The organism is Rhodococcus sp. B10 (assembly GCF_011770055.1).
Taxonomy (GTDB): domain Bacteria; phylum Actinomycetota; class Actinomycetes; order Mycobacteriales; family Mycobacteriaceae; genus Rhodococcoides; species Rhodococcoides kyotonensis_B.
The window spans coordinates 1-56,702 of record NZ_JAAFYV010000010.1; the positions used below are offsets into that span (position 1 = coordinate 1).

The window sequence follows — 56,702 nt, forward strand, 5'->3', positions numbered from 1 at the left end:
GTCGCGTGTGCTTCAGGTGTCCATCGATGCAGCAGCCGACACATCACGGGAAAGACAGCCATCGGCGTCAGCGCGGAAACGAGTCAAACCACTGCATCGACGAACCATTCCAGTATCACTGCGCGGATAGTCGGACTCTGGACCGACTAGGCGCGCACGGGTAGCGCAGCTGCATCAGCTACCGCGCTTGATCCACTCCTCGAGGTGCGGCGATTCGTCGCCGATGCTGGTGCCGTCACCGTGGCCCGTGTTGACCGCGGTCTCGGCAGGCAGCGCGAACAACCGGTCTCGGATCGAGCCGATGATCGTCGGGAAGTCCGAATACGACCGGCCCGTCGCACCAGGTCCCCCGGAGAACAACGTGTCCCCGGAGAACAACTGCCCCGCCTCGGGCAGATACAGGCACGTCGACCCGGGCGAGTGACCCGGGGTGTGGAACGCGACGATGTCGGTCCCCGCCACCGAGATGCGCTGCTCGTCCTCGAGCGTCCCGTGACCGACGCCGGGGTGGGTCTGTTCCCACAGCACGTCGTCGGCCGGATTCAGAAGAATCGGCGCGTCGAGCGCGCGGGACAACTCCGGCGCGACGGTGACATGGTCGTTGTGGCCGTGGGTGCAGACGATCGCCTTCACCGTTCGGCCCCCGACGGCGTCGATGATCGGCCGCGCATCGTGCGCGGCGTCGACGATCACGACCTCGTTGTCGTCGCCGATCAACCAGATGTTGTTGTCGACATCCCACTCACCGCCGTCGAGCGCGAACGTCCCGGACGTGACGACCCTGTCGATACGCAGGCTCATAGTTCGACCACCGATCGCAGTACCTCGCCCTTGTGCATCTTCTCGAACGCGGCCTCGATGTCCTCGATCCCGATTCGCTCGGTCACGAACTTCTCGAGCGGCAACCGTCCCTGCTCGTACAGATCGACCAGCAGCGGGAAGTCACGCTCGGGCAGGCAATCTCCGTACCACGACGACTTGAGCGATCCACCGCGAGAGAAGAAGTCGATCAACGGCATCTCGAGCGTCATCTCCGGCGTCGGCACACCCACCAACACCACGGTGCCCGCGAGGTCGCGGCCGTAGAACGCCTGCCGCCACGTCTCGGGACGACCGACCGCGTCGATGACGACGTCGGCACCGAAACCGCCGGTCAACTCCTGTATCGCCTCGACCGCATCGACCGTCGACGCATCGACGGTGTGCGTCGCCCCCAGGTCCTTTGCCCACTCGAGCTTGCCCGGATCCCGGTCGACGGCGATGATCGTCGTCGCACCCGCCAGACGCGCACCCGCGATCGCCGCATCGCCGACGCCACCACACCCGATCACCGCGACCGAGTCACCGCGCGAAACGTTGCCGGTGTTCATCGCCGCACCCAACCCGGCCATCACACCGCAGCCGAGCAACCCGACGACTGCAGGATCGGAGTCCGGGTTCACCTTGGTGCACTGGCCCTCGTGGACGAGTGTCTTGTCCGCGAACGCGCCGATACCCAACGCGGGCGAGAGTTCGGTGCCGTCTTCGAGGGTCATCTTCTTCGACGCGTTGTGGGTGTCGAAGCAGTACCAGGGCTTGCCCTTCTTGCAGGCCCGGCACTCACCACACACCGCACGCCAGTTCAGGACGACGAAGTCGCCGACCTCGACATGGGTGACCGCGTCGCCGACGGTTTCGACGATCCCGGCTGCCTCGTGCCCGAGCAGGAACGGGAACTCGTCGTTGATGCCACCCTCGCGGTAATGCAGATCGGTATGACACACCCCGCACGCGGAAATCTTCACGACCACGTCGTTCGGACCCGGATCAGGAATCACGATCGTCTCGAGAGACACCGCCTCACCCTTCGCCTTCGCGACGACGGCACGCACCTGCTGTGGCATTGCAACCTCCACTTTCGACTGGATTTGTCTTGACATCAGCCTTCCACAACCCATGCACGTGTAGCGACATACGCACCTCGTGGGGCCCGAGCTGTTCACGAGTTCGTGATCCGGGTGGCACATGGACTTTGCGTGCGAGGAGTACCTATGAGCCATGTCTGCTGCGATGGAATACGACCTCGTCGTGATCGGATCTGGACCCGGCGGCCAGAAGGCGGCAATTGCGGCCGCCAAGCTGGGCAAACGCGTCGCGATCGTCGAGAAGGGCAAGATGCTCGGCGGAGTGTGCGTCAACACGGGAACCATCCCGTCGAAGACGCTGCGCGAGGCCGTGCTGTACCTGACCGGCATGAATCAGCGAGAGCTGTACGGCGCCAGCTACCGCGTCAAAGCCAACATCACCCCCGCCGACCTGCTCGCGCGGACGACGCACGTCATCGGCAAGGAGATCGAGGTCGTCCGATCGCAACTGTTGCGCAATCGGATCGAACTCATCACCGGGACAGGCGCATTCCTCGACCCGCGCACGGTCGTCGTCGACGATCCTCAGCGCGGTGAGCGCATCACGGTGACGGCCAAGAACGTCGTTATCGCGACGGGCACGTCGCCTGCCCGTCCCGCCGACGTCGAGTTCGACGACTATCGGGTTCTCGATTCCGACGGCATCCTGAATCTCGAATTCATCCCTGCATCGATGGTCGTCGTGGGCGCAGGCGTCATCGGCATCGAATACGCGTCGATGTTCGCGGCACTCGGCACGAAGGTGACCGTCGTCGAGAAGCGCGACACGATGCTCGACTTCTGCGACCGCGAGATCGTCGAGTCGCTGCAATTCCATCTGCGCGACCTCGCAGTGACCTTCCGGTTCGGCGAAGCGGTGACCGCCGTCGACGTCGGCCCGGCGGGCACCGTCACGACGCTCGCGAGCGGGAAGCGAATCCCCGCCGAGGCGGTGATGTATTCCGCGGGGCGTCAGGGCATGACCCGATCGCTCGATCTCGAGAAGGCGGGACTGGAAGCGGATGCTCGCGGGCGCATCTTCGTCGACGAGAACTTCCAGACGAAGGTCGACCACATCTACGCCGTCGGCGACGTCATCGGCTTCCCCGCGCTCGCGGCGACGTCCATGGATCAGGGCAGGCTCGCCGCGTACCACGCGTTCGGCGAGTCGAGTCAAGGCTTGATGGATCTGCAACCCATCGGCATCTACTCCATTCCGGAGGTGTCGTACGTGGGCGCGACCGAGGTCGAGCTCACCAGGAACTCGGTCCCGTACGAAGTCGGCGTCTCCCGCTATCGCGAGCTCGCCCGCGGCCAGATCGCAGGCGACTCGTACGGGATGCTGAAGCTTCTGGTCTCCACCGAGGACAGAACTCTGCTCGGCGTTCACATCTTCGGCTCCGGCGCCACGGATCTGATTCACATCGGCCAAGCCGTCATGGGATGCGGCGGCACGGTCGACTATCTCGTCGACGCGGTGTTCAACTACCCCACCCTGTCCGAGGCGTACAAGGTCGCCGCGCTCGACGTCACCAACAAGATTCGGGCTCTGCAGAATTTCGCGGGCCGCGCGTCTCGACAGGAATGACGCGCGCGGGAATGAACACGGCGACACCCGCGTTCCTTTCGTACGAATCGAGTCGTGACTACGGGTGCGTTAGGTAGTAGCACTCGTGGGTATTCTGTCGCGAAGTCGGTTTCGCCTTCCGGTGCCGCACCAGCGCCGTCGGCGAGTCTACGAAAGGGGTCCGTGGTGGACGAGAAGTCGAGTATGTACGAACTGGAGTTTCCCGCTCCGCAGACCTCGTCGGGCGACGGCGTCGGCCCCGTTCTCGTTCACGGCCTCGAAGGATTCTCCGACGCGGGCCACGCCGTCCGTCTCGCGACGCAGCACCTGCGCGACACGTTGGAGACGGAGTTGGTGGCGTCGTTCGACGTCGACGAGCTGATCGACTACCGCTCGCGGCGTCCGACGATGACGTTCAAGGCCGACCACTTCTCGGATTACGATGCGCCGGAGCTGAATCTGTACGCCGTCAAGGACAACGCCGGGGTGCCGTTTCTTCTGCTGTCGGGTCTGGAGCCGGACCTGCGCTGGGAGAAGTTCACGACGGCGGTACGCCTTCTGGCGGAGCAGCTGGGCGTTCGCCGCACGATCGGACTCGGGTCCATTCCCATGGCCATTCCGCACACACGTCCGCTCGGCGTGACCGCGCACTCGTCGGACAAGTCGATGGTGCCGTCGGATCAGAGTTGGTCGGGTGAACTGCAGGTGCCGGGCAGCGTCTCCTCGTTGCTCGAATTCCGACTCGCGCAGCACGGACACGACTCGATGGGCTTCTCGGTGCACGTGCCGCACTACCTGGCCCAGACCGACTACCCGGCCGCCGCCGAGACACTGCTCGAGAACGTCAGCGAAGCCGGTGACCTGGATCTGCCGCTGGCGGCACTGGGACAGGCCGCAGCGCGCGTACGCGAGCAGGTCGACGAGCACATCACGGGCAACGAAGAAGTTCAGTCGGTCGTCCACGCGCTGGAACGCCAGTACGACACCTACGTCGCCGCGCAGGAGCAGCAGTCGACACTTCTGGCCGGTGACGAGCCGTTGCCGAGTGGAGACGAGCTCGGAGCGGAGTTCGAACGCTTCCTCGCCGAGCAAAGCGGATTCGACTCGGATACCGACGACACCGATCGCGAGAACTGAACCGACGACCGAACGTGCGTCCGTGTGACTGCTCACACGGACGCACGTATCTTTGTGTGACCTGGAATGGGCTGACGACGCACGAAACATATCTGTAACTACGAATACGCTCTCTTCTCTCGCCGATCGCACGTACTCGTGCGAGAGTCATAGATGTAATTCGAGTCGGAACCGGCGCGCCCCAGCCCGTCACGCACCGCGGTCCGGCGCCGAGATACGTGCAAGGACTACAAGAGGCAGCATGAGCACCCTACGCACGCGGAAGCTTCGGCCGGTTCCCGACGCCGAGCCACGCTTGATGTACCGAACCATTCACGGGTACCGCCGCGCCTTTCGTATGGCCGGAGACGGACCTGTCCTGTTGCTCATCCACGGCATCGGCGACAATTCCGAGACGTGGAACGACATCGTCCCGCATCTCGCCCAGAACTACACCGTGATTGCGCCCGATTTGCTGGGGCACGGCAAATCCGACAAGCCTCGCGCCGACTACTCCGTCGCGGCGTACGCGAACGGGATGCGTGACCTGCTGTCGGTGCTGGGCATCGATCGGGTCACCGTCGTCGGCCACTCCCTCGGCGGCGGCGTCGCAATGCAGTTCGCCTACCAGTTTCCGCACATGGTCGACAGGCTCGTCCTCGTGTCGGCCGGCGGCGTCACCCGAGACGTCCACCCGATTCTGCGTCTGGCGTCCATTCCACTCGCCAGCGACGTCGTCAAGGTTCTTCGCGTTCCCGGGGCCATGACGATGGTGAAGCTGGCGGGCGACCTCGTCGGAAAGCTGAACCGTTCCCCGTTCCGACCGGGCGCGATGCTGCACGACACTCCCGATCTGGTGCGTGTCCTCAGCGGACTCCCCGATCCGACCGCGCACGAGGCGTACCTGCGAACGCTGCGCGCCGTGGTCGACTGGCGCGGCCAGGTCGTCACGATGCTCGACCGCTGTTACCTGACCGAGAACCTCCCCGTACTGCTCGTCTGGGGTGGTAGCGATTCAGTGATTCCGGTGAGCCATGCGCATCTCGCCCATTCTGCGATGCCCGGCTCCGTCCTCGAGATCTTCCGTGGATCGGGTCATTTCCCGTTCCGGGACGATCCCATCCGCTTCCTGCAGGTCCTCGAGACGTTCCTGGCGTCCACTCCCCCCTTGGACTTCGACGAGGCACGGTGGCGCAACCTGTTGCTGAACGGCATCGGTGAGGACACGATCACCGGTAGCGCGAGCACGCGCCTCGCCGTACTCGGCGCGATGGGGTCGGACGAGCGCAGCGCGACGTGACAAGGGGCGATGGCGCCTCCCACGCACTCGACCCATAACCTGTAGACGTGCTTCTCACCGATCTCGTCCCCGATCCCACGACCGACGAAGCACAGGACCCGGACACACTGTTCGACGTCTTCACGTCGTGGACCGTCGACCGAGGCCTGACGCTGTATCCCGCGCAGGAAGAGGCGCTCATCGAGCTGGTGTCGGGCTCGAACGTCATCCTCGCGACGCCGACCGGTTCCGGGAAGTCGATGGTGGCCGTCGGTGCGCATTTCGCGGCGATGGCGTCGGGCATTCGGAGCTTCTACACCGCGCCGATCAAAGCACTCGTCAGCGAGAAGTTCTTCGCGCTGTGCGAGATCTTCGGCGCCCAGAACGTCGGAATGATGACGGGCGACGCGTCGGTCAATGCGGGAGCGCCCATCATCTGCGCCACCGCGGAGATCGTCGCGAACCTGGCGTTGCGTCAGGGCGCGAACTCGGACATCGGTCAGGTGATCATGGACGAGTTCCACTACTACTCCGAGCCCGATCGCGGCTGGGCGTGGCAGGTGCCGCTGATCGAACTCCCGAACGCGCAGTTCCTGCTCATGTCCGCCACGCTCGGTGACGTCTCGTTCTTCCGCGACGACCTGACCAGGCGCACCGGCCGCGCGACGACGGTGGTGTCCGGCTCGGAACGCCCTGTGCCGCTGATGTTCTCGTACGTGACGACGCCGATCGGCGAAACCATCGAAGAACTCGTCGACACTCATCTCGCGCCGGTGTACGTCGTGCACTTCACGCAGGCCGCCGCCCTCGAACGTGCGCAGGCTCTGACGAGCGTCAACGTCGCGTCGAAGGAGGAGAAGCAACAGATCGCCGACGCCATCGGCCAGTTCCGCTTCACGACCGGCTTCGGAAAGACGTTGTCTCGCTTAGTCCGTCACGGCATCGGCGTCCATCACGCGGGCATGCTGCCGAAATATCGACGCCTCGTCGAGAAGCTCGCGCAGGACGGCCTGCTCAAGGTCATCTGCGGCACGGACACTCTCGGCGTGGGAATCAACGTGCCCATCCGAACGGTGCTGTTCACCGGACTGACCAAGTACGACGGCATCCGTACCCGCCAGCTACGTGCGAGGGAATTCCACCAGATCGCAGGCCGGGCCGGACGAGCCGGATACGACACGTTGGGAACCGTCGTCGTCGAGGCGCCCGAGCACGACATCGAGAACGCGCGACTGATCGCCAAGGCCGGTGACGACCCGAAGAAACTCAAGCGCGTCCAACGCAAGAAAGCGCCGGACGGATTCGTCTCGTGGGGCGAGCCGACGTTCGACCGGATCGTCGCCGCCAGCCCCGAGCCGCTGCAGTCGCGGTTCGCCGTCAGCAATTCGATGTTGCTCAATGTCATTGCGCGACCCGGCAATTGCTTCGACGCGATGCGCCACCTGCTCGAGGACAATCACGAGAGCCGACCTGCGCAGCGTAAGCACATCCTTCGGGCGATCACGCTGTATCGAGGACTCGTGGCCGCGGGGATCGTGGAGCAACTCGACGAGCCGGACGCCGATGGCAGGCATGCTCGGTTGACGGTCGATCTGCAGCCGGACTTCGCCCTGAACCAGCCACTGTCCCCGTTCGCACTGGCGACCTTCGAACTGCTCGACGCCGAGTCGCCGACGCATGCCCTCGACGTCGTCTCGGTCATCGAAGCGACGCTCGACGATCCCCGCCAGATCCTGATGGCGCAGCAGCACGCGGCCCGAGGTGAAGCCGTCGCACAGATGAAGGCCGACGGTATCGAGTACGACGAGCGCATGGAGTTGCTGGAAGAGGTCACGTGGCCGAAACCCCTTGCCGAGCTTCTCGTTCCGGCGTTCGAGATCTATCGCGGTGGCCACCCGTGGGTGAGCGAGTTCGCGCTGTCGCCGAAGACCGTCGTCCGCGACATGATCGAACGAACGATGACGTTCGCCGAGTTGATCAGCCACTACGGACTGACTCGTTCCGAGGGCCTCGTGCTGCGGTATCTCGCCGACGCGTATCGCGCATTGCGCCAGACGGTACCTCCCGAGGCCAGGACCGAGGAAGTGCAGGACATCACCGAATGGCTCGGAGAGCTTGTGCGCCAAGTCGATTCGAGCCTGCTGGACGAGTGGGAGAACCTCACCGATCCGGGTGAGGAGCCGGAGGCGAAACCCGAAGCCTACGGCGGGGATTCACCGAGGCCGATCTCGGCCAACCCGCGCGCGTTCCGTGTCATGGTCCGCAACGCGATGTTCAAGCGCGTCGAGCTCGCCGCAGCAGGTCGGTGGGCGGCGCTCGACGAGCTGGACGACGGGCCGGACTGGGAGGCCGAGCTCGCGCCGTTCTTCGACGAGTACGGCGAGTTGGGCACCGGTCCGTCGGCGCGAGGCCCCGCTCTGTTCGATCTCACCGTCGGGCCGAACCGCACGACGGTTCGGCAGATCCTGGAAGATCCGGACGGCGATCAGGGCTGGTCGTTGAATGCCGTGGTCGACGTCGACGAATCGAACGCATCAGGCGAGATCGTGTTCGACGAGGTGACGATCACCGCGGGCTGACGTTCAGGCGTGCAGGCCGGCGCCGACGGACGAGATCAATGCCGCGATGGCACCGTACTCTTCGGCGCGTGCACTCGAGGCGCGGTAGACGAGCCCCATCGTGCGTCCGGGCTTCGGATCGGCGAACTCGGCGACGCCCAGATTTCCCTTGGCCGTCTCGACCGCGACAGCCGACCGGGGCACGAGCGTCACACCGAGCCCGCCCGCGACGCACTGCACGACCGTCGCCAGTGACGTCGCGCGTGTGTCGCCGGCCGCGGGAACGGCGTCGACGGAACGACACAGATCGAGCGTCTGGTCGCGCAGGCAATGCCCTTCGTCCAACAGCAGTATCGGCTGATCGACGAGAGCCGACAACGTCAGATCCGTACGACCGTCGAGAGGATGCCCCGAGGGCACGATCAGCACGAAATCCTCGCTGTACAAGGGCAGATCGACGACTCCCGACTCCTCGGTCGGCAAGGCGAGAACGGCGGCCTCTATCGCGCCCGAACGCAACGACGCGAGGAGGCGCTCGGTCCGATCCTCGACGATGAACGGCTCCAGCGCCGGATACTCACGGCGCAGCGCCGGCAGCAGCGCGGGCAGGACGTACGGCGCAACCGTCGGAATGAGACCCAGTCGAAGCGGTCCGGACAGCCCACCGCCCAATCCCGACGCCGCCACCGTGAATCCGTCGGCGGCCTCGAGCGTGGCCCGCGCGCGGTCGAGCAATTGGCTTCCGGCCGTCGTCATGAGGACTTTGCGTGTACTGCGTTCCACGAGTTGCACCCCGAGGCCCTGTTCCAACGACGCGAGCGCCTGCGACAGCGTCGGCTGGCTGACCTTCAGTCGTGCCGCGGCCGTTCCGAAGTGCCGGTGCTCGGCCACGGCGACGAACGCACGCAGTTGCGACAGCGTGGGTTGGAAACTTTGATCAGCCATGCCTATCAGTTTAGCGAGGGCTATCGCCTGCGCCTTTGGTAGATTCCCCGACATGAGTATCGACGTGGCAGTCGTTCGCGTGTTCACCGACGACGCAGGCCGGTACGGCAATCCACTCGGAATCGTCCGCAGCCACGCCGTGCCGCCCGCCGAGCGTCAGTCGCTGGCCACCGAACTCGGCTTCAGCGAGACGATCTTCGTCGACCACGACGGCGGGTCGACGGCATCCGCCGCCATCTTCACTCCCGCCGTCGAACTCCCGTTCGCGGGGCACCCGACCGTCGGCCTGTCGTGGTGGCTCGGCGCGCAGGGGCACCCGATCGACACCCTCGTCGTCCCTGCCGGAGAGCTGCAGGTGACCTACGGTGACGGCACGACGGCGGTGCGGGCACGAGCCGACTGGGCTCCGGAGTTCACGATGCATCCGTTGACGACCGTCGATGAGGTCGAGTCGGTCGACCCGTCGACCTTCACCGAAGGGCACCACTACGTGTGGGCATGGATGGACGCCGAACACGAGGCGATACGTTCGCGAATGTTCGCGCCCGAGATGGGGATTGCCGAGGACGAAGCGACCGGCGCGGCAGCAGTTCGCATCACCGCCTCGCTGGGACTGGGGATCCGCATTCACCAAGGCCGCGGATCGAGGCTGCTGACGACCTGTCTGGACGACGGTTGGATCGAGCTGGGCGGCCGGACCGTCGCGGACTCGTCGATCACCGTGCGGTAGGCGGTTCTTCGTGCGGCACGTCGACAGCGATCTCGGCACCCAGCGTGACGCCGTCGGCCAGCGGTAACCGATCGCCGCTCCAGAATTTGCCCGGGTCGAACCAGTTCGCCTTCTTGTGCCCGGCGAGCAGGCCCATCGACTCGTACGTCGTCGCAACCACTTCCGCGCAGTAGGCCGTCTCGATCGCAGCCGAGGGCTCCTGCCGCCGAATCAACGTGGGGACGCGTCCTTTGAACCAGCGCCCCGCCAACTTCGCCGTCGTCGGAAACGCGGTGCCGTCCATGCGAGCGATGGTCCGCATCAACGCATCTTCCTGCTCTCGTGTCACGGCCGTCCCCAATTGCCGCAGCCAGCACCGCTGTTCGTATTTCAGCGTCCACTGGAGCACGGCAGCGCGAAGATCGTGCAGTTGCACACCGCGCTGGAAGTTGCCGGTCCACATGTCCTGCAACGACTTTCCCAGCTCCGCATGCCACATCAGCGGAGGCAGATCGTCCACGACGACGGCCATCCCCACATGGTTGACGGGACTGTTCGTCAGAGTTTGAATCGCCCTGTCGGCCGCCGAACGGCCACGGAAGATCCAGATGTCACCGGTCCTGGTCGCGTCCACCGCTGTATCCAGATCGATTCGCGACGCATTCATACGGTCGAGCTTAACCAGTACGGTGAAGCCATGAAGCTGTGGAAGATCCTGGGCCTCGCGGGCGTCGCGGGCGTCGCCGCCACCGGGGCTTTCGTCGTGCGATCGGAACGCGCGCGACGCGCCTACGCCCCCGACGAGGTTCGGCAGGAGCTGCACAAGCGGTTCGCGGAGGCATCGACCGCAACGGCCGACGCCCCCGCTTCCCCGACGGGGTTGCAGCGCTTGCGCTCTCGGTTCAGCCGAGCGCGCTGAGAATTCGTCCCGCGAGTTCCTCGACTTCGGCGTCGGTCATCACGAACGACGGCGAAATCTGCATCGCACCCTGGCCCGCGGCGCGCCCGGACACGCCGTGCTCGCGCAGCGTCCCGACGAACGGCAGTGCCTCGGCCGGATCGGCGAGTTGCACCGCGGCGACGGCACCGAGGCCACTGCGCACCTCCTGAACGCGCGGATGGTCGGCGAGCGGCGCGAGATGGGTGTGCAGCGACGTCTCGAGGCGCGCCGACTCCTGCAGCAGGTTCTCGCGTTCCATGATGTCGAGCGTCGCCATCGCGGCCGCCGCAGCGCCCGCATGGCCGCCGTACGTGTAGCCGTGGCGCCACCAGACCCCACCGGAGAAGAACGGTTCGGCGATGTGCGGCGCGACGAACACCGCACCCATCGGCACGTAGCCCGACGTCAGGCCTTTGGCCGTCGTCATCAGGTCCGGCTGCAGATCGAAGCGCGTCGACGCGAACCACGAGCCGCCGATGCGACCGAATCCCGTCACCACCTCGTCGGCGACGAAGAGAACGTCGTGGTCGCGGCAGATCTGACGCACTTCCTGCAGATATCCCTGCGGGGGCAGATAGACGCCACCCGCGCCGATGATCGGTTCGCAGAAGAACGCGGCGATCTGGTCCGCGCCCACTTCCTCGATCAGCGCGAGCAAGGCCTTCGCATCGTCCCAGGCCACCGTCCGTGCGTCGGGCATCAGTTCGCCGTAATTCTCACGGTTGACCGGAATGCCCGCCAAGGCGGTGCCGGCGACGTGCATGCCGTGATACGCCTTCTGACGGCCGACGATGAGCTTCTTTCCGGGCTTTCCCGTCTCGTGCCAGTACCTCCGGGCGAGCTTGGCTGCGGTGTCGATCGAATCGGAACCGCCGGAGGTGAAGAACACCTTGCTGCCCGCGACCGGCGCGATCTCGCCGAGTCGTTCCGCCAACGCGAGTGTCGTCTCGGGGACGAAGTCGCCGAAGTTCGAGTAATGCGCCAGCGACCCGAGCTGGGTTGCGACGGCGTCGGCGATCTCACGACGCCCGTGCCCGACGTTCGTGAACCACAGGCCGGCGGTGGCATCGAGGTACTTGTTGCCCTCACGATCCCAGATGTAGGCACCCTCGCCGCGCGATACGACGAACGGCCCCTTGGTGGTGACTGCGCCCATGTCGGCGAAGCCGTGCCACAGCGCGGAATGGGTGGATTCGTAGGTCGGCTCGGCCGGAGTAGACATGCCAGAGAGCTTAGTCGGACCCCGTTCGTCGAGTGTGAGCCGTCTCTCCACTCGGCACCGAGTCGTTCCGCGGCGTTCACCACACGAAGGGGAGTCGGTTCGACCGATTATCCTGGAGGCAGCATGTCTACTGAAACCGTCTCGCACCGTCGTCGCACCCTCACCGCTCGTCTCGAGGGTGTCACGCTGCGCGACGAACATCGTCTCCGTCGTCGGCTCGACCGGGCACGCACGGACGACGCACTGAACGCGATCGAGAGCGACGTCGCGCGCGCCGAGCTCGTGGTGGCGAACCGTCGCACGGCAGTTCCCGTCGTCGAATATCCCGAATCTCTTCCGGTCAGCCAACGCAAGGACGACATCGCGGCTGCGATCGAACAGCATCAGGTGGTCGTCGTCGCGGGTGAGACCGGATCGGGCAAGACGACGCAGATTCCGAAGATCTGCCTCGAACTCGGCCGCGGTGTTCGAGGGTCCATCGGCCACACCCAGCCGAGGCGTCTCGCGGCCCGCACGGTCGCCGAACGCATCGCCGAGGAAGTGGGCCAGGAGATCGGCGAAACTGTCGGCTACAAGGTGCGATTCACCGACCAGTCCTCGGATTCGACGCTCGTCAAACTGATGACCGACGGCATTCTGCTCGCCGAGATCCAGCGCGACCGGCTGCTGCGCCAGTACGACACGCTCATCATCGACGAAGCCCACGAACGCAGCCTGAACATCGACTTCATTCTCGGGTACCTCGCTCAGCTCCTCCCCCGCCGCCCCGATCTCAAGGTGATCATCACGTCGGCGACGATCGACCCCGAACGTTTCGCACAGCACTTCGCTCGTGACGGAGTTCCGGCCCCGATCGTCGAGGTCTCCGGTCGAACGTTCCCCGTCGAGATGCGTTATCGCCCTTTGTCGGTCGACGTCGGCGACACGACGATCGATCTCGATCCCGTCGACGCGACGTGCGACGCCGTCGACGAGCTGCTCGGCGAGGGCGACGGCGACATCCTGGTGTTCCTGTCCGGCGAACGCGAGATTCGAGACACCGCGGACGCACTGCGGGACCGGAAACTACGCAACACCGAGATCGTTCCGCTGTATGCGCGCCTGTCCGCGGCCGAGCAGCACCGGGTGTTCACGCCGCACACGGGACGGCGAGTCGTGTTGTCCACCAACGTCGCCGAGACGTCACTGACCGTGCCCGGCATTCGCTACGTCGTGGATCCGGGCACCGCGCGCATCTCGAGGTACTCGATACGGACGAAGGTGCAACGCCTTCCGATCGAGAAGATCTCCCAGGCGTCCGCACGGCAGCGCGCAGGCCGTTGCGGTCGCGTGGCGGACGGCATCTGCATTCGGCTGTACTCCGAGGAGGACTTCGAGGCCAGGCCGCACTTCACCGAGCCGGAGATCCTGCGTACCAACCTCGCGTCGGTGATTCTGCAGATGACGTCCCTCGGCCTCGGAAAGATAGACCAGTTTCCGTTCGTCGAGCCGCCGGACCCGCGGAGCATTCGCGACGGCGTCGGACTTCTCGAGGAGCTGGGAGCGCTCTCGGCCGGGAAGAACGACGAACCGGAGCTCACCCCGATCGGACGTGAACTCGCGCAGCTCCCCGTCGATCCACGAATGGCGCGGATGCTCGTCGAAGCCAATGCCACCGGCGCGCTCGCGGACGCGCTGGTCGTCGTCTCCGCGCTGTCGATCCAGGACGTCCGAGAGCGGCCGGTAGAGCACCAACAGGCTGCAGACGAGAAGCACGCACGGTTCGCGGTCGAGAATTCCGACTTCCTCGCCTACATCGAGTTGTGGAAGTACCTGCGCGAACAACGAAACGAGTTGTCGTCGAACCAGTTTCGGCGCATGTGCCGTAACGAGTTCCTGCACTACCTGCGCATTCGGGAATGGCAGGACCTGCACGGTCAGCTACGTCAGATCACGCGCGGACTCGGCTGGACCGTCCCCGAGAACGAGAGCACTCCGGTGGCACTGCACCAAGCGTTGCTGTCCGGTCTGCTGTCGCATATCGGACTACGCGAGGGCGAGAAGCGTGAGTTTCTCGGCGCCCGCGGTACTCACTTCGCGATCTTCCCCGGATCGGGGTTGTTCAAGAAACCGCCGCGTTGGGTGATGGCAGCCGAATTGGTCGAGACGGGGCGATTGTGGGGCCGGATGGCCGCCCGCATCGAACCCGAATGGGCCGAACGACTCGCTCCGCATCTGGTGAAGCGGACGTACTCCGAACCGCATTGGTCCATCAAACGACAGACCGCGATGGCCTACGAGCGTGTCACGCTGTACGGCATCCCGCTCGTGACGGGACGTCCGGTGAACTATCACCGCATCGACCCGGAGATCTCGCGCGAACTGTTCATCAGACATGCTCTCGTACAGGGTGAGTGGAAGACGCAGCATCCGTTCTTCCACAAGAACCGCACGCTGCTCGAGGACGTCGGAGAACTCGAGAACCGAGCTCGACGGCGTGACATCGTCGTCGACGACGACGCACTGTACGACTTCTACGACGCCCGAGTCGGAAAAGAGGCGGTGTCGGCACGCCACTTCGACACGTGGTGGAAGAAGGCGCGCAAGGCCGCTCCGGAACTTCTGGACTTCACCGCTGCCACTGTCGTCAACCCCGACGCGGCCTCGGTCCTCGGTGGCGACTACCCGGATGCGTGGCGGCAAGGCGAAATACAATTCCCACTCACGTATCAGTTCGAACCGGGATCGGAGGCCGACGGCGTCACCGCCCGCATTCCGATCGCGCTCCTCGCGCAGGTGCAGCCCGTGGGCTTCGACTGGCTGGTCCCCGGTATGCGCGCCGAGTTGGTGGCGACACTCATCAAACTTCTTCCGAAAGCTGTGCGTCGCAACGTCGTTCCGGCACCGGATTTCGCTGCTGCGGCATTGAGGTCGATGAAGCCCAGGTCGGAGCCCGTCGTCACGGCCCTCGCGAGGGAGCTTTCCCGCCTCGGCGCCTGCCGCATCGACCCGACCGACTTCGACGTGGCGTCGTTGCCGCCGCATCTGCGCATGACCTTCGTCGCGGTCGACGGGAGCGGCACCGTTCTCGGCTCCGACAAGGACCTGGTACGGCTGCGAAAGACGTTGTCGCCGCGCGTCGATCGCGAGGTCGCCAGCGCCGTCGGACAGGCCGAACGCGCACCGACACTGGCCTGGACGTCGTCCTCGCTCGGCACGTTGGAGGACACCGTCACCCGGTCCGTCGGCGGGCAGACCGTCACGGGCTACCCCGCGCTCGTTCCCGAGAACGGTGGTGTGGCCGTGCGTGTGTTGAGCACACCCGCTCAGCAGCGCGCGTCGATGCGGGACGGAACACGCGCCCTCCTGCTCGAGTCCGCGCCCCGGGGCACGAAAGCGTTGCTCGCGGGCATTCCGACGAAGGAACGTCTCGCGCTCGGACAGAACCCGTACGGAAGTGTCGAGGCACTGCTCGAGGACTGCCGCCGAACCGCCGTCGACGAAGTAATGATGGCGCACGGCGGTCCGGTGCGCAGCCCCGAGAAGTTCGCCGCGCTGTCGAAGGCGGTCAACGCAGACACCGCAGCCCGCACGTCCCGGATCGTCGCGCTCGTGCGGCCGATTCTGACTGCCGCGATGGAACTTCGATCGATCCTGGACACGAAGAAGGGCGACGCCGCCGACGACGTCCGGGAGCAACTCGACGGTCTGGTGTTCGACGGCTTCGTCTTCGAGTTCGGGTCCGCTCGACTCGCGGACATTCCCCGCTACCTGCAGGGCGCAACCGCTCGCCTGAAGTCGTTGCCGAGCAGCGCGTCTCGTGACGACGCGGGCATGGACGTGCTGGATCGCGTCTACGAAGCGTACGACCGCCTGCTGAAGTCGCTACCCGAGGCACGACAGAGAAGTTCGGCCGTCCAGGACGTGTTCTGGTCTATCGAGGAACTTCGCATCGGCCTGTTCGCGCAGGGGATTCGAACTGCCTATCCGGTGTCCGAGAAACGAATCATGAAGGCGATGGACGCAGTCAGTCGCTGACGCCGGCCTCGCGGTGCGCGCGCAATTCGAGGATCTCCTTCTCGAAATCCTCGGCCGAGCTGAAGGATCGGTACACGGACGCGAAGCGCAAGTAGGCTACTTCGTCGAGATCGCGGAGTGGGCCGAGGATGGCCAATCCGACCTCGTGGCTGGGAATTTCGGCGGATCCGGAGGCACGAACCGCGTCCTCCACCTGCTGAGCCAGGAGGTTCAACGCGTCGTTGTCGACATCCCGGCCCTGGCACGCGCGTCGCACACCTTTGACGACCTTCTCGCGGCTGAACGGCTCGGTGACGCCGCTGCGCTTCACGACCGCGAGGACCGCTGTTTCGACCGTGGTGAACCGACGACCGCATTCCGGGCACGACCGACGCCGACGAATCGCCTGGCCTTCGTCCGCCTCGCGGGAATCCACCACGCGCGAATCAGGGTGCCTGCAGAACGGGCAATGCATGTCGGAGCCTCCGTCGTAGCCGATGCACTCCCCGCCATCACCGGTCGAACGCGTAGGACCCGTGAAACACCTAGGACGCACGGGAGGTGCAGGCTCCGAGAATACTCGGAGCGCTACGTGCTGAACTCGATCACCCGTCTGGGACGGAAAGCCGACCACCGGCGACATGACGAGATCATTCTCCCGTGGCCGACGGTACGACGTGTTCCACCGATTGACTGGGCGGCTGCGACGCCGGTTCGAGCTGCCCCGCGCGGAGGTTGGCGAGCCCGACCAGCGCGAGGATCACCACTGCGGTACCCACGACGCCTGCCACGGTGGCCTGCCACGAGATCGACTGATCGGAACGGCGTTCTTCGACGCACGAGTCCGCGTACGCACCCATCGACGACGGCTGATGTGCCGACGGGGCCGAGTGCACGTAGCGACGTCGCGCGGGCGTTGCGCGTCGACGGGAGGGACGCGCGACCGGGCGGACCACCCGAGGGTCTGAAACCGTGATGCTCATCGAGATCTCCACTGCTGTCGACGATGATCGAACCACTTGCCTTCGTTCCATTCGATCAGGCGTTCGATGAACGCTTGTTCGAAGTTCTATCACGCGGGTCCGACAAAGTCAGTAGAAAATGCGACACGGATCGAACAGATGTTTGATCGAACAGCGTCGACGGGCTAGATTCGTGTCAGAAACCACACGTCACACCGGCACCACTCGAAATGGCGTCACAGAACCACAGGCGACAGCCACACCAGCATCGGCAACGCACGCCGAGACGGCAGGAGGATGCACGTATGAAGGACGAGACCTCGTCAGGGTCTACACCGGCACCGAAGTCCGCCGGATCCAGGTCTGCCGGCAAGAGTTCGGCGGGCAAGCCTGCCGCCGTGCCGACGGCGAAGGCCTTCGAAGGAGAAGGCACCGACATCAACGCGGGGCTCACGGAGCGTCAGCGCAAGGTACTCGAGGTCATTCGCGCATCGGTCACCGAGCGCGGGTACCCGCCGAGCATCCGTGAGATCGGTGACGCGGTCGGTCTGACGTCGACGTCGTCGGTCGCCCATCAGCTGCGGACGCTCGAACGCAAGGGATTCCTGCGCCGTGACGCGAACCGTCCCCGTGCGGTGGATGTTCGCGGACTCGACGAGGTGCAGGCCGATCACGCAGCCGCCGTCGCCGACGGTTCGGCTGCCGCCGAGGATCAGCTGCCGACACCCACGTTCGTGCCCGTCCTCGGACGTATCGCCGCCGGTGGCCCGATTCTCGCCGAGGAAGCCGTCGAGGACGTCTTCCCGCTGCCCCGCGAACTCGTCGGCCAGGGGTCGCTGTTCCTACTCAAGGTCGTCGGCGAGTCGATGATCGACGCCGCGATCTGCGACGGCGACTGGGTGGTCGTACGGCAGCAGAGCGTCGCCGACAACGGTGACATCGTCGCGGCGATGATCGACGGCGAGGCCACCGTGAAGACGTTCAAGCGGTCCAAGGGCGATATCTGGCTCATGCCGCACAACCCTTTGTTCGAACCCATTCCGGGCAACGACGCCGCAATCCTGGGCAAGGTCGTCACCGTGATGCGCAAGCTCTGATTCCACGAACGACGAAGCCCGCGCCCACCGAGGTCGTACTCGGTGAGCGCGGGCTTCGTGCTGTCGTCGGGGCCACACCCCGGCCGGAGCGAATGTGGCCTTCCGGTCACTCGGAGTGACCGAATGTCACCCTCGGTCGGGAAAGAGAAAGGAAACGGGGAGGCGGGACTACAGGTCCAGCCCGCGCCCGATGATCTCCTTCATGATCTCGGTGGTGCCGCCGTAGATCGTCTGGACGCGTGAGTCCATGTACGCCTTGGCGATCGGGTATTCCTTCATGTAGCCGTAGCCGCCGTGCAGCTGCAGGCACCGATCGATCAGCTTGACCTGGTTCTCGGTCGTCCACCACTTTGCCATCGCAGCTTCCTGCACCGTCAGCGTTCCGGCGTTGAGCAGTTCGATGAACTTGTCGACCATGATGCGGGTCGCCGTGGTCTCGGTGGCCAGTTCGGCCAGTACGAAGCGGGTGTTCTGGAACTTGCCGATCGACTTGCCGAACGCCTTGCGGTCGCGGCAGTACTGGACCGTCATATCGAGGGCGGCCTCCATGGCGGCGGCAGCGACGACGGCGATGGACAGTCGCTCCTGCGGCAGATTCTGCATGAGGTAGATGAAGCCCATGCCTTCTTCGCCGAGCAGGTTGGCAGCAGGCACTCGAACGTCGGTGAAGCTGAGCTCGGCGGTGTCCTGCGCCTTCATGCCGATCTTGTCGAGATTGCGGCCGCGTTCGAAGCCGGGCATGTCCCGTTCGACGACGAGCAGGCTGAAGCCCTGCGCGCCCTTGTCCGGATCGGTGCACGCGACGACGATGACGATGTCGGCGTTGATCCCGTTGGTGATGAACGTCTTCGAGCCGTTCAGCACCCATTCGTCACCGTCACGAACGGCTTTGGTCTTGATGCCCTGCAGGTCGCTGCCGGTGCCGGGCTCGGTCATCGCGATCGCGGAAATCAGTTCGCCCGAACAGAATCCGGGCAGCCACCGCTTCTTCTGCTCCTCGTTGGTGAGCTTGATCAGGTACGGCGCGACGACGTCGTTGTGCAGTGTGAAGCCGATGCCGCTGTAGCCACCCCTGGTCGTCTCCTCGGTGACGATGGAGTTGTACCGGAAGTCCTCGACTCCCCCGCCGCCGTACTCCTCGGGCACGGCCATACCGAGAAAGCCTTGCTTTCCGGCTTCGACCCACACGTCACGGTCGACGATGTTCTGCTCTTCCCACGTCGCGTGATTCGGAGCGACGTGTTGTTCGAGGAACTTGCGGTACGACTCGCGGAAGAGATCGTGCTCCGAATCGAACAGGGTGCGTTCCACTTCATCACTCCTCATCGGTACTGCCGGACGGCATGGAACCTCGCCGCCGACGGTTGGCGTAGTTCGAACATTACGACCGAACCGAGTTCGCAGTCGATGACCGTTTCGTGCGTCATCGGTGACCGAACGCGCGGTACGTCAGTTCTGTCGCGCCCGAGCCAGGCTGCGCACGATCGGATAGCCGACGAGGATGCCCACCGAGCCCCATGCGATGCCGCCGAGTTCGACCGAGCCGACCGTCAGCGTCAGGTCCCCGATGCCTGCGACGAGCGCCGCGGCCACGACCATCAGGTTGACCGGGTCGGTGAAGTCGACCTTGTTGTCGAACCAGATACGTACTCCGAGGAGACCGATCAGGCCGTACAGCACCAGCGTCGCACCGCCGATGACCCCGGAGGGAACGGTGAAGACGAGAGCCCCGAACTTCGGCGAGAACGCGAGAACCACGGCGGTCGCGGCGGCAACCCAGTACGCGGCCGTCGAGTAGACACGGGTGGCGGCCATGACGCCGATGTTCTCCGCGTACGTCGTCGTCCCCGACCCACCTGCCGCGCCGGCCAGGGTGGTGGCCAGGCCGTCGGCGATCAACGCGTCACCGGCCAGGTCGTCGAGCGACTTCCCCGTCATGGCCGACACGGCCTTGACGTGTCCGACGTTCTCCGCGATCAACACGATCACGACCGGCAGGGCGATGAGTACGACGGACAGCTCGAACGTCGGCCCGCGGAACTCGGGCACGCCGATCCAGGCCGCGTCGCGCATAGCGTCGAGCCTGGTCTGGTCGATCTCGCCGAGAACGGCCGCGAAGACCCATCCGATCACGACGCCGACCAGAATGCCGAGCCGACCGAGAAGTCCTGGACCGACGACGGTGACGAGCAGAATCGCGATCAACGTCACCGCCGCGACGAGCGGCTGCGCCTCGAACGACGACGTCGCGGCCGGAGCCAGGTTGAGCCCGATCAAGACGACGACGGCTCCGGTGACGACCGGCGGCATGACGGCTTCGATCACCCGTCCGCCCGCGAACCTGACGACGAAACCGATTGCGGCCAGGACGATTCCGACGGACATGACGGCGCCGAGTTGCGCTGCCGGCCCGTCTGCCTGCGCAGCACTGAGCGGGGCGATGAACGCGAACGACGATCCGAGGTAGCTCGGAATGCGTCCGCGTGTGATCACCAGGAAGAGCGCGGTGCCGATTCCGGAGAACAGCAAGGTGGTGGTCACCGGGAATCCGGTGACCGTCGGAACCAACAGCGTCGCACCGAACATGGCGATGACGTGCTGCATTCCGATACCGATCGTGCGCGGCCACGACAGACGTTCGTCCGGGGCCACCACCGCGCCTGCAGCGACAGTCTTTCCGTTGCCGTGCAGGGTCCATCCGAAGTTTCGACTCACAAGGACTGAATCCTAGAGGGCATTCAGTTCAGGATTGCAGCAACCGCCGCGCGTGCGGCGGAAGCGCTGTCCGCGCGCAGAGCTGCGTCGGCTGCCTCGACACACTTGTCGAACGTGACGGTCGACAGCTTCGCTCCGACGTGGGCGACGGCGGCCGACGCAGCCGACAGCGACGTGATGCCCAGACCCACGAGCACACACGCGAGCAACGGATCGGCCGCTGCCTCGCCGCATACACCGACCGGCTTGCCTGCGGCGGCACCTGCCTTGGCGGTGTGCGAGACGAGCGCGAGCACGGCAGGCTGCCACGGATCGGTCAGCGCGGCCAGTTGAGAGGACATCCGGTCGGCTGCCATCGTGTACTGGGCGAGGTCGTTCGTGCCGATCGACAGGAAGTCGACGTGCTCGAGAATGTGCTCGGCCAGCAGGGCCGCGGCGGGAACCTCGATCATCACCCCGGGTTTCAGCCCGCGCTCACGCACGTCGGCCGCGAACGCAGCGGCCTCGGCGGCGGTCGCGATCATCGGGGCCATGACCCACGGGTTCGAGCCGGTCGCCTTCGCTGCGGCGGCGATGCCGTCGAGCTGGCGATACAGGATGCCACGATCCTGTTCCGCGATGCGGATTCCACGAACACCGAGGGCAGGGTTGGCCTCGTCGGCGTGATTGGCGAAGCGCAACGGTTTGTCCGAGCCTGCATCGAGTGTGCGGACGACGACCTTGTGTCCGGCGAACGCCTCCAGCACCTCCCCGTAGATCGCGGCTTGCTCGTCGACGGTCGGCTCGGCGTCGCGGTCCAAGAAGCACAACTCCGTCCGAAACAGTCCGACGCCGTCCGCCGCGGAACTGCGGGCTGCGCGCGCGCCTGCGCCGTCCTGGACGTTCGCGAGGATGTCGACGGGGTGACCGTCCGCCGTGGCGCCCGGACCGCTCCAGCCCGACACACGGGCGAGTTCGGCTTTCGCGTCGGCGACGAGCCTCGCCGCGTCGTCCGCGTTCGGGTCGAGCACCACGTCGCCCGTCGTGCCGTCGACCATGGCCGTCGTGCCCGCGGGCACGTCGTCGAGACCGGCAACGGCGACGATGCAGGGGATGCCCAGCTGACGCGCGATGATCGCGGTGTGACTGGTGGGCCCGCCGAGCGACGTCGCCAAGCCGACGACGAGGGTGGCGTCGAGACCTGCGGTGTCGGCCGGCGCCAGGTCGTCGGCGAAGAGGATCGACGGCTCGGTCGGCACCGGCACGCCGGGCTCGTCGACTCCGAGAATTTCGGCGACGACCCGGTCGCGGATGTCGCGAAGGTCGGTGACGCGCTCGGCCATCAGTCCGCCGAGCTTCTCGAACATCGTCGCGATCTGTTGCGTTGCTGCTTCCGTCGCTGCCGTCGCGCGGGTGCCCTTGGAGATCAGCTTCTCGGCGGCACCGAGCCATCCGCGATCCTGGGCCATCGCGGCGTTCGCCGACAGGACTTCCGACGCGGCCCCGGTCGCGAGTTCCGCTCGTCCCCGCAGCCGGGCGGCCACGGTCGCGGCGGCCGTGCGGAAGCGTTCGAGCTCTTCGCCGCGCGCCGCGTCGTCGACGACGGTCGTGTCGGTCGGAACTTCCGGGCGACGGCCGGGTCGGATGACCGGGCCGAATCCCACACCGGGAACGACAGGAGTCCCCCGCAACACCGTGTCCTGCGCATCGGATCGCAGCGATCCCGTCATGTGTCCTCCTTCGTCGTTCGGTGTGTTCGACCCGTCACCCGCCGTTGTCTGTGATCGAGATTACTCGTCGGCCTTGACATGTCAACAGATACGGGCGTAAAACAACATAAACCAACAGTAATCAGGAAGGAGTCGGGGGTGTACGCAGAAGAACGACAGCAATCCATCGCGGAACTGATCAGCACCCGCGGCCGCGTCTCCGTCGCCGACCTGTCCGTTGCCTACGGCGTCACCACCGAAACGGTGCGACGCGATCTCGCAGTGCTCGACCGCCTCGGCGTCGTGCGTCGAGTGCACGGCGGAGCGGTGCCCGCATCGGCGCTGACGGCCACCGAGCCCGGTGTCGGAGAGCGCGAGTACACGCGCGCGGAGCAGAAGGACGCGATCGCGTCCGCAGCGCTCGACTACCTTCCTCCCGCGGGCGGCAGCGCCGTCTTCGACGCCGGAACCACCACCGGGCGACTGGCCTCCCTGCTGACCGGCGACCGCGACCTGACTCTCGTCACCAATTCGGTACCGATCGCCGCGAGGGTTGCGCCGCTCACCGGCGTGAACCTGCGGATGCTCGGCGGCCGCGTGCGCGGTACGACGCAGGCCGCCGTCGGACCCGAGGCCATGCAGGCGCTCGAATGGCTGCGCGTCGACGTCGCGTTCATCGGCACCAACGCCCTCAGTATCGGCCACGGGCTGTCCACACCGGACAGCGACGAAGCCGCCGTGAAACGAGCGATGGTCAATTGCGCCAACCATGTTGTCGTTCTCGCGGATTCGACGAAGATCGGCCGCGAACACCTCGTGAGCTTCGCCAGACTGGACCACATCGACGTCGTCGTCACCGACGGCGACATCGAGGACACGGATCGTAAGAGTTTGACCGACAACGGAATCGAGGTCGTGACCGCATGATCGTCACACTGACAGCGAACCCGAGTATCGACAGAACCGTCGTACTCGATTCGGAACTGGTTCGCGGCGGAGTGCATCGAGCACGCACCACCGTCAACGACCCCGGTGGCAAAGGCGTCAACGTCGCGCGAGTGCTGACGGGCGCGGGCGTCCAGTCCATGGCCGTCCTGCCTGCGGCAAGCGGCGACCCGCTGTTGGAAGCACTGAGCACCAAGGGCGTTCGCTTCTGGAGCGTGCCGACCGACGGCCTCGCACGCACCAACATCACCGTCAGCGAGCCCGGTGGCACGACGACCAAGATCAACGAACCCGGCGCCGTGCTCACCGCGGCAACGCGTGACGCGCTGTTCGAGACCGTCGTCGATCTCGGCCGCGACGCTGCGTGGGTTGCATTGTCGGGATCGCTGCCGCCCGGAATCGCACCCGGTTGGTACGCGGAACTCGTTCGCGCACTGCGCGAGACGCCGTGCAGGGTCGCCGTCGACACCTCGGACGAGCCATTGCTGTCGCTCGCCGAATCGTTCCCCGAATCCGCTCCCGACCTGATCAAGCCGAACTCCGAGGAACTCGCCCAGCTGACCGGCGTCGACGGCGACGCGCTCGAGCAGGCGGCGTCAGCCGGCGACCCGACCGCAGCGGTCGAAGCCAGCCGCATTCTGCTCGGTCGCGGCGTCGGCAGCGTTCTCGCCACTCTCGGCAGCGCCGGGGCCGTCCTCGTCACCGCCGAGGGTGCCTGGTTCGCCAGCCCGCCACGGATCGATGCCATCAGCACGGTCGGCGCGGGCGACTCCTCTCTTGCCGGCTACATCCTGGCCGACATCGAACACTGTTCGCCGGCCGATCGTCTCCGTCGCGCAGTCGCTTTCGGAACTGCAGCCACCGCCCTACCGGGTACGACGCTGCCGACGCCGAATCAAGCACGGCCCGACGCCGTCACCGTGCATGCTCTCGATTCACCTCCCGCCAGCTCGTCCTCTACCCCTTCCAGTTCGTCGACACTCTCCTAGGAGCCGTCATGTCCACACCAACCCACGATCCCGCGATCATCGCGGAGGAGCTCATCCTCCTCGATGCGGACCTCGGCGAGTCCAAAGATGCTGTCATCGAACGACTGTCCGAGACTCTTGCCGCCGCAGGCCGCGCGACCGACGCCGCGCCGCTGCGTGACGCCGCCCTCGCCCGCGAGGCTCAGTCCGCGACCGGCCTGCCCGGTGGGATCGCGATCCCGCACTGCCGCGCCGACGCCGTCACCTCGGCCTCGCTCGGTTTCGCTCGGCTGAACCCGAAGGTCGACTTCGGAGCACCGGACGGCCCTGCCGATCTCGTGTTCCTGATCGCAGCTCCGACCGGAGCCGGATCCGCGCACATGAAGCTGCTGTCGAGCCTCGCGCGTGCTCTCGTCAAGCCGGAGTTCGTCGCGTCGCTGCGCAACGCCGCCACCGCGGCCGACGTGGTCGCACTGGTCGACGGCGTGATCAACCCGGCACCGAAGGCTGCACCCGCCGAGGCACCTGCCGCCGCTCCCGCAGCTGCGCCTGCCACTGCGGAACCCGCTGCCGACGCACCCGCCGACGCCCCGAAGCACATCGTCGCCGTCACTGCCTGCCCGACCGGCATCGCGCACACCTACATGGCCGCCGACTCCCTCGTCGCAGCCGGTGAGCGAGCAGGTGTCACGGTGCACGTCGAGACCCAGGGATCGAGCGGAAGCACTCCCCTCGACACATCGGTCATCGCGAGCGCGGAAGCCGTCATCTTCGCCACCGACGTCGGTGTCAAGGGCAAGGAACGCTTCGCGGGCAAGCCCGTCGTGTCGTCCGGCGTCAAGCGCGCCATCAACGAGCCCGACGTCATGGTCACCGAGGCACTGCGTGCGTCGTACGACCCGAACGCAGCTCGCGTGTCCGGCACCGCAGCGTCCTCGAGCGGAAGCAGCGCGGCCGCGGGTGAACTCGGCTGGGGCACGCGAATCCGGCAGATCCTGCTGACCGGCGTCAGCTACATGATCCCGTTCGTCGCGGCAGGCGGTCTGCTCATCGCGCTCGGCTTCCTGCTCGGCGGATACGAGATCTCCGGCGTCGCCGAGGACATCGTCGTCAACAACTCCATCACGTCTCTTCCCGACGGCGGATTGACCGCCTACCTCGGAGCCGTGTTGTTCCAGATCGGCGCGCTGTCGTTCAGCTTCCTCGTGCCCGCCCTGGCCGGCTACATCTCGTACGCCATCGCCGACAGGCCGGGTCTCGCACCAGGATTCACGGCCGGTGCCGTTGCGGTGCTCGTCGGAGCAGGCTTCATCGGCGGTCTCGTCGGTGGTCTGATCGCAGGCTTCGTCGCACTGTGGATCAGCAAGTGGCGCATTCCGGCCGTGCTGCGTGGCCTCATGCCCGTCGTCATCATTCCGTTGTTCGCGACGCTGATCGTCGGCGGAATCATGTTCCTCGTGCTCGGCAAGCCGCTCGCCGCGATCACCAGCGGACTCACCAACTGGCTCAACGGCCTCAGCGGCAGCTCGGTGGTCATCCTCGGCGTCATTCTCGGCCTGATGATGTGCTTCGACCTCGGTGGCCCGGTCAACAAGGCCGCGTACGCATTCGCCACCGCCGGTCTGTCGGTGACCGACACCGCATCGCTGCGCATCATGGCTGCTGTCATGGCTGCCGGTATGGTTCCGCCGCTCGCGATGGCACTCGCGTCGGCCATTCGACCGAGGCTGTTCACCGAAGCCGAGCGCGAGAACGGTAAGGCGGCATGGTTCCTCGGCGCGGCGTTCATCTCCGAAGGCGCCATCCCGTTCGCCGCAGCCGACCCGCTGCGCGTCATCCCGTCGATGATGGCCGGCGGTGCTGTCACCGGCGCCCTCATCATGGCAACCGACGTCACGCTCAGTGCCCCGCACGGTGGCATCTTCGTCTTCTTCGCCATCGGCAAGATCGTCTGGTTCCTCATCGCTCTCGCGGCCGGAACCGTCGTGTCGGCTCTGCTCGTCGTGTTTGCCAAGCAGTTCGTCAAGGGTAAGAACGCTCCGACCGAAGAAGCGCTCGACCCCGACGTCGTCCCCGCCTGATCCCCACCCACTTCTCGAACCCTGCAGGAGAATCACATGCCCAGCACCACAGTCACCGTCGGATCGTCCATCGGTCTGCACGCTCGTCCCGCAGCGTTGATCGCCGAGGCAGTCGCCGAAGCCGGCGTCGACGTCACCCTCGCGGTAGCGGACCAGGAGCCGGTCGACGCCGGATCCGCTCTGATGATCATGACCCTCGGCGCCACCAAGGGCACCGAGGTGACCGTCGAGAGCGAAGACCAGGCAACGCTTGACAAGATCGTGGCTCTCGTCGAGTCCGACCTCGACGCCTGATTCCCGGCTAGCTACGCGTTCGGGTCCGCCCGAACGCGTAGGCAGTCGACGCGAGTACAAGAACACCGGCGCCGGCAAGCGCACCGAACGACCATCGGCCACCCGATGACGTGTCGGTCGCTGCCGTCGCCGGTGGCGGTTCCACCAACGATGTCGCGTCGCGCAGCATTTGGATCGGAGGCACAGGACCACCCGCCGCCTCCGACGCGACGAGAAGGTTGCCGTCGGTGTCGAAAGCGACTGCCTCACCCTGAGGCTGCGACGGCAGCGCGACGACGACCGGGTCTCCGGCCAGCGCTCCCGCGACGTCACCATCGGTCACCGGGAACAGGTAGACATCGGTGTAGGTGCGCACGGCCGCGACGGCACCGTCCCGACTGACTGCACCCCCCGTCGCGAGAATCGATCCGGTGATGAACGGCGGGCCCCCGGGCGTGTCGGTCCGCTGGAATGCGCGCTCCCCCATCCTCTTCAGTGGAGTGGGACCGGGCGACGCCAGTTGCTCGACGGTCTCGTCGCCGGCCGGGACGTAGATTCCGCTGACGCCCGATACTTCCTTCGTGACGATCACCGGACGTCCGCCGGGTTCGATCAGGACGGTTTCGGCGTCGTGAGGGCCATCCGGAAAAGTCAGCCGGTGCAGCTCACCGTCACCGGTCGACGGATCCATGCTCGTGAGTGCAACGGTATCGCGGCTACGCAGGTTGTCGCCGGTATCGGACAGCCACAGTCGGCCGTCGTGCGAGCCGAGATCCTCGACGTCGTACGGATCGACCGGCACGTCGAGCCACCGCGTCACAGCGCACGAGCTGTCGAGGACCGCGAGCCGGTGATCGGTTCCGCTGTCTCCGATCGCGTACAGCTCACCCTCGATGGCCGTGAGCCCCGAGAGCTCGTCCAGGCCCGGATCGGTGGGTGTGCACAGGGTCTCGAACTGTTCCTGTCGAACGTCGGGCTCAGCGTCGGCGGTAACCGGGACGAGCATCAGCGCACCGACGAGACCGGTGACGGCGACACCCCTCATGTGGTGGTCAGGCGGTGACGGCGTCGTAGGCGAAGTCCGACAACACCGACGCGAGAGCGTGGGGAACTCGCGCAGCGACGTGCGTGCCCCCCGCCTCGTGCGTCGACTCGCTGATGCGTCCCTCGGAGTGGATACGGGCAACGAGATCGCCGCGCGTGTACGGGATCAACACGTCGACCTCCGCTTCGGGCCAGGCCAGGATCTCGCCGAGATGGTCGCGCAATTCGGCGACGCCTTCTCCCGTGCGCGCCGAGACGAACCGTGCCCCGGGAAGCAGTCCACGCAGCTGCGTCAGCTGGACGGGATCGGCGGCGTCGATCTTGTTGACGACGATCAACTCGGGTGGCATCGGGGCGTCGTGTTCCTTGACGACGTCCATGATGACCTCGCGCACGGCCTTGATCTGGTCGGTCGGCAGCGGATCCGACCCGTCGACGACGTGCAGCAGCAGGTCTGCGTCGGTCACTTCTTCCAGCGTCGAACGAAATGCTTCGACGAGTTGGGTCGGCAGGTGCCGCACGAATCCGACGGTGTCGGTGAGCACGATCGCGCGACCGTCGTCGAGCGTCGACTTCCGCGACGTCGGATCCAGCGTCGCGAAGAGAGCGTTCTGCACGAGCACACCGGAACCGGTGAGCTTGTTGAGCAGACTCGACTTGCCGGCGTTGGTGTATCCGACGATCGCGATGTTGGGCGTCGTGCTTCCCACCCGGCGTTCACGCTTGGTGTCACGGGCCTGCTTCATGCCCTTGATCTCGCGTCGCAGCTTGGCCATGCGTTCGCGAATACGACGACGATCGGTCTCGATCTTGGTCTCACCGGGACCACGCAGACCCACACCGCCGTTGCTGCCGGCACGACCACCGGCCTGCCGGGACATCGATTCACCCCAACCGCGCAGTCGCGGAAGCATGTACTCCATCTGCGCGAACGCGACCTGAGCCTTGCCCTCGCGTGACGTCGCGTGCTGGGCGAAGATGTCGAGGATCAACGCCGTACGGTCGATGACCTTGACCTTGACGACCTTCTCCAGCGCATTGAGCTGTGCGGGAGTCAGTTCACCGTCGCAGATCACGGTGTCGGCACCGGTGGACAGGACGACGTCGCGCAGCTCGTGTGCCTTACCCGAACCGATGTAGGTGGCGGGGTCGGGCTTGTCGCGACGCTGCATCAGTGCGTCGAGCACTTCGGAGCCGGCGGTCTCGGCGAGCGCGGCCAGCTCGGCCATGCTGTTCTCGGCCTGCGCGGCCGTGCCGCTGGTCCAGACACCGACGAGCACGACGCGTTCGAGGCGTAGCTGTCGGTATTCGACCTCGGTGACGTCGGCGAGCTCGGTGGACAGGCCTGCGACGCGTCGGAGCGCCGTGCGCTCTTCGAGCTGCATGTCACCGGACGAGGGAGTGTCCTCGTCGAGTGGAAGTGGGGATCGGGCGATGCGCCTCGACCACGCTTCCGATTCCTGCGGCGTCCAGCGCTCGGCGGAATCGGTGTCGGCCTCCGGGCCCACGTGGTTTTCAGGGTGATGTGTCTCAGTCATGTACTGTCCATCATCCACGAAATCGGCAGCACATGCACGTGAGTTTCAGCCGAGCTCCTGCCACCACGTGTCGTCGACGGTGCCTTCGGCGAGCAGAACCGAGGGTCCGCGCAGCACCGAGCCGGAGTCGTCGATCGTCACGGTGACCTCGCCACCGGGAACGCCGACGACGACGGAACCCGAATCGAGGCCCTCGTAGGACAGTGCCGCTGCCGCCGCCGCGACCGTCCCCGTGCCGCACGAGCGGGTCTCCCCGACGCCACGCTCGAACACACGCATGTCGACCCGGCCGAACTGCAGACGCGTCACGATCTCGACGTTCGCGCCGTTACGGAAGAAGTCCGCGTCCAGATCGGGAGGAGTCGACAGATCCAGCTCTCGCAGCGACACGACGTCGGCGGATGCGTCTACGCAGGCCAGATGCGGGTTGCCGACATCGATGCCGATGCCGTCGAACGTCCGGCCACCCAGTGTGGTGCTGCTGGCCCCCAGTAGCTGCACGTCGCCCATCTCGACCGACACGTCTGCGTTCGTCTCGTCGAACTTGTGCACGGTGACCGGTCGCGCTCCTGCCCGCGACCCCACGACGAACCGGTCGCCGTCCACGAGGCCGTGTGCACGCACGTAATGCGCGAAGACCCGGACACCGTTACCGCACATCTCAGCGATGGTGCCGTCACCGTTGCGGTAGTCCATGAACCAGTCGTCCGCGCCGACGCCGACCGGCAGTCGGTCGAGGACGCCTGCGTCGCGCAGCGCGCCTGCACGAGCGACACGCAAGACACCGTCGGCGCCGATCCCGCGACGTCGATCGCACAGCGCGGCGACACGGGTGCGCAGCAGTTCGATCTTCACATCGGGATCGAACAGCACGACGAAGTCGTTCTGCGTTCCGTGGCCCTTGGCAAAATGCATGGTCGAAATCCTACCGCTGGGCGTCATGCCCGGAGACGGCTGCAAGTGCTGTCTCGGACAACCGGGCGTCCGCGCCGTCGAGCCACTGCACCCTGGGGTCACGCCGAAACCACGACCGCTGCCGACGGACGTAACGGCGCGTGCCGATGAACGTGCGCTCCCGCGCGTAATCCAGGTCGGTGTCGCCGGCGAGGTAGTCCAGCACCTGGGCGTATCCGATGGCCCGCGACGCGGTGACGCCGTCACGCAGCCCCTGATCGACCAGCGCGGCGACTTCGTCGACGAGGCCCGACTCGAACATCAGATCCGTTCGTCGGGCGATCCGCTCGTCGAGTTCGCCGGTGTCGCGATCCACTCCCAGGATGCGCGTGCCCCACCGCGGCGTCCCGATCGTGGGCGCCGACGCCGCGAACGGCAGCCCGGTGATCTCGACGACCTCCAGTGCGCGCACCATGCGACGGCCGTCGGTCGGGAGGATGGACGCCGCCGCCTCCGGATCGGCCGCGGTCAGCGCGCGATGCACCGCCTCGGTCCCACCGTCGGCCAGTAGCTGCTCCCAGCGTGCCCTCACCTCGGGATCGGTTGCAGGGAACGCCCACTCGTCGAGCAGCGACTGGACGTACATCATCGATCCGCCGACGATGATCGGCACCTTGCCGCGGGCCGCGATCTCCTCGACGTCCCGGACGGCCGACGCCTGGTACTTGGCCACCGTTGCGATTTCGGTGACGTCGAGTACGTCCAGCTGGTGATGCGGAATCCCGCGCCGCTCGTGCACGGGCAGCTTGGCGGTGCCGATGTCCATGCCGCGATAGAGCTGCATCGCATCGATGTTGACGATCTCACCGTCCAGGGTCTCGGCGAGATCGAGCCCGAGGTCCGATTTCCCGGTCGCGGTCGGTCCGACGACCGCGATCGGGGTGCGCGAACTCATGCCGGCAGCTCCCAGAATCCGGCGAAGTAGCCGACACCGAACGGCGCTCCCCTGTGCAACGGAATCGAACTCACGACGACGTCGCCGACGACGGCTGCCGACACCTGCCACGCTGCGGCACCGGACGCGCCGAGCTCCCGGCACAGATCGCGGTCGATCCCGGCGAGGAACGAGACGTCGGCGCGTTCGAGTGCGTCGTCGAGCCCGGACTGGAACGCGGCCGCGCGATCGTCGAACGAGCCGGGCGCCTTCGGTGTCAGCGTCGTGCAACCGTCCGCGACGACGAGCACACCCCAGTCCTCGTCGTCGGCGTCCATGCGCTGCCGAAGTTCGTGGCCCAGGCGGCGGCAGGTCGACGCATCCGTGTCGGCGGCGACGATGCGCGCCTCGACGACGGCGCCCGGAACGGCATGGCCGCGCAGCCACCCGGCGATCAACGCCGCCAGCGGCATCCGGTCGTCCGTCTGCGCCGCGTCGGTGGACAGGCCGACCTCGACGTCGACCCCGTATCCGCGGAACGAGCCACGCGCGACGGGCGGCACGGTCGCAGGCTCATCGGCCACACCGAGCGCAATCCAGCGAGTGGCGACGCGGCCGAGTCGGGTCGCGGCATCCAGCGCCGCGCGACGTACTGCGTCCGTCTCGGAGGCTCCACCGCCGGTCAACTCCGGAACCAACAGGGGCGGGGACGGCACCAGGGCCACTGCGCGGAACACGACGACCACGCTAGTCGGTGGACGCGAATGCGCCGACACGGATGCCGCCGTTGGCGTACGACATCGTCTGTTGCTCTCCGACCTGTTTCAATGGTCGGAACCGGCGACACCGAGTTCAATGGTGTTCATCGGTGACCACAGCGCGATAGAGGCAGCCGTGACGCGCGGCAGAGACGAGGAACAATGACCGACCCCAGTGGCACGACCAGCAGCGGCTCTTCCGAATCTGCAGGTCCGAAGCCCGGAAGCCCCAAGCCCGGCGGTCCGAAGCCGGGCGCTCCGAAGCCTGGCGGCGTATCGCAGAAGGCAGCCAAGCCGTCGACTCCGGGGGTGGCCAAACCTCATCCTGTCTCGTCGCACGTCGCGTCCGTGACGCCCACCGTCGCGCCTCCGAGCGATCCGAGCAAGTTCGGCCGCGTCGACGACGACGGCACCGCCTGGGTGACGACGCCCGACGGCGAACGCCAGATCGGCTCGTGGCAGGCAGGCGACGCGGCCGAGGGCCTCGCGCACTTCGGACGACGCTACGACGACCTGTCCACCGAGGTGGCACTCCTCGAAGCTCGGCTGACGGCAGGCTCCGGTGACGCGAAGAAGACGAAGGCGGCCGCGCAAGCGCTGCTCGAGTCCATTCCGACCGCGGCGATCATCGGTGACATCGACGCGCTGACCCGTCGGCTCGAGGTCGTCGTCGAGCATTCGGAGGCCGCGGCGGCCGTGGCGAAGCACGAGAAGGAACTCGAGCGGGCGGCGCACACCTCGCGCAAGGAGGAGCTCGCGGCCGAGGCCGAGCAGATCGGTAGCGAGTCCACGCAGTGGAAGCACGCCGGCGACCGGCTTCGCGAGATCCTCGACGAGTGGAAGACCATCCGCGGCGTCGACCGCAAGGTGGACGACGCGCTCTGGAAGCGCTACTCGAAGGCGCGCGAGAACTTCAACCGTCGTCGAGGCGCGCACTTCGCCGACCTCGACCGCGAGCGCGGGGCCGCCAAGGCACGCAAGGAAGAGCTCGTCGAACAGGCGCGTGCGCTGTCGTCGTCGACCGATTGGGGTCCGACCGCCGGGGCGTTCCGCGACCTGCTCGTCGAATGGAAGGCAGCCGGACGAGCGCCACGCGACGCCGACGACGCACTGTGGACGAACTTCAAGGCCGCGCAGGACGTGTTCTTCGCGGCGCGGAACGCAGCAGCCTCCGAGCGTGACGCCGAGTTCGAGGCCAACGCCGCCGCGAAGGAAGAACTGCTGAGCCACTACACCCACATCGATCCGGCCAAGGATCTCGAAGCTGCCCGTGCGTCGCTGCGGGATCTTCAGGAGAAGTGGGACGAGATCGGCAAGGTTCCCCGCGATCGCATGCACGACCTGGAGGGCAAGCTACGCGCCATCGAGAAGACGGTCCGCGACGCCGCCGACGACCAGTGGCGACGGACCGATCCGGAGGCATTGGCTCGCGCGGCGCAGTTCCGCGAGCGCGTCGCGCAGTTCGAGGAGCAGGCTGCGAAGGCTCAGGCCGCAGGCAAGGACAAGGACGCGAAGAAGGCTCTCGAGCAGGCTCAGCAGTGGCGTGAATGGGCCGACGCCGCCGAGGGCGCCGTCGGCGAACGGTAGACGATCAGCGCTTGCGGTCGGTCGGCCGTCCCAGGACGGGTCCGGCCCACTGCGAGTTCTGCTCGGCCTCGGTGGCAGCACGCCGACGGCGTTCCTGCGCCTCGAGCTGTGCGGTGGTCTTGTTCCATACGGCCTTGAGCCAGTGGAACGTCAGCAGCAGCACGGCGATCCACGCGACGATCAGGCCGATACCCGGGCCGCCCCCGGACACGTCGGACGGCAACGTCTGACGCGACCAGATCGACAGCATCCCGAAGACGCAGGCGACGGCGGATCCGCACAGCGCCGCCCAGGCCAACGCCCAGATTCGCGTCACCAACGCCAGCACCGAGAACACGATGCCGAAGACAAGCACGAACCATTCGAAGATGCGCGACGGCAGTGCGATGGACTCGCCCAGAGCGGACGAGTTGCCGGACAGCACGTCGAAGCCCGTCGCGCCGCCCGCGTGCGGCAACGCGAGCGTGCCGAGCAGAACGAGCACGAGGACGGCGACGACCACCGCTCGCACTCCCGGATCGATCTCGGAGTCGATGCGACGCTCGGCGGTGTCGTAGTCGGGCTTCTGGCCGTCGGGTGTCGTGTTGTCGGGGGTCCTGCGATCGGAACTCATGCGCTGCATCCTGTCTGCACGGGCATCGGAGCCGGGGCGCCGACGGACGGCAGCCCCAGACCGACGCCGATGGGGGCTGTCTTGGGTAGTTCTCCGCGCTCGTAGGCGTCGCCGGCCCTGGTGCGCCGATGCGTCGCAACTCCGGAATCGGCGATCAGGTGGTACGGGGCGGCGGCGGTGACCGTCGTCGTCACGATGTCGCCGGGACGAATCTGCTCGCCGCGGTGATTCTCGGTACCGAAGTGGACGAGCCTGCCGTCGCGGGCACGGCCGCTCATCCGGTGCGTCGCCGCGTTCTTGCGGCCTTCGTTCGAGGCGACGAGCAGTTCGACCTCGGTGCCGACCAGTTCGCGGTTCGCCTCGAGCACGATCTCCTCCTGGAGCGCGATCAGCCGGTTGTACCGCTCCTGCACGACTTCCTTGGGCACCTGGTCGTCCATGTCGGCGGCCGGCGTTCCCGGACGCTTGGAGTACTGGAAGGTGTAGGCGTTCGAGAAGCGTGCGCGACGCATCACCTCGAGCGTCTGCTCGAAATCCTCTTCGGTCTCTCCGGGGAATCCGACGATGATGTCGGTGGTGATCGCAGCGTTCGGCATCGCGGCACGAACCTTGTCGATGATGCCGAGGAACTTCGTCTGCCGATACGAACGTCGCATCGCCTTCAAGATGCGGTCCGAACCGGACTGCAGCGGCATGTGCAACGTCGGGCAGATGTTGGGTGTCGTCGCCATCGCTTCGATGACGTCGTCGGTGAATTCGGCCGGATGCGGCGAGGTGAAGCGGACGCGTTCGAGTCCGTCGATGTGTCCGCACGCCTTCAGCAACGACGCGAATGCACCTCGGTCACGAGGCAACTCGGGGTCGGCGAACGATGCGCCGTAAGCGTTCACGTTCTGGCCGAGCAGCGTCACTTCGAGCACACCCTGGTCGACGAGAGCCTGCACTTCCGCGAGGATGTCTCCCGGCCGACGGTCGATCTCCTTGCCGCGCAACGCCGGAACGATGCAGAACGTGCACGTGTTGTTGCAGCCGACCGAGATCGACACCCAGCCCGCGTACGGCGACTCACGCTTGGCGGGCAGCGTCGACGGGAACGCATCGAGAGATTCGAGGATCTCGACCTGCGCCTCGTCGTTGTGTCGCGCGCGTTCGAGCAGAACCGGCAACGAGCCGATGTTGTGGGTGCCGAAGACGACGTCGACCCACGGCGCCTTGGTGACGACGGTGTCGCGGTCCTTCTGCGCGAGGCATCCGCCGACCGCGATCTGCATGCCCGGGTTCCGACGCTTGGCCGGACGCAGCATGCCGAGATTTCCGTACAGCTTGTTGTCGGCGTTCTCACGCACCGCACACGTGTTGAAGACCACCAGATCCGCGTCGACGCCTTCGGCTGCGGGTACGTACCCCGCGTCCTCGAGCAGGCCCGCCAGACGCTCCGAATCGTGCACGTTCATCTGGCACCCGTGGGTCCGAACTTCGTAGCTCCGCGCGGTGTCGTCGGTGCCGAGGGGGGTATCCAGGTGACTCGTTTCCACCCCTCCAGGGTACGGCCCGGCAGGTCGTGCCGACGCCGGGGACCGACGCGCCTCGAGGACCGGTACCGACCGACAGTAAAGTTTCCATTACATAATCCCCATTGTCGGGTGAAAAGCGCTGCCGACAACCAAACTACGAATAGGGTTCTGCCGTATGACGCACGCTACCGACGCGCCGGCCTCCGGCGCTCTTGCCAAGCGACCCCCGATGATCTCACTGAAGTCGGTTGACAAGCACTTCGGCGATCTGCACGTCCTCAAGAACATCGATCTGGACGTACCGACCGGTCAGGTCGTGATCGTGCTCGGACCGTCCGGTTCGGGTAAGTCGACCTTGTGCCGCACCATCAACCGGCTCGAGCCCATCGATTCCGGCACGATCGAGGTCGACGGTTCCGTCCTCCCCGCCGAAGGCAAGGCGCTTGCCGCGTTGCGTGCGGACGTCGGCATGGTGTTCCAATCGTTCAACCTGTTCGCGCACAAGACGATTCTCGAGAACGTCATGCTGGCTCCGCTCAAGGTGCGCAAGCTGAAGAAGGACGAGGCACGCGAGAACGCGCTGAAGCTCCTCGAACGCGTCGGGATCGCCAACCAGGCCGACAAGTACCCCGCACAGCTGTCAGGTGGACAGCAGCAGCGCGTCGCCATCGCACGCTCCCTCGCCATGAACCCGAAGGTCATGCTGTTCGACGAGCCGACGTCCGCACTCGACCCCGAAATGGTCAACGAAGTGCTCGACGTCATGACCTCGCTCGCGAAGGAAGGCATGACGATGCTCGTCGTCACCCACGAGATGGGCTTCGCGCGCAAGGCAGGCGACCGCGTCATCTTCATGGCCGACGGCGCCGTCGTCGAGGACACCGACCCGGAGACGTTCTTCACGTCGCCGAAATCGGACCGCGCCAAGGACTTCCTGGGCAAGATCCTCGGACACTGAGCGTGTTCGAGCTCGTCGGATCATTCACCGTCACAGCATCACTCGCAGGACCAACCATGGAGGAACACCAGTGAGAATCAACCGCACGCTTCGCTTCGCTGCCGGGATCGCAGCTCTCGCCGTCGTCGCTACCGCCTGCGGCGGCGGCGAAGAGGCACGCAGCGTCTCGTCGAGCGCAGAGAGCGGCAACTTGATCGTCGGCATCAAGTACGACCAGCCCGGCCTCGGCCTCCGCAACCCCGACGGCACCTTCAGCGGCTTCGACGTCGAGGTCGCCAAGTACGTCGCCGGACAGCTCGGCGTGTCCGAGGAGAACATCGAATTCAAGGAAGCTCCGTCCGCACAGCGCGAGACCTTGATCCAGAACGGCGAGGTCGACTACGTCGTCGCTACCTACTCGATCACCGACGCCCGCAAGGAGAAGGTCGGCTTCGCCGGACCGTATTTCGTTGCCGGACAGTCGCTCCTGGTCTCCGAGAGCAACACCGACATCACGGGCCCCGACTCGCTCAACGGCGGCAAGAAGCTGTGCTCGGTCACCGGTTCCACCCCGGCACAGAACGTGAAGGACAAGTACGCCCAGGACGTCCAGCTCCAGGAGTACGACACCTACTCCGCATGCGTCGAGGCCCTGCGTAACGGCGCCGTCGACGCCGTCACCACCGACGACATCATTCTCGCCGGCTACGCGGCGCAGTACCCCGGTGAGCTGAAGGTCGTCGGAGAGCCGTTCACCACCGAGAACTACGGCATCGGCCTCGCGAAGGACGACACCGAGGGACGCAACCAGATCAACGACGCCATCGAGGAGATGGTCACGAGCGGCGCATGGGCGACCGCGTTCGAGGAGACCGTCGGTGCATCCGGGTACGAGCTGCCCGCCGAGCCGACCGTCGACCGTTACTGACGCTCTGCGCCTCGCCCTGGTGCGCACCGAATGTCGGCGCACCGGGGCGAGGCGGCCCATTCGAGCCGATAGGACATCCCCACATTGAACCTTCTGAGCAAGTACGGCGATCAACTCGTCGACGCGTTCATCATGACCATCAAGTTGACGGTTCTGTCCGCGATCGGCGCCCTGATCATCGGTACCATCATCGCGGCGATGCGCGTGTCACCGATTCCGATCGCGCGCGCCATCGCCACCGGATACGTCACGATCTTCCGTAACACTCCCCTGACGCTGATCATTCTGTTCACGTCGTTCGGCCTGTACCAGACGATGGGTGTCGCACTGGCGCCTCAGGATTCTCCGACGTTCTTGGTGGACAACAACTTCCGGCTCGCGATTCTCGGACTGAGTGTCTACACGGCGTCGTTCGTCGCCGAGTCGCTGAGGTCCGGCATCAACACCGTTCCGGTCGGTCAAGCCGAAGCGGGCCGTTCGCTCGGTATGACGTTCACCCAGAACATCACGATCGTCGTTCTCCCACAGGCGTTTCGAGCCGTGATCGGGCCGCTCGGCAGCGTCCTGATCGCACTGACCAAGAACACGACCATCGCGTCCGTGATCGGCGTCGCGGAAGCCTCGCTGCTCATGAAGACGATGATCGAGAACGAGGCCGCGATCTTCGTCGTCGGTGGCATCTTCGCACTCGGCTTCGTCATCCTGACGCTTCCGACCGGGCTTCTGTTCGGCTACCTCAGCAAGCGATTGGCGGTGAAGTGATGAGTGACGCCGTAGCGGTTCTCTACGACGTTCCAGGACCCAAAGCGCGAATTCGCTATCGCATCCTGTCCGGTGTCGTGCTGGTGGTGTCCCTCGGCATCGCCTACCTGATCTACCGCGCGCTCGACGCCAAAGGCCAGTTGACGTCGGACAAATGGGATCCGTTCCTCGAATCGACGACCTGGACCACCTACCTCTTGCCGGGTCTCCAGGGCACCTTGGTCGCGGCCGCGCTGTCGATCGTCTTCGCGCTGATCCTCGGTGCAGTCCTCGGCATCGGCCGACTGTCCGATCATCGGTCGGTCCGCGTCGTCAGCGGCGTGATCGTCGAATTGTTCCGAGCAGTGCCGGTTCTGATCCTGATGATCTTCCTCTACGCGGTGTACGCGGAGTACGAGGTCTTCAAGGTCAAGTACCTGGCTCTCGCCGCGGTGGTCACCGGCCTGACGCTGTACAACGGTTCGGTCATCGCGGAAATCGTTCGCGCGGGCGTCAATTCGCTGCCGAAGGGCCAGACCGAAGCCGCCTCGGCGCTCGGTATGCGTAAGGGCCAGGTCATGAGAATCGTCCTGCTGCCGCAGGCGATCACGGCGATGCTGCCTGCCATCATCTCGCAGATGGTCGTCGCCTTGAAGGACTCCGCGCTCGGCTACCTCATCGGTTACGTCGAAGTGGTCCGCGCCGGTCAGCAGGTCGGTGCGTTCTACGGCAACTACCTGCCGGCTCTGATCATCGTCGCGATCATCATGATCATCGTGAACTCGCTGCTGACGAAGCTCGCGACCGTCGTCGAACGACGGATGCGGCAGAAGAAGCGCAGGACCGGCGGCGGCGGTGTGGTGGCAGCCGCGGACTTCGGTGGCGGTCCGGCCGGAGCAGCCTGATCTCCACGGGATCCTGATCTACGAGGCGCCCACATACGAGGCGAGGCCCGCAACACGGATCGATCGTGTTGCGGGCCTCGCGTTTTCGACGGTAGTTACGGGTGGACGATCACCCGAGGTGTTCACCGTCGAAGTCTTCGGTGTCGGCGCCGAGCGCATCGAGTTCGGACTTGACGATTCCGAACGCCATGCCCTGCGAATAGCCCCGGCGCGCAAGCATTCCGACGAGCCTGCGGACTATCTTGTCTCGTTCTGCACGCGCATCGGGGTCATTCGGACTCGGCAGCCGAAGCGTTCGACACTTCTTGCGGACCAGTTCCGTTGCGCGTGCGCGTTCGTCGTCGCTGTCGATCTGATCCAGCGCGTTCTGCGCGTGCGCACCCGTGACACCCTTGTTGCGGAGTTCCAGGCCGATCGCACGCTTGCCCTTGCCGGAGTACGTGTGCCGCGAGTGCACCCACTGCTCCGCGAACGCGGCGTCGTCGACGAGCTTGGCCGCTTCGAGACGAGCAAGAACGGCAGTGGACACCTCCGCAGAGAAGCCCTTCTTCGCCAGACTCGTCTCGAGCTCGTGACGACTCCGAGCACGGTCGGTCAGCAACCGAAGGCAGACGTCCTTCGCCTGCGCTTCGGTTCCACCACCCTCCACTGCCGGCATCGGAGCGTCAGAAGTCGACCGGAGCAGCCGCGTCGTCGGTGGCCGTGACGTCGGCGCCGATCTGGAGCTTCTCCATGATCTTCTTCTCGATCTCGTCGCGAACGTCCGGGTTCTCGAGCAGGAACTTACGGGCGTTCTCCTTGCCCTGGCCGAGCTGGTCACCGTCGTAGGTGAACCACGAGCCCGACTTGCGGATGAACCCGTGCTCGACGCCCATGTCGATCAACGAGCCCTCGCGGCTGATGCCCTTGCCGTACAGGATGTCGAACTCGGCCTGCTTGAACGGCGGTGCGACCTTGTTCTTGACGATCTTCACGCGCGTACGGTTACCGACTGCCTCGGTACCGTCCTTGAGGGTTTCGATACGACGAACGTCGAGGCGGACGGACGAGTAGAACTTGAGCGCCTTACCACCGGTGGTGGTCTCCGGCGATCCGAACATGACACCGATCTTCTCGCGCAGCTGGTTGATGAAGATCGCCGTGGTGCCCGAGTTGCTCAGAGCACCGGTCATCTTGCGCAGCGCCTGGCTCATCAGGCGAGCCTGCAGACCGACGTGGCTGTCACCCATCTCGCCCTCGATCTCGGCGCGCGGCACGAGCGCTGCCACCGAGTCGATGACCAGGATGTCGAGTGCGCCGGAGCGAATCAGCATGTCCGCGATCTCGAGCGCCTGCTCACCGGTGTCCGGCTGAGAGACCAGCAGCGCATCGGTGTCGACGCCGAGCTTCTTGGCGTAGTCGGGATCGAGTGCGTGTTCCGCGTCGATGAACGCGGCGATTCCGCCGTTGCGCTGCGCATTCGCCACAGCGTGCAACGCAACCGTGGTCTTACCGGAGGATTCCGGACCGTAGACCTCGATGACGCGGCCGCGCGGCAGTCCGCCGATGCCGAGCGCGACGTCCAGAGCAATCGAGCCGGTGGGAATGACAGCGATCGGCTGACGAACCTCGTCACCGAGGCGCATCACCGATCCCTTGCCGAAGTTCTTGTCGATCTGCGCAAGGGCGAGATCGAGCGCTTTGTCGCGATCGTAAGCAGGCATCGTGATCTCCTCGTATGGTCTCGTTCAGCTTCGCGTCGAACGTGTTGCCGGTAACGGTAGAGCTAGGCACCGACAGAAAACGTCTCGAACCGCTGCGCACCGAATGACACCAGCATAGGCGAACACGTGTTCGATAGTTCGATTCGGGCTATCGACACGCCGACGGAACTTTCACCAGCGATCGCGCGGCACGTCGAATTCGCTGCACAGGGCACGCCACACGTCGCGTGGATCTACCCCGGCTTCGATCGCTTCGGCCCCGGTCTGCCCGCCCAGGCTCTGGATGACGTGATCGACGAGCATGGAATCTCCCCGAACCTGGCCGAACTCTTCTGTCAGCAACTCACGAAACTCGGTCAGACGCACACGTCAACCGTAACCGACGATGCGTCACCCCAGCGCGCGGTGGCAGACCTCCACGGGGTCCTTCACGTCGGCCGCACCGGCTGCGGCCGCCTCCGCGGCACGTGCGAACGCCGCATCCTCGATCACACGCAGAACCGCGTCGGCCACTGCCTGTGGGCTCGGCGGCCGAACCACGACGGCACTCCCCTGCCGTTCGGCGCGATTGGCGAGCTCCCATTGATCCCCGCCTCCGGGAATCGCGACGACGGGTACTCCGTGGATCAGCGCTTTCGCGAGCATGCCGTGTCCGCCGCCGCAGACGACGACGTCCGCGTGCGTCAGCAGCTCGTCCTGACGCCCCAGGCCCGCGTTGGCCCAGCTCGGTAGATCGGCGGGCGGTTCGTCGAGCATCGACGCGACCACCCGGACGCCACGTCCGGACAGGCCCTCCAGGGTCGCGTCGAGCATGCCGTGCGCGCCGGTGAACGCCGTCGACGGCGCCACCATCACGACGGGACCCGAGCCGTCCGGGACCGACAACGTCTCGGCCGTCGGCTCCCACAACAGCGGGCCGACGACGTGTGCCTCCGCGGGCCAGTCCGGCCTCGGGACCTCGAGTGCGGGGATGGTCGCGATCAGACGTGCAACGGGCCCAGGATCCTCCGCAGGCAGACCCACGCTCTCGCGCGCGACACCGCGCTGCGCCTTGCCGCGCGCGATGGACCGTCCCGTCGCGGACCGCATGAGTGCGTCGCGGATCCTCCCGCGGATACCGGTTCCTGGGGCGAGCCCACTGCCGATGGGCGGCAAGCCCTTCGACGGCGCGTACAAGGGGTGCGGCGCGAGCTCGACCCAGGGAATGCCGAGACGTTCGGCAGCGATACCTCCTCCCGCCGTCAGGATGTCGGACACGACGAGGTCGGGTGCTACGTCCCTGAGATCGGGAAGCAACTCGGTCGAGATGAACGCGGCGCGCGCGTGAATGCGCTGACCCGCATCCATGTCGTCGTCCTCTGGGCGCGGCGCGAGTCCCTTCAGCAAGCGAGTGTCGATGCCGGCCTCGGTGCCCGCAACCAGCCATCGGGACCCGGTGAACAGAACCGGACTGTCGCCCGCCTCGATCAGCCTCAGGCACAGTGCGATCGCCGGAAAAGCATGTCCTGGATCAGGTCCCGCCACCACCGCTACTCGCACGACGCTCAGCGTGCCACACCCGCGGGTTGCTAGTCGTGTTCGGCGAGCACCCGTGTCGCCGCGTCGACCGCCCGTTCGCGATCCGCTTCCACCAAGCCGATTCTCGTCCGTCGATCGAGGAGATCGGCAACGGTGCGGGCTCCTTCGTAGCGCACCGCGAACGCGAGTTCGGCGACGGACACGTCGATTCCGTCCGCGACGGGCGCAGTGCCGTCGGGCATCGTGTCGGCGAGGGCGGCCACGAGCGCAGCCTCCGCACCGTATCGGGTCACGAGCCGCTCCGGGACCGGCTCCGCGATCGGCCCTGCGCCGACCAACGGAATCGACGCGGTCCTGCAGGGACCCGCAGTCAGTCTCGTCGCGGCGACAGCGGCGTCGACGGCATGCTCGGCCATCCTGCGATACGTCGTCAGCTTCCCGCCCACGACACCGATCGGTCCGTCGCCGTCGTCGAGAATCGCATGCCGACGCGAGACGTCGGCAGTGCGCGTAGCGGCCGAATTCCTACCGCCCGAGTCGAGCAACGGCCGAAGACCGGCGAAGGTACCCACGACGTCGAACACCGTCGGTGCGGGATCGACGGCGGTACCCACGACGTCGAGCAGGAACTCGATCTCGTCGTCGGTCGCGCGCGGCTCGTCGGGAATGGGTCCGTCGGTCGCGACGTCCGTCAGTCCCACGTAGACGCGGCCGTGCGGTGCAGGCATCGCGAACACGAACCGGTTCCGCTCCCCCGGAATCGGAATGGTCAACGAACTCGTCATCCCGCCGAACGTGGACGCGTCGAACACGAGATGCGTTCCCCTGCTGGGCCGCAACGAGATTCGTGGATCGACCTGGCCTGCCCACACCCCCGCTGCGTTGACGACGACGCCTGCGCGCACTCGCGTCGACGCGCCGGTGTCCCCGTCCGTCAGCAGCGCCGACGTGCGATCGACCTCCGACGCGGCCACACCCGTCAGGATCGACGCACCGTGCAGCGCGGCCGTCCGCGCGACGGCGACGACGAGACGCGCGTCGTCGACGAGTTGGCCGTCCCACGCCATCAGACCCCCGCGTAACCCGTGTCGCTGCACGATCGGCACCTGCGCCGCGACGGCATCGGCACCGGTGGACCGCGAATTCGGCAGTACTGCAACGGAAGTGCCTGCGGATCGCCGCAGCACGTCACCGGCCAGGAATCCGGCGCGCACGACCGTGGCAGACGACCGCGACACCTCCGGGAGAAGTGGAACGACCTGAGCCAGACGACGAATCAGATGAGGAGCGGTGCGCGTCATCAGAATGCCTCGCTCGACGGCACTCTCGTGTGCGATGGCGACATTGCCCGACGCGAGGTACCGGAGACCACCGTGGACGAGCTTCGAACTCCACCGGCTCGTGCCGAATGCGAGATCGTGCTTGTCCACCAACACGGTTCGAAGTCCGCGCGACGCGGCGTCGAGCGCGATACCCGCTCCCGTGATGCCCCCGCCGACGACGAGTACGTCGACCGACGAGCCGTCGAACAGCGCTGCGAGTTCTCGCCGACGGCGGTCGCCGTCGAGCCGTGTGCTCGCCGCAGGCGTCACTCGACGCGTGGACGTAGGTAGGCGTCGACGGCGTACGCGAATTCGGCGACCAGAACGTCACCGGGAATTCTGTCGGCCACCATCTCGGCGGACTGAACGGCGGATTGGACCATCAACAGCAACACCGTCGCCATGTGGACCGGCTGTCCCTCACGAATGGAACCGTCCCGCTGGCCGCTCTCGAGGATCGGCGCCAGAGCGTCGATGATGAGCGATTGGCTGGTTCCGAGCCGATGCAGGATGTAGGTCGCGAGAATGTCGGGGTCGGATCGAAGGATCTTGACGAACAACGGGTGGAGCCGCACCCGATCGGCGACGACGGACACCGCGGACGCGAGCTGTTCGCGGGCCTCGGCACCGGCCTCGAACGACGGCATCACCGAGCCGATCTCACGCGTGAGAAGACTCGACACCACGGCGCGCGTGTCCGCCCAACGCCGGTAGACGGTAGGCCGACTGACCTTTGCGCGGCGTGCGATCTCGGCCAAAGTGGTTCGCCGGACACCGAATTCGAGAATGCACGAGCGCGCGGCGTCGAGCACTTGATCGTCGACGGTCTGCGTCACTTCGGTCCTCGGCGCTTCGGTTGCGACACTCTGGACGACGGACGGCTCGACCACCACTACACCCCGTTCGCAGAAGACATCGGAGCAACTCGCGCTTGCCGAGTTACAAACACCTATGCTGTGTAACACTATAGATCATGCGCGAACAACCCTCGGTGGAGCGGCCCGCATCGCGCGCGCCGATGATGGCGTGGGACGCGTGGGGGTTGCGCGAGCACCACACACCGCTGCCTGCGCGTACGCGCTCCGTCCTGCGTACCGTCCTCGGGCTCGACGCACCGGAATCCGCGCACCGGAACGCCTCCGACGTCCGACTGACCTCGAGCGCACTGACCCACGACGCGCGGCGTGCGCTGGAAGAGATCGTCGGCGAGAACCACGTGGCGACGGGCGACGCGGTGCGGCTGTTGCATCTCGGCGGCAAGAGCACGATCGATCTGCTGAACCGACGCAGTCCCGACGCACAGTCCGCGCCCGACGCCGTCGTCTTCCCTGCCGACGCTCGTCAGGTCGAAGCGATCTTGAGATTCTGCAGCGACGCCTCGATCGCGGTGGTCCCGTTCGGCGGTGGCACGAGCGTCGTCGGCGGTCTCGATCCGGTACGTGACTGGTTCGACGCCGTCGTGGCAGTCAGCACCCGACGGATGTGTGCGCTGACGGATCTCGACCTGGATTCGAGAACCGCTGTACTCCAGGCGGGTGTGACCGGCCCCGAGGCCGAAGAACTGTTGGGCCGACACGGCCTCACACTCGGGCATTTCCCACAGTCCTTCCAGTACGCCACCATCGGCGGGTTCGCCGCGACGCGGTCGTCGGGACAAGCGTCGGCGGGATACGGTCGATTCGACGACATGGTCGAGTCGCTCACCGTCGTGACGCCGACCGGTGTCGCCCGGCCGGGCCGAGCACCTGCGTCGGCTGCCGGACCGGACCTGCGCCAGGTGTTTCTCGGATCCGAAGGCACGCTCGGCATCATCACCGACGTCACCGTCCGGGTGCGTGAGGCCCCCGAGACCACGGCGTACCGCGCATGGCGATTCCCCGACTTCGCCGCGGGCGCGGAGGCGTTCCGCATCATCGCAGACCTCCCCGGTCGGCCGACGGTCATGCGACTGTCCGACGAGGCCGAAACCGGCATCAACGCAGCGCTGTCCGGTCACGACGATGCACCCCAGGGCGGCTGCCTCGCGATCATGACCTTCGACGGAACTGCCTCCGACGTCGCACGCCGGGTTGCCGACGTCGACGACGTGCTCGAGCGCTCCGGCGGGTCCTCGGTCGACGAGGGTGCGGCACGGGCTTGGGAACGCGGCCGCTTCGATGCGCCGTACCTCCGCGATTCGCTGCTGGACGTGGGCGCTCTCGCAGAGACGCTGGAAACGGCGGCACGGTGGTCGTCGCTGAATTCCGTCCGAACGGCCGTCGCGAGTGCGCTCGTCGAATCCCTCGGTGCCGCAGGGACTCCGGCCGTCGTCATGTGTCACATCTCGCACGTCTACGCGACCGGCGCATCGCTGTACTTCACCGTCGTCTGCGCTGCGGCAGCCGACCCCATCACTCAGTGGACAGGCGCGAAAGCCGCCGCGACCGACGCGATGGTGGGGTCGGGCGCAACCGTCACTCACCACCACGGCGTCGGCAGCGACCACCGCGCGTGGATGCCGCAGGAAGTCGGTGCAGTCGGCGCCGCGATCCTTCGTTCGATCAAGTCCGCGGTCGATCCCGCAGGAATTCTGAATCCTGGCAAGCTGATCCCATGACTCGATCGGTCACGGTCCTGACCAACCCCGTTGCGGGGAACGGCCGTGCGCCCGCCATCACCGAGGCCGTCACCACGCGGCTACGGGAGCGAGGTCTGGATGTCACGACGGTGGTGGGCCGCACCCCCGGCGACGCACTCGACGCGACCCGGCGCATCGTCCGCACCGGGTCCGACACCGTCGTGGTCGTCGGCGGTGACGGCATGGTCAATCTCGCCCTGCAGGCCGTCGCCACCACGTCGACGGCACTCGCGGTGGTGCCTGCGGGCACCGGTAACGATCTTGCGCGGTTGCTCGGTGTGCCGCACGGCGATCCGGCCGCTGCCGCGGACATCGTCGCACGCAATTCTCGGCGCACGATGGACCTCGGCCGAGCCGACAATCGATGGTTTGCGACGGTACTGTCCAGCGGATTCGACAGCCTCGTCACCGAGCGCGCCAACCGGCTCCGATGGCCGCGGGGTCCGCTGCGCTACAACCTCGCGATGGTGCTCGAACTGACGAAGCTGCGCCCCATCCCGTATTCGATCGAACTCGACGACGTGACACTCGATCTCGAGGCGACGCTGGTGACCGTGGGCAACGGACCCACGTACGGTGGCGGAATGGCGATCTGCCCCGACGCCCGCGTCGACGACGGCCTGCTGGACGTCACCGTGGTCCGCGCGAGTTCGCGGACACGTCTCGTGCGACTGTCCCCCACGCTGTACAAGGGAACGCACGTCGAGCTTCCCGAGGTCGACGTGCACCGCTCGTCTCACGTGAGATTGACGGCGCCGGGGATGGTCGCTTATGCCGATGGCGAACGGTTTCCGCCACTTCCGGTCCGCATCGGAGCGGTCCCGCGAGCGGTGACGGTGCTCGTCGGCGAGACGTCACCGCTGCACGGCAGTGCTACAGCTTCGTGAGGTCGCGGTTCTCGGCCGAGCCGATGGCCTTGACGAGCCAGTAGATTCCGAACGCGATCGCGGCCGCGACGGCCACCCAGAACAGACCCTTGACGACTGCTCCCAGGACGGCGAACGCGATCCAGACCAGGACGATGATTCCGAGGATTTTCCAGAGCATGGCTTTCCCTTCTTCGTGTGTCGAGATCGATCCTCACACGGTGAAAGCGGGAAATCACCAGGTCAGCAGCGAGTTCAGGGAAAGATGGGGGAACACCCTGAGGCCGTTCGCCTAGGGGTGACGACGCCGGATCTCGGCGAGTTCGGCCAGGGCAGTCGCCCATCCGTCGAGCCGATCGGTCGCCGACGTCAGCTCCGCGCGCTGCATGTCGATTGTGCTCGACGGTAACTGCGCGGGCGCCGTCAACCGTGCAGCAGCGGCGACGAGTTCCTCGAACTGATCGACGCCGCGATCCAGCTGGTCCGCGGCGTCCCGAATCGTCGGCGCGAGATGCTCGGCCGCTGCACTGTTCGACGCGGCCGCGCGTTCCATCGACACGACGTCGGCCGACATCGCCGTGAGTGCGTTCGCCGCTGATGTGGCGACATCCGTCGTCTCCGCCAGTTCGACCGGGTCGACGGACTCGGAACGCGCGAGTATGCCGGTGAGCTCGTACAGACTCCGCTGGGCACCGGTGAGACGTTTCATGGGCATGTGAGCCGCCGACGAGCGGTCCGGCAACGTGGCACGACCGGGCCGCGCAGGAGGCAGCGGCTGCGCTTTCAGCGTGCGATAGTGACCTATCGCCAACACCGCCGGGACTGCGAGCACCAGGGCACTGCCACCGGTGGCGACCATCGTCCACTCGGGCATCGACGTCACCGCGAGCCCCGCCGTCGACACGGCCGACACTCCCGACGCGCCGCCGAACCACGACCCACGACGACGGGCACGCCGAATTCGACGAATATGCTTCTGGCGCGGGTCGTTCCATCGGCTGGCGGCGTCGACGAGCGATTCGCCCATCCTGCGCGCCGAACTCGCGGCGCCGCGCACGCGGGGCACCGTCTGCGAAACGGGCATGGCCGACCACTGTCGTGGTCGGCCATGATCCTGGCTGTTCATCGTCCGAGAAATCTGTCCGCGTCAGTTCTGAACGGGAGGTTCCGGCGTGGTGTTCGGCTTGGCAATCGACGGCTTCTGCGCGGCCGTGTTGCCCGACGGCAGCGAGTCGCCCGCCATCGAGGCACGGATCTGCTCGAGCCTGCTGTGTCCTGCCATCTGCACCGACGCCTGCTGAACTTCCATCATGCGGCCGGACACCGAGTTCTGAGCCAGCTCGGCCGAACCGAGCGCGTCCGCGTAACGACGTTCGATCTTGTCGCGCACTGCGTCGAGGCTCGGCGTGTTTCCGGGGGCAGCCAGCGTGCTGTCCATCGACCGCAGCGACTCGCTGACCTTCTCCTGCATCTTCGCCTGCTCGAGCTGGCTGAGCAGCTTGGTGCGCTCGGCGACCTTCGCCTGCAACGCCATGGCGTTCTGCTCGACTGCCTTCTTGGCCTGCGACGCCGCCTGCAACGACTGGTCGTGGAGCACCTTCAGGTCCTCGACACCCTGCTCTGCCGTGACCAGCTGAGCGGCGAACGCCTCGGCCGCGTTGGTGTACTGCGTCGCCTTCTCGGTGTCACCCGCGGCAGCTGCCTGGTCCGCCAACGTGACGGCCTGACGCGCGTTCGCATTCAGCTTCTCGACCTCGTCGAGTTGACGGCTCAGCTTCATCTCCAGCTGACGCTGGTTGCCGATCACCGAGGCGGCCTGCTGGGACAGCGCCTGATGCTGCCGCTGCGCGTCCTCGATTGCCTGCTGAATCTGAACCTTGGGGTCGGCCTTCTCGTCGATCTTGGAATTGAAGAGCGCCATCATGTACTTCCAGGCCTTGACGAAAGGATTAGCCATGGGTTGATCCTGCCTCCATCTCAGGGCGCCGCGTCAGACGCGTGTGGGTCGATGCTGGTGTCGTGCGAACTGCAAGTTTCACACTAGCGCCGATGACGAATCAGGCGGCAGCAAGTGCGCGTGCAGGGGCTGGAATGACCACTCGGGTGTCTCCGGCGATACGCGGCGACTGCTCGGCGGCGTCGACAGTGGGCTTCTCGGCTGCAGTCGACTCGGACATGCTCTCGCTGACGTCGTTCAGGACGTCGGACAGCGGAACCGCCAGAGCTTCGCAGATCGCGTTCAGGAGCTCACTCGAAGCCTCCTTGCGTCCACGTTCGACCTCGGACAGGTATCCGAGGCTGACGCGGGCGGTGTTCGAGACCTCGCGCAACGTGCGACTCTGCGCAACGCGAGTGCGCCGCAGACTGTCGCCGAGTGCTTCACGCAATAGCAGCGCCATCTCGCTCCTCCTCAGAGTCTGTGAACCGTCGTAAGCTACAACGCTCGACGCGGTCCGATTGGTTCCCGACCCTATACGTCCGTACGGCTCAGCACGCGTCGGAGCAGTTCCGACACGGCTTCACGGACTGTATCCCGTCGGATCGTCCAGCGGTCGCCCGACAGTCGGAGTTCGTTCACGTCGGTGCCGTCGGGGCCCGCGATACCGACGAAGACCGTGCCCACGGGATGCCCGTCCTGTGAATCGGGTCCCGCGACTCCGGTGAGTCCGACGCCCCAGTCGGCCGAGCAGGTTCGGCGGGCACCGTCCGCGAGGGAGGCGGCCGTGGTGGCCGCGACCGGGCCGTCGGTATCCAGCACGTCGCGATCGACGCCGGCCAGCGTCGACTTCAGATCGGTGGCGTAGACGACCAGTCCGCCGCGCAACACCGCGCTCGCGCCGGGGACGCCTGCCACGGTTGCGGCCAGCAGGCCCGCCGTCAGCGACTCGGCGGTCGCGACGGTCTGGCCGCGACGCGTCAGCTCGGCGACGAGCCGGTCCACCCCGATTCCGTCCACGAGCGGATCCGTCACGACGACGACACTCCACGCCGCAGACGGACGGCCTGTACGACGTAGTCGAGACCGGTGTAGACCGTCAGGAAGACCGCGAGTCCCATCAGCGTCACCGATGCGAAGCGAACTTCGTCCGGCAGCGGGGCGAGATACATGCCGATCGCGAAGCTCTGCACGAGAGTCTTGACCTTGCCGCCGCGACCCGCGGGAATGACGCCGTGCCGGATGACGGCGAAGCGCACCAGGGTGATGCCCACCTCGCGTACCGCGATGACGACGGTGACCCACCACGGCAGGTCACCCAGTATCGACAATCCGATCAGTGCCGCACCGATGAGCGCTTTGTCGGCTATCGGGTCGGCCATCTTGCCGAAGTCGGTGACGAGACCGTACTTCCGGGCAAGCTGGCCGTCGATTCTGTCGGTGATGGCCGCCGCCGCGAACACGACTGTCGCGCCGATGCGCCACGTCGTGTCGTGGCCGCCGTCGGCGAACAGGACGACGAGAAACACGGGTACGAGCGCTATACGGAGGACCGTGAGCACGTTGGCTATGTTGACGACCGGTACGGGGTCGGAACTTCCTGTCGTGGAATTGCCGTGTGGCAATCGAGAGCTGGGAACGACGGGTTCGGTCATACTGCCCCGCCCCCGCGCGAGCTCGGTCGACAACGATGTCCTTGCCGCAGGGGAAGCTCTTCGGTGACGGACACACGGAAAGAATATCGGTTGGGGCGTTGACTACTGTTCACCACATGACTTCTGCGCCGAACCGGGCGAGTCGACTGGGCGTCGACGCGACCGAAGAACCAGCACCTACCGACGTCGCCCGGCCACACGGCGGCGACGAACTGCAGGTTCGACGCGCGCGCACGTCCGACATCCCCGAGATCAAGCGGCTGATCGACATCTACGCGGGCAAGATCCTGCTGGAGAAGAACCTCGTCACGCTGTACGAGGCGGTGCAGGAGTTCTGGGTCGCCGAGCGAGCGGGCACGGTCATCGGCTGCGGCGCGCTGCACGTCCTGTGGGCGGATCTGGGCGAGGTGCGCACCGTCGCGGTCGATCCGTCGGCCAAGGGTCACGGCGCGGGCCACCTCATCGTCGAGAAGCTGATCAGCGTTGCGCGCGAGTTGTCGCTCGGCCGCCTATTCGTACTCACCTTCGAGGTCGACTTCTTCGCACGCCACGGATTCGCCGAGATCGACGGCACCCCGGTCACCGCCGAGGTGTACGCCGAGATGTGCCGGTCCTACGACACCGGCGTCGCCGAGTTCCTGGATCTGAGCTACGTGAAGCCCAACACACTCGGCAATACCCGGATGCTGCTGTCGCTCTGACAGGATTCGTGCTGTCCCTTTCTCATTGCTCGAACGAAGGAATCAAGTTCCATGGCGTTGTTCTCCGTTGTCTACACGTACTCGCCCAGCACCACCGACGGGCGTGACACGCACCGTGCGACGCACCGCGAATGGCTGAGGGACCTGCTGGAGAAGAAGACCCTCGTGTCCAGCGGCCCGTTCGCCGACGGCAGCGGCGCCCTCATCATCGTCGAAGGCACCGACCAGGAGTCCGTGGTCGAGCTGTTCGCTCAGGACCCGTTCCAGGTCGAGAATCTCGTCGAGGCGTCCGTCGTCACCGAATGGACCCCTGTGATGGGCGCGTTCGCTTAAGTGCCGCTGCGCGGCCCGTGCGTGGTTGGTTGGCCCAGGGTCGTACCAACCGCGCACGGGCACCGCAGGCGCATCACTCCTCGGCAGGCGCCTCGTCCGGATCGCCGCCCTTGATCGACCAGAGCAGACCGTCGAGCTCCTCCGGCTTGACGAGCACCTCGCGGGCCTTGGAGCCTTCGCTCGGCCCGACCACTCCCCGGTTCTCCATGAGATCCATCAGCCTGCCCGCTTTCGCGAATCCGACGCGGAGCTTGCGCTGCAGCATCGACGTCGAACCGAACTGACTCGTCACGACGAGCTCCACCGCCTGCAGCAGCACGTCGAGGTCGTCGCCGATGTCCGGATCGACGTCCTTCTTGTCCGACGCCTTGGCCGCGGTGACGGTCTCGTTGTATTCCGGCTCCGCCTGGTTCTTCGCGAAGTCGACGACAGCGCTGATTTCCTCGTCGGTGATGAACGCACCCTGCAGACGCGTCGGCTTTCCCGCACCCATCGGCAGGAACAGGGCGTCGCCCATTCCGATGAGCTTCTCTGCGCCCGGCTGATCGAGAATGACGCGCGAGTCCGTGAGCGACGACGTCGCGAACGCGAGTCGTGACGGCACATTCGTCTTGATCAGACCGGTGACGACGTCGACGGACGGTCGCTGCGTGGCCAGCACGAGGTGGATACCGGCCGCACGCGCCTTCTGAGTGATGCGGACGATCGCGTCCTCGACGTCGCGGGGCGCGGTCATCATCAGGTCGGCGAGCTCGTCGACGATCGCCAGTATGTACGGGTACGGCCGATACACGCGCTCGCTACCGAGCGGCGCCGTGATCTCGCCCGACTTGACCTTCTTGTTGAAGTCGTCGATGTGCCGGACCTTGTTGACCTGCATGTCCTGGTAGCGCTGTTCCATCTCCTCGACCAACCAGGCGAGCGCCGCCGCTGCCTTCTTCGGCTGCGTGATGATCGGGGTGATGAGGTGCGGGATTCCTTCGTACGGCGTCAACTCGACCATCTTCGGGTCGATCAGGATCATCCGCACTTCCTCGGGCGTCGCGCGTGCGAGCAGCGAGACGAGCATCGAGTTCACGAAGCTCGACTTACCCGAACCGGTGGAGCCGGCGACGAGGAGGTGCGGCATCTTCGCGAGGTTCGCGCTGACGAAGTCGCCCTCGATGTCCTTGCCGAGCCCGATCACCAGCGGGTGGTGATCCTTGCGCGTCGACGGCGCGGTCAGCACGTCGGCGAGACGCACCATCTCACGGTCCGAGTTGGGCACCTCGATGCCGACGGCGGACTTGCCCGGGATCGGCGCGAGGAGACGCACGTTGTCGGTGGCCACTGCATACGCGATGTTGCGATGCAGCGCGGTGATCTTCTCGACCTTCACACCGGGACCGAGCTCGACCTCGTACCGGGTGACCGTCGGGCCTCGGGTGAAGCCGGTGACCGCGGCGTCGATCTTGAACTGCTCGAGTACCTCGGAGATGGCCTCGATCATCGCGTCGTTGGCCTGGCTGCGCGTCTTGGGCGGATCCCCGTCGATCAGCAGCGACAGCGACGGCAGTGTGTAGTCGCCGTCCACGACGCGATCGACGACGATCTTGTCCTCGTCGGACGTCGGCTTCGGTTCGGTCGCCTTGACGACGGGCTTCGGCTTCGGACGGGAAGGCGCGTCAGCAGCAGGTGCCGCGACGGGTTCCGGCGTGGGTTCGGGTCCCGGCGGGATGACCTCGGTCGGCGCCTCGGGCGGCGGCGTTCGACGCGACCGCGGGCGCTTGACCGGGACGTATTCCTCGGTCGGATAGTTTTCGGCGGGAGTGGAGCCTGTGGAACGACTGAGGCTGTACGGATCGGCACCGTCGACGGGATAGCCGTCGAAAGCGCTGTCGTCGTAACCGCCGTAGCCGTCGTCGAATTCGGACCCGAAATCGGCGGGGTCGTAGTCGCCGTACTCGTCGCCCCGGCTGTCGGTGCCGAAGAGCGACCGCATCCGATCCGGGACGTCACGGACCGTCGTTCCGGTCAGCAGGAGTACGCCGAACAGCCCGGCGAGGAGCAGCAGCGGAACGGCGAGCCAGACCGTGACACCGTCGGCCAGCGGGCCGCCTGCGACGTAGCCGAAGAAGCCGCCGCTCGTCGCGCGGCCCGCAGAATCCGCGGGCGATCCTGCGGCCAGGTGCCACATTCCGAGAACCGGCAGAGCTACCAGAATCGAACCGAGAACCAGCCGGGGGCGAATCTCGGGGTTCGGCTCGGACCGCATCAGTACGACGGCGAGCGCCACGCCGAGTACCGGCACGATGTACCCGGCGTCGCCGACGAGGGCGCGTACCGCGATTTCGATCCACTCACCGACGGGGCCGCCTGCGCTGACCCAGACGGCTGCTGCGACGACGACGCTGACGGCGATCAACCCGAGGGCAATGCCGTCGCGGCGGTGACCGTGCTCGATGTCCTTGGCCTTGCTGACCGTCCGTGTCGTCGCGCCGACGCCCTTGGCTGCCATCGACCAGGTCGACGAGATGCCGCGGCCAACCGCGTTCAGCGCACCCCCGCCGGACTTCTTCTTGGCGGGCCTGCGCGCGGCCGGCGTGCGCGTGGTGGCTTTCGCCGGGCTGGATTTACGCGGTGCCGTCGCTTTGCGTGGTGTCGACACCGTCCGCGTCGTTCGTCCTCCGGAGGACTTCCGCGATCCCCCCGAAGCACGCGACGTCGTCGAATCCCCGGCACCGCCGGCTCGCGAACTTCGAGTGCTGGTCTTTCCTGCCATGCCCTCAGGCTAGTCGCAAGAGCACCTTCGAAACCATCCGCAACACGAGCAACAGGCTAGAAGCTGCGGTCGAGTTTCCGGACAGCGTCGACGTCGGCGGCGTCGCCGTCGGCCTCGATCACGACTTCGGAGCGGCCGAACGCGTCCAACAGCAGCTCCGACGGCGACCCGATCAGGACGACGGATCGATCGCCCTTGCTCACCGTCGCAGTCCGGCCGTCAGGCGTGCGAAGGATCACGCCGACGCCTGCCCCGCGGTACGCGAGGCGTCCGATCTTCGACGCGATCGACCACAGCTTGTTCTCCATCGCCTCCGACAGCACGCGCGGCTCCCATCCCGGCCGAGCGCGTCGCAGGTCTTCGTGGTGCACGAACATCTCGCCGACGTTGATCACGGGATCGAGCACCTTGAAGGGCGACCAGACCGGGGGTCCCGACGCGACCACGGCCACCAGTTCCGGAAACGGCTGTCGCGCCACGCCCTTCTGGACCCGTTCGGTGTAGCCGGCGAGGAAGGGCACCAGAATTCCCGGCGCCGCGTCGAGACGCCGTTCTCGAACGACGAGGTGCGCGGCGAGATCGCGTGCGGTCCACTCTCCGCACAGCGTCGGCGCGGACTCCCCCACCGCGGTCAGAGTCGAGACGAGTTCAGCGCGTTCGTGTTGTGCGAGGCTCACACCGATACACCGTACGTGCCCCGTCGGCGATGCGCCGCAGGACGAGCCGTAATCTCGGGCCGGTGCCGATCTCCGAAATTGTGATCATCCTCGTTGCAGGACTCGGTGCCGGAGCCATCAACGCCGTCGTCGGCTCGGGAACGCTGATCACGTTCCCCACGCTCGTCGCGTTCGGCTATCCGCCTGTCGTGGCGACGATGTCCAACGCCGTCGGACTCGTGGCGGGAGGCGTGTCCGGCACGTGGGGATACCGCCGCGAACTGCGCGGCCAGTGGAACCGACTGCGGTGGCAGATTCCTGCGTCGTTCCTCGGAGCTCTGCTCGGTTCGTGGTTGCTGCTGCACCTTCCGGAAACCGTGTTCGCTGCAGTCGTTCCCGTGCTGCTCGTCGGGGCACTGATCCTGGTCGTGGCGCAGCCTCGGATTCAAGCCTGGGCGCGATCACGGTCGGAGGCCGCGGGCAAGGCAGCCGACCACGTCGGCCGAGGGCATCTCGTGATGCTGACGATCGGAACCTTCCTCGTCGGCATCTACGGCGGTTATTTCACTGCGGCGCAGGGGATTTTGTTGATCGGCGTGATGGGAGCGCTGCTACCGGAGTCGATCCAGCGCATGAACGCGGCGAAGAACCTGCTGTCGCTGATCGTCAACATCGTCGCGGCCATCGCGTACACGATCGTCGCGTTCGACCGGATCAGCTGGGCCGCAGCGGGATTGATCGCCGTCGGCTCTCTGGTCGGTGGGTCGATCGGCGCTCGCTACGGACGGCGCTTGTCCCCCACCGCACTTCGTGCGACCATCGTCGCGCTCGGCATCATCGGCCTGTGGCGGTTGTTGGCCTGAACGACCGATGCGTGCGTAGTCGGTCCGGAGACCGACTACGCACGCACGGATACTGCAGGAGCGTTATCCCACTTCCATGACCGTCGGGACGATCATCGGCTTGCGGCGATACTTCTCCGCCACCCACCGACCGACGACGCGTCGCACGGCTTGCGCGATGCGGTGCGTGTCGGTGACGCCGTCGGATGCGAGGCGCTGCAGCTCGGCTTCGACGAGCTGGCCGGCTTCCTTGAGCGCAGCCGGGTCGTCGGAGAATCCGCGGCCCGACACCTCGGGAGCTGCGACTGCTCGTCCGGTCGTCGAATCGACGGCGACGGTGATCGCGATGAAGCCGCCCTCGCCGAGAATCAGGCGGTCCGACAGCGTGGAGTCGCCGACGTCGCCGACCGACAGACCGTCGACGTAGACGTGGCCGACCGGTACCTGGCCGACGA

Annotated in this window: 54 protein-coding genes (1 of these 54 running past the window's edge); 22 read left to right on the forward strand and 32 right to left on the reverse strand. The window is 66.2% G+C overall.

Annotation, left to right across the window (positions count from 1 at the left end; translation table 11 throughout):
* Positions 1 to 174: 174 nt before the first annotated feature.
* Positions 175 to 801, reverse strand: a complete 627-nt coding sequence (locus tag RhoFasB10_RS08635; RefSeq protein ID WP_068428972.1) for an MBL fold metallo-hydrolase — start codon at positions 799 to 801, stop codon at positions 175 to 177.
* Positions 798 to 1,883, reverse strand: coding sequence for an S-(hydroxymethyl)mycothiol dehydrogenase (locus RhoFasB10_RS08640; RefSeq protein ID WP_167676054.1), 1,086 nt, complete (start codon positions 1,881 to 1,883; stop codon positions 798 to 800). The genes RhoFasB10_RS08635 and RhoFasB10_RS08640 overlap by 4 nt, the downstream gene beginning before the upstream one ends.
* 154 nt (positions 1,884 to 2,037) lie before the next feature.
* On the opposite strand from RhoFasB10_RS08640, the gene sthA reads away from it, so the two are divergent.
* The 4 genes from sthA to RhoFasB10_RS08660 all read left to right on the forward strand — a co-directional run bounded on the left by sthA (position 2,038) and on the right by RhoFasB10_RS08660 (position 8,424).
* Positions 2,038 to 3,471, forward strand: a complete 1,434-nt coding sequence (gene sthA / locus RhoFasB10_RS08645) for a Si-specific NAD(P)(+) transhydrogenase (RefSeq protein WP_068428967.1) — start codon at positions 2,038 to 2,040, stop codon at positions 3,469 to 3,471.
* 165 nt (positions 3,472 to 3,636) lie between these two features.
* Complete coding sequence (locus RhoFasB10_RS08650; RefSeq protein WP_167676056.1) at positions 3,637 to 4,587, forward strand: PAC2 family protein; 951 nt, start codon at positions 3,637 to 3,639, stop codon at positions 4,585 to 4,587.
* A 241-nt stretch (positions 4,588 to 4,828) separates the two neighbouring features.
* Positions 4,829 to 5,866, forward strand: coding sequence for an alpha/beta hydrolase (locus RhoFasB10_RS08655; protein WP_068428963.1), 1,038 nt, complete (start codon positions 4,829 to 4,831; stop codon positions 5,864 to 5,866).
* Between the two features lie 47 nt (positions 5,867 to 5,913).
* Entirely contained in the window at positions 5,914 to 8,424 is a 2,511-nt protein-coding gene (locus tag RhoFasB10_RS08660) for a DEAD/DEAH box helicase (protein WP_167676058.1), read from the forward strand.
* A 3-nt stretch (positions 8,425 to 8,427) separates the two neighbouring features.
* Here RhoFasB10_RS08660 and RhoFasB10_RS08665 read toward each other — a convergent pair whose 3' ends face one another.
* Positions 8,428 to 9,348 carry a hydrogen peroxide-inducible genes activator gene (locus RhoFasB10_RS08665; protein ID WP_167676060.1) on the reverse strand — a complete coding sequence of 307 codons (921 nt, stop codon included), beginning with the start codon at positions 9,346 to 9,348 and terminating at the stop codon, positions 8,428 to 8,430.
* Between the two features lie 52 nt (positions 9,349 to 9,400).
* On the opposite strand from RhoFasB10_RS08665, the gene RhoFasB10_RS08670 reads away from it, so the two are divergent.
* A complete protein-coding gene (locus tag RhoFasB10_RS08670; RefSeq protein ID WP_068428957.1) occupies positions 9,401 to 10,078 on the forward strand; it encodes a PhzF family phenazine biosynthesis protein in 678 nt (225 codons plus the stop codon).
* Here the strand turns inward: RhoFasB10_RS08670 and RhoFasB10_RS08675 are convergent.
* Positions 10,065 to 10,724 (reverse strand): hypothetical protein, encoded by a 660-nt coding sequence (locus tag RhoFasB10_RS08675; RefSeq protein WP_068428954.1) that lies wholly within the window; start codon positions 10,722 to 10,724, stop codon positions 10,065 to 10,067. The two genes, RhoFasB10_RS08670 and RhoFasB10_RS08675, sit on opposite strands and share 14 nt — an antisense overlap.
* Before the next feature lie 30 nt (positions 10,725 to 10,754).
* On the opposite strand from RhoFasB10_RS08675, the gene RhoFasB10_RS08680 reads away from it, so the two are divergent.
* Positions 10,755 to 10,976 carry a hypothetical protein gene (locus RhoFasB10_RS08680; protein ID WP_167676062.1) on the forward strand — a complete coding sequence of 74 codons (222 nt, stop codon included), beginning with the start codon at positions 10,755 to 10,757 and terminating at the stop codon, positions 10,974 to 10,976.
* Here the strand turns inward: RhoFasB10_RS08680 and RhoFasB10_RS08685 are convergent.
* Positions 10,960 to 12,219 (reverse strand): aminotransferase class III-fold pyridoxal phosphate-dependent enzyme, encoded by a 1,260-nt coding sequence (locus RhoFasB10_RS08685; RefSeq protein WP_167676064.1) that lies wholly within the window; start codon positions 12,217 to 12,219, stop codon positions 10,960 to 10,962. The genes RhoFasB10_RS08680 and RhoFasB10_RS08685 overlap by 17 nt on opposite strands.
* Before the next feature lie 123 nt (positions 12,220 to 12,342).
* Here RhoFasB10_RS08685 and hrpA point away from each other — a divergent pair, with 123 nt between their 5' ends.
* A complete protein-coding gene (hrpA, locus tag RhoFasB10_RS08690) occupies positions 12,343 to 16,236 on the forward strand; it encodes an ATP-dependent RNA helicase HrpA (RefSeq protein ID WP_167676066.1) in 3,894 nt (1,297 codons plus the stop codon).
* On the opposite strand, the gene nrdR is transcribed toward hrpA, so the two are convergent.
* A complete protein-coding gene (nrdR, locus tag RhoFasB10_RS08695) occupies positions 16,226 to 16,690 on the reverse strand; it encodes a transcriptional regulator NrdR (protein ID WP_068428940.1) in 465 nt (154 codons plus the stop codon). The two genes, hrpA and nrdR, sit on opposite strands and share 11 nt — an antisense overlap.
* Positions 16,691 to 16,865: 175 nt before the next feature.
* Positions 16,866 to 17,198 (reverse strand): hypothetical protein, encoded by a 333-nt coding sequence (locus tag RhoFasB10_RS08700; protein WP_125833460.1) that lies wholly within the window; start codon positions 17,196 to 17,198, stop codon positions 16,866 to 16,868.
* A 284-nt stretch (positions 17,199 to 17,482) separates the two neighbouring features.
* On the opposite strand from RhoFasB10_RS08700, the gene lexA reads away from it, so the two are divergent.
* Entirely contained in the window at positions 17,483 to 18,274 is a 792-nt protein-coding gene (gene lexA / locus RhoFasB10_RS08705; protein ID WP_206030689.1) for a transcriptional repressor LexA, read from the forward strand.
* A gap of 168 nt (positions 18,275 to 18,442) precedes the next feature.
* Here lexA and RhoFasB10_RS08710 read toward each other — a convergent pair whose 3' ends face one another.
* The 3 genes from RhoFasB10_RS08710 to ptsP form a co-directional block, all read right to left on the reverse strand.
* Complete coding sequence (locus RhoFasB10_RS08710) at positions 18,443 to 19,585, reverse strand: acyl-CoA dehydrogenase family protein (RefSeq protein ID WP_068428935.1); 1,143 nt, start codon at positions 19,583 to 19,585, stop codon at positions 18,443 to 18,445.
* Positions 19,586 to 19,723: 138 nt separating this feature from the next.
* The gene (locus RhoFasB10_RS08715; protein ID WP_068428934.1) at positions 19,724 to 20,989 is read right to left on the reverse strand and encodes a solute carrier family 23 protein; all 1,266 of its coding nucleotides are present in this window, start codon (positions 20,987 to 20,989) and stop codon (positions 19,724 to 19,726) included.
* 23 nt (positions 20,990 to 21,012) lie between these two features.
* On the reverse strand, positions 21,013 to 22,698 hold the full coding sequence (ptsP, locus tag RhoFasB10_RS08720; protein ID WP_167676068.1) for a phosphoenolpyruvate--protein phosphotransferase: 1,686 nt from the start codon (positions 22,696 to 22,698) through the stop codon (positions 21,013 to 21,015).
* A gap of 138 nt (positions 22,699 to 22,836) precedes the next feature.
* On the opposite strand from ptsP, the gene RhoFasB10_RS08725 reads away from it, so the two are divergent.
* The 4 genes from RhoFasB10_RS08725 to RhoFasB10_RS08740 are packed head-to-tail and all read left to right on the forward strand — an operon-like array spanning position 22,837 to position 26,965.
* Positions 22,837 to 23,604, forward strand: a complete 768-nt coding sequence (locus RhoFasB10_RS08725) for a DeoR/GlpR family DNA-binding transcription regulator (RefSeq protein ID WP_068428929.1) — start codon at positions 22,837 to 22,839, stop codon at positions 23,602 to 23,604.
* Positions 23,601 to 24,611, forward strand: coding sequence for a 1-phosphofructokinase family hexose kinase (locus tag RhoFasB10_RS08730; protein ID WP_068428926.1), 1,011 nt, complete (start codon positions 23,601 to 23,603; stop codon positions 24,609 to 24,611). Before RhoFasB10_RS08725 ends, RhoFasB10_RS08730 begins: the two co-directional genes overlap by 4 nt.
* An 8-nt stretch (positions 24,612 to 24,619) precedes the next feature.
* The gene (locus tag RhoFasB10_RS08735) at positions 24,620 to 26,671 is read left to right on the forward strand and encodes a fructose-specific PTS transporter subunit EIIC (protein WP_167676070.1); all 2,052 of its coding nucleotides are present in this window, start codon (positions 24,620 to 24,622) and stop codon (positions 26,669 to 26,671) included.
* 36 nt (positions 26,672 to 26,707) lie between these two features.
* Positions 26,708 to 26,965, forward strand: coding sequence for an HPr family phosphocarrier protein (locus RhoFasB10_RS08740; protein ID WP_167676072.1), 258 nt, complete (start codon positions 26,708 to 26,710; stop codon positions 26,963 to 26,965).
* 7 nt (positions 26,966 to 26,972) lie between these two features.
* On the opposite strand, the gene RhoFasB10_RS08745 is transcribed toward RhoFasB10_RS08740, so the two are convergent.
* From RhoFasB10_RS08745 to RhoFasB10_RS08765, 5 genes are read right to left on the reverse strand one after another with little or no spacing between them, the layout of a single operon-like run.
* Positions 26,973 to 27,989, reverse strand: coding sequence for a hypothetical protein (locus RhoFasB10_RS08745; protein WP_240930981.1), 1,017 nt, complete (start codon positions 27,987 to 27,989; stop codon positions 26,973 to 26,975).
* Positions 27,990 to 27,996: 7 nt separating this feature from the next.
* Positions 27,997 to 29,526, reverse strand: a complete 1,530-nt coding sequence (hflX, locus tag RhoFasB10_RS08750; RefSeq protein WP_240930982.1) for a GTPase HflX — start codon at positions 29,524 to 29,526, stop codon at positions 27,997 to 27,999.
* 45 nt (positions 29,527 to 29,571) lie between these two features.
* Positions 29,572 to 30,441 carry a diaminopimelate epimerase gene (gene dapF, locus RhoFasB10_RS08755; RefSeq protein ID WP_114332575.1) on the reverse strand — a complete coding sequence of 290 codons (870 nt, stop codon included), beginning with the start codon at positions 30,439 to 30,441 and terminating at the stop codon, positions 29,572 to 29,574.
* Between the two features lie 10 nt (positions 30,442 to 30,451).
* Complete coding sequence (gene miaA / locus RhoFasB10_RS08760; protein WP_157105375.1) at positions 30,452 to 31,375, reverse strand: tRNA (adenosine(37)-N6)-dimethylallyltransferase MiaA; 924 nt, start codon at positions 31,373 to 31,375, stop codon at positions 30,452 to 30,454.
* Complete coding sequence (locus RhoFasB10_RS08765; protein ID WP_308115151.1) at positions 31,372 to 32,091, reverse strand: hypothetical protein; 720 nt, start codon at positions 32,089 to 32,091, stop codon at positions 31,372 to 31,374. Before RhoFasB10_RS08765 ends, miaA begins: the two co-directional genes overlap by 4 nt.
* Before the next feature lie 183 nt (positions 32,092 to 32,274).
* On the opposite strand from RhoFasB10_RS08765, the gene RhoFasB10_RS08770 reads away from it, so the two are divergent.
* On the forward strand, positions 32,275 to 33,699 hold the full coding sequence (locus tag RhoFasB10_RS08770) for a DUF349 domain-containing protein (protein WP_167676074.1): 1,425 nt from the start codon (positions 32,275 to 32,277) through the stop codon (positions 33,697 to 33,699).
* Positions 33,700 to 33,703: 4 nt separating this feature from the next.
* Here RhoFasB10_RS08770 and RhoFasB10_RS08775 read toward each other — a convergent pair whose 3' ends face one another.
* Positions 33,704 to 34,312: a hypothetical protein gene (locus RhoFasB10_RS08775; protein ID WP_068429207.1), complete on the reverse strand. Its 609-nt coding sequence runs from the start codon at positions 34,310 to 34,312 to the stop codon at positions 33,704 to 33,706.
* A complete protein-coding gene (gene miaB, locus RhoFasB10_RS08780; RefSeq protein WP_157105374.1) occupies positions 34,309 to 35,847 on the reverse strand; it encodes a tRNA (N6-isopentenyl adenosine(37)-C2)-methylthiotransferase MiaB in 1,539 nt (512 codons plus the stop codon). Before miaB ends, RhoFasB10_RS08775 begins: the two co-directional genes overlap by 4 nt.
* Before the next feature lie 208 nt (positions 35,848 to 36,055).
* Here miaB and RhoFasB10_RS08785 point away from each other — a divergent pair, with 208 nt between their 5' ends.
* The 4 genes from RhoFasB10_RS08785 (at position 36,056) to RhoFasB10_RS08800 (ending at position 39,337) form a co-directional block, all read left to right on the forward strand.
* A complete protein-coding gene (locus tag RhoFasB10_RS08785; protein WP_174551469.1) occupies positions 36,056 to 36,784 on the forward strand; it encodes an amino acid ABC transporter ATP-binding protein in 729 nt (242 codons plus the stop codon).
* Between the two features lie 70 nt (positions 36,785 to 36,854).
* Entirely contained in the window at positions 36,855 to 37,691 is an 837-nt protein-coding gene (locus RhoFasB10_RS08790) for a glutamate ABC transporter substrate-binding protein (RefSeq protein ID WP_068428906.1), read from the forward strand.
* 84 nt (positions 37,692 to 37,775) lie between these two features.
* Positions 37,776 to 38,453, forward strand: coding sequence for an amino acid ABC transporter permease (locus tag RhoFasB10_RS08795; protein ID WP_068428901.1), 678 nt, complete (start codon positions 37,776 to 37,778; stop codon positions 38,451 to 38,453).
* A complete protein-coding gene (locus RhoFasB10_RS08800) occupies positions 38,453 to 39,337 on the forward strand; it encodes an amino acid ABC transporter permease (RefSeq protein ID WP_068428900.1) in 885 nt (294 codons plus the stop codon). Before RhoFasB10_RS08795 ends, RhoFasB10_RS08800 begins: the two co-directional genes overlap by 1 nt.
* A gap of 109 nt (positions 39,338 to 39,446) precedes the next feature.
* Here the strand turns inward: RhoFasB10_RS08800 and RhoFasB10_RS08805 are convergent, their stop codons facing one another.
* The 6 genes from RhoFasB10_RS08805 to RhoFasB10_RS08830 all read right to left on the reverse strand — a co-directional run bounded on the left by RhoFasB10_RS08805 (position 39,447) and on the right by RhoFasB10_RS08830 (position 44,716).
* Entirely contained in the window at positions 39,447 to 39,995 is a 549-nt protein-coding gene (locus tag RhoFasB10_RS08805; protein WP_068428899.1) for a regulatory protein RecX, read from the reverse strand.
* Between the two features lie 7 nt (positions 39,996 to 40,002).
* A complete protein-coding gene (gene recA, locus RhoFasB10_RS08810; RefSeq protein ID WP_068428896.1) occupies positions 40,003 to 41,040 on the reverse strand; it encodes a recombinase RecA in 1,038 nt (345 codons plus the stop codon).
* A 171-nt stretch (positions 41,041 to 41,211) separates the two neighbouring features.
* Positions 41,212 to 41,406 (reverse strand): DUF3046 domain-containing protein, encoded by a 195-nt coding sequence (locus RhoFasB10_RS08815; protein ID WP_068428893.1) that lies wholly within the window; start codon positions 41,404 to 41,406, stop codon positions 41,212 to 41,214.
* 24 nt (positions 41,407 to 41,430) lie between these two features.
* A complete protein-coding gene (locus RhoFasB10_RS08820; protein ID WP_346764371.1) occupies positions 41,431 to 42,579 on the reverse strand; it encodes a nucleotide disphospho-sugar-binding domain-containing protein in 1,149 nt (382 codons plus the stop codon).
* 29 nt (positions 42,580 to 42,608) lie between these two features.
* On the reverse strand, positions 42,609 to 44,150 hold the full coding sequence (locus RhoFasB10_RS08825; protein ID WP_167676076.1) for a glycerol-3-phosphate dehydrogenase/oxidase: 1,542 nt from the start codon (positions 44,148 to 44,150) through the stop codon (positions 42,609 to 42,611).
* On the reverse strand, positions 44,147 to 44,716 hold the full coding sequence (locus RhoFasB10_RS08830; protein ID WP_068429205.1) for a TetR/AcrR family transcriptional regulator: 570 nt from the start codon (positions 44,714 to 44,716) through the stop codon (positions 44,147 to 44,149). The genes RhoFasB10_RS08825 and RhoFasB10_RS08830 overlap by 4 nt, the downstream gene beginning before the upstream one ends.
* 137 nt (positions 44,717 to 44,853) lie before the next feature.
* Between RhoFasB10_RS08830 and RhoFasB10_RS08835 the strand changes: the two genes are divergently transcribed.
* Both RhoFasB10_RS08835 and RhoFasB10_RS08840 read left to right on the forward strand, forming a co-directional pair.
* Complete coding sequence (locus tag RhoFasB10_RS08835; protein ID WP_068428885.1) at positions 44,854 to 46,476, forward strand: FAD-binding oxidoreductase; 1,623 nt, start codon at positions 44,854 to 44,856, stop codon at positions 46,474 to 46,476.
* Positions 46,473 to 47,384 (forward strand): diacylglycerol kinase, encoded by a 912-nt coding sequence (locus RhoFasB10_RS08840; protein ID WP_167676078.1) that lies wholly within the window; start codon positions 46,473 to 46,475, stop codon positions 47,382 to 47,384. Before RhoFasB10_RS08835 ends, RhoFasB10_RS08840 begins: the two co-directional genes overlap by 4 nt.
* Here the strand turns inward: RhoFasB10_RS08840 and RhoFasB10_RS08845 are convergent.
* From RhoFasB10_RS08845 to pgsA, 6 genes are all read right to left on the reverse strand, one after another.
* Complete coding sequence (locus RhoFasB10_RS08845) at positions 47,371 to 47,544, reverse strand: hypothetical protein (RefSeq protein ID WP_165839664.1); 174 nt, start codon at positions 47,542 to 47,544, stop codon at positions 47,371 to 47,373. The genes RhoFasB10_RS08840 and RhoFasB10_RS08845 overlap by 14 nt on opposite strands.
* Positions 47,545 to 47,655: 111 nt before the next feature.
* Positions 47,656 to 48,447 carry a hypothetical protein gene (locus RhoFasB10_RS08850; RefSeq protein WP_167676080.1) on the reverse strand — a complete coding sequence of 264 codons (792 nt, stop codon included), beginning with the start codon at positions 48,445 to 48,447 and terminating at the stop codon, positions 47,656 to 47,658.
* Positions 48,448 to 48,510: 63 nt separating this feature from the next.
* On the reverse strand, positions 48,511 to 49,320 hold the full coding sequence (pspA, locus tag RhoFasB10_RS08855; RefSeq protein ID WP_068428877.1) for a phage shock protein PspA: 810 nt from the start codon (positions 49,318 to 49,320) through the stop codon (positions 48,511 to 48,513).
* A 100-nt stretch (positions 49,321 to 49,420) separates the two neighbouring features.
* Entirely contained in the window at positions 49,421 to 49,762 is a 342-nt protein-coding gene (locus RhoFasB10_RS08860; protein ID WP_114332584.1) for a helix-turn-helix transcriptional regulator, read from the reverse strand.
* A 71-nt stretch (positions 49,763 to 49,833) separates the two neighbouring features.
* Entirely contained in the window at positions 49,834 to 50,334 is a 501-nt protein-coding gene (locus RhoFasB10_RS08865; RefSeq protein WP_167676082.1) for a nicotinamide-nucleotide amidohydrolase family protein, read from the reverse strand.
* Positions 50,331 to 50,954, reverse strand: a complete 624-nt coding sequence (pgsA, locus tag RhoFasB10_RS08870) for a CDP-diacylglycerol--glycerol-3-phosphate 3-phosphatidyltransferase (RefSeq protein ID WP_068428868.1) — start codon at positions 50,952 to 50,954, stop codon at positions 50,331 to 50,333. The genes RhoFasB10_RS08865 and pgsA overlap by 4 nt, the downstream gene beginning before the upstream one ends.
* A 212-nt stretch (positions 50,955 to 51,166) precedes the next feature.
* On the opposite strand from pgsA, the gene RhoFasB10_RS08875 reads away from it, so the two are divergent.
* Positions 51,167 to 51,655: an amino-acid N-acetyltransferase gene (locus RhoFasB10_RS08875; RefSeq protein WP_068429204.1), complete on the forward strand. Its 489-nt coding sequence runs from the start codon at positions 51,167 to 51,169 to the stop codon at positions 51,653 to 51,655.
* A 51-nt stretch (positions 51,656 to 51,706) separates the two neighbouring features.
* Complete coding sequence (locus RhoFasB10_RS08880) at positions 51,707 to 51,988, forward strand: YciI family protein (protein WP_167676084.1); 282 nt, start codon at positions 51,707 to 51,709, stop codon at positions 51,986 to 51,988.
* Between the two features lie 73 nt (positions 51,989 to 52,061).
* Here the strand turns inward: RhoFasB10_RS08880 and RhoFasB10_RS08885 are convergent, their stop codons facing one another.
* Together RhoFasB10_RS08885 and RhoFasB10_RS08890 are read right to left on the reverse strand one after the other, a co-directional pair.
* On the reverse strand, positions 52,062 to 54,749 hold the full coding sequence (locus RhoFasB10_RS08885; RefSeq protein WP_240930983.1) for a DNA translocase FtsK: 2,688 nt from the start codon (positions 54,747 to 54,749) through the stop codon (positions 52,062 to 52,064).
* 56 nt (positions 54,750 to 54,805) lie between these two features.
* Complete coding sequence (locus tag RhoFasB10_RS08890) at positions 54,806 to 55,426, reverse strand: TIGR03085 family metal-binding protein (protein WP_167676086.1); 621 nt, start codon at positions 55,424 to 55,426, stop codon at positions 54,806 to 54,808.
* 62 nt (positions 55,427 to 55,488) lie between these two features.
* On the opposite strand from RhoFasB10_RS08890, the gene RhoFasB10_RS08895 reads away from it, so the two are divergent.
* Positions 55,489 to 56,268 carry a sulfite exporter TauE/SafE family protein gene (locus tag RhoFasB10_RS08895; protein ID WP_114331174.1) on the forward strand — a complete coding sequence of 260 codons (780 nt, stop codon included), beginning with the start codon at positions 55,489 to 55,491 and terminating at the stop codon, positions 56,266 to 56,268.
* A gap of 63 nt (positions 56,269 to 56,331) precedes the next feature.
* On the opposite strand, the gene RhoFasB10_RS08900 is transcribed toward RhoFasB10_RS08895, so the two are convergent.
* A protein-coding gene (locus RhoFasB10_RS08900) for a ribonuclease J (protein WP_240930984.1) crosses the window boundary here: on the reverse strand, positions 56,332 to 56,702 show its end. 1,450 nt of this gene lie beyond the right edge of the window; the window shows 371 of its 1,821 coding nt (coding positions 1,451-1,821); its start codon lies off the right edge, out of view — the gene reads right to left on this strand; its stop codon occupies positions 56,332 to 56,334.

What these genes read in the sequence shown, in the direction of transcription:
- RhoFasB10_RS08860 (WP_114332584.1), bottom strand. Translation starts at nt 49,762, where the DNA reads ATGGCGCTGCTATTGCGTGAAGCACTCGGCGACAGTCTGCGGCGCACT.
- RhoFasB10_RS08670 (WP_068428957.1), top strand. Translation starts at nt 9,401, where the DNA reads ATGAGTATCGACGTGGCAGTCGTTCGCGTGTTCACCGACGACGCAGGC.
- RhoFasB10_RS08845 (WP_165839664.1), bottom strand. Translation starts at nt 47,544, where the DNA reads ATGCTCTGGAAAATCCTCGGAATCATCGTCCTGGTCTGGATCGCGTTC.
- RhoFasB10_RS08805 (WP_068428899.1), bottom strand. Translation starts at nt 39,995, where the DNA reads ATGCCGGCAGTGGAGGGTGGTGGAACCGAAGCGCAGGCGAAGGACGTC.
- RhoFasB10_RS08770 (WP_167676074.1), top strand. Translation starts at nt 32,275, where the DNA reads ATGACCGACCCCAGTGGCACGACCAGCAGCGGCTCTTCCGAATCTGCA.
- RhoFasB10_RS08655 (WP_068428963.1), top strand. Translation starts at nt 4,829, where the DNA reads ATGAGCACCCTACGCACGCGGAAGCTTCGGCCGGTTCCCGACGCCGAG.
- RhoFasB10_RS08685 (WP_167676064.1), bottom strand. Translation starts at nt 12,219, where the DNA reads ATGTCTACTCCGGCCGAGCCGACCTACGAATCCACCCATTCCGCGCTG.
- RhoFasB10_RS08700 (WP_125833460.1), bottom strand. Translation starts at nt 17,198, where the DNA reads ATGAGCATCACGGTTTCAGACCCTCGGGTGGTCCGCCCGGTCGCGCGT.
- RhoFasB10_RS08730 (WP_068428926.1), top strand. Translation starts at nt 23,601, where the DNA reads ATGATCGTCACACTGACAGCGAACCCGAGTATCGACAGAACCGTCGTA.
- RhoFasB10_RS08680 (WP_167676062.1), top strand. Translation starts at nt 10,755, where the DNA reads ATGAAGCTGTGGAAGATCCTGGGCCTCGCGGGCGTCGCGGGCGTCGCC.
- RhoFasB10_RS08635 (WP_068428972.1), bottom strand. Translation starts at nt 801, where the DNA reads ATGAGCCTGCGTATCGACAGGGTCGTCACGTCCGGGACGTTCGCGCTC.
- RhoFasB10_RS08745 (WP_240930981.1), bottom strand. Translation starts at nt 27,989, where the DNA reads ATGAGGGGTGTCGCCGTCACCGGTCTCGTCGGTGCGCTGATGCTCGTC.
- RhoFasB10_RS08785 (WP_174551469.1), top strand. Translation starts at nt 36,056, where the DNA reads ATGATCTCACTGAAGTCGGTTGACAAGCACTTCGGCGATCTGCACGTC.
- recA (WP_068428896.1), bottom strand. Translation starts at nt 41,040, where the DNA reads ATGCCTGCTTACGATCGCGACAAAGCGCTCGATCTCGCCCTTGCGCAG.
- RhoFasB10_RS08885 (WP_240930983.1), bottom strand. Translation starts at nt 54,749, where the DNA reads ATGGCAGGAAAGACCAGCACTCGAAGTTCGCGAGCCGGCGGTGCCGGG.
- RhoFasB10_RS08840 (WP_167676078.1), top strand. Translation starts at nt 46,473, where the DNA reads ATGACTCGATCGGTCACGGTCCTGACCAACCCCGTTGCGGGGAACGGC.
- nrdR (WP_068428940.1), bottom strand. Translation starts at nt 16,690, where the DNA reads ATGCATTGCCCGTTCTGCAGGCACCCTGATTCGCGCGTGGTGGATTCC.
- RhoFasB10_RS08640 (WP_167676054.1), bottom strand. Translation starts at nt 1,883, where the DNA reads ATGCCACAGCAGGTGCGTGCCGTCGTCGCGAAGGCGAAGGGTGAGGCG.
- RhoFasB10_RS08675 (WP_068428954.1), bottom strand. Translation starts at nt 10,724, where the DNA reads ATGAATGCGTCGCGAATCGATCTGGATACAGCGGTGGACGCGACCAGG.
- lexA (WP_206030689.1), top strand. Translation starts at nt 17,483, where the DNA reads ATGAAGGACGAGACCTCGTCAGGGTCTACACCGGCACCGAAGTCCGCC.
- miaA (WP_157105375.1), bottom strand. Translation starts at nt 31,375, where the DNA reads ATGAGTTCGCGCACCCCGATCGCGGTCGTCGGACCGACCGCGACCGGG.
- RhoFasB10_RS08835 (WP_068428885.1), top strand. Translation starts at nt 44,854, where the DNA reads ATGCGCGAACAACCCTCGGTGGAGCGGCCCGCATCGCGCGCGCCGATG.
- RhoFasB10_RS08665 (WP_167676060.1), bottom strand. Translation starts at nt 9,348, where the DNA reads ATGGCTGATCAAAGTTTCCAACCCACGCTGTCGCAACTGCGTGCGTTC.
- RhoFasB10_RS08740 (WP_167676072.1), top strand. Translation starts at nt 26,708, where the DNA reads ATGCCCAGCACCACAGTCACCGTCGGATCGTCCATCGGTCTGCACGCT.
- RhoFasB10_RS08735 (WP_167676070.1), top strand. Translation starts at nt 24,620, where the DNA reads ATGTCCACACCAACCCACGATCCCGCGATCATCGCGGAGGAGCTCATC.
- RhoFasB10_RS08880 (WP_167676084.1), top strand. Translation starts at nt 51,707, where the DNA reads ATGGCGTTGTTCTCCGTTGTCTACACGTACTCGCCCAGCACCACCGAC.
- RhoFasB10_RS08850 (WP_167676080.1), bottom strand. Translation starts at nt 48,447, where the DNA reads ATGCCCGTTTCGCAGACGGTGCCCCGCGTGCGCGGCGCCGCGAGTTCG.
- RhoFasB10_RS08775 (WP_068429207.1), bottom strand. Translation starts at nt 34,312, where the DNA reads ATGAGTTCCGATCGCAGGACCCCCGACAACACGACACCCGACGGCCAG.
- hflX (WP_240930982.1), bottom strand. Translation starts at nt 29,526, where the DNA reads ATGACTGAGACACATCACCCTGAAAACCACGTGGGCCCGGAGGCCGAC.
- hrpA (WP_167676066.1), top strand. Translation starts at nt 12,343, where the DNA reads ATGTCTACTGAAACCGTCTCGCACCGTCGTCGCACCCTCACCGCTCGT.
- sthA (WP_068428967.1), top strand. Translation starts at nt 2,038, where the DNA reads ATGTCTGCTGCGATGGAATACGACCTCGTCGTGATCGGATCTGGACCC.
- pgsA (WP_068428868.1), bottom strand. Translation starts at nt 50,954, where the DNA reads ATGACCGAACCCGTCGTTCCCAGCTCTCGATTGCCACACGGCAATTCC.
- ptsP (WP_167676068.1), bottom strand. Translation starts at nt 22,698, where the DNA reads ATGACGGGATCGCTGCGATCCGATGCGCAGGACACGGTGTTGCGGGGG.
- pspA (WP_068428877.1), bottom strand. Translation starts at nt 49,320, where the DNA reads ATGGCTAATCCTTTCGTCAAGGCCTGGAAGTACATGATGGCGCTCTTC.
- dapF (WP_114332575.1), bottom strand. Translation starts at nt 30,441, where the DNA reads ATGCATTTTGCCAAGGGCCACGGAACGCAGAACGACTTCGTCGTGCTG.
- RhoFasB10_RS08800 (WP_068428900.1), top strand. Translation starts at nt 38,453, where the DNA reads ATGAGTGACGCCGTAGCGGTTCTCTACGACGTTCCAGGACCCAAAGCG.